This is a genomic window from Lentzea nigeriaca, assembly GCF_016907955.1.
Lineage (GTDB): Bacteria > Actinomycetota > Actinomycetes > Mycobacteriales > Pseudonocardiaceae > Lentzea > Lentzea nigeriaca.
In genome coordinates, this window is the sequence record NZ_JAFBCX010000009.1 from 228,328 (window position 1) to 283,401 (window position 55,074).

Genomic DNA, 55,074 nt, shown 5'->3' on the forward strand with positions numbered 1-55,074 from the left:
CCGACCTCGACTCGCGGCTGGCGGACCTCGCGAACGTCACCGGGCACCGGTGGGGCGGCATGCTCGCGGCCGGCCTGTTCCTGCGGGAGTTCGTGGCCGAGGGCGTGCAGTGGGCGCACATCGACATCGCCGGCCCGGCGTACCACACGGGTGGCGCGTACGGATACACCTCGAAGGGCGGCACCGGTGTTCCGGTGCGGACCATCGCGGCCGTGCTCGCGGACATCGCCGCCAACGGCTGAGTTCGCTCTTCCGGACGGGCGGAGTTCCTCACGGGACTCCGCCCGTTTTGTTTTGCACGGCGTACGCATTTGTTCAAGTGAAATCAGCACCGCGTCCACGTTGGACTCGCCGCCGCGCGCGGCCGATGGGCTGACGCCGCCAGTGACCGCCTTTGCAATGGCTCGTTTGCGATCGACGTCCAACTAGTCATTGCTAAGCAGCAGGTGGGCGGGCGGTGGCGGGACTGATATATCGGTTGGCGGGGGTGTGGGGCCGCGAACGGCGGGCGGCTGAACGGAGACGCGCGTCTCAACGGGCTAGGTCGCGGGAGCCGGTGCGAGGAGGATTTCCACATGGGGACGCATCAGTACGAGGTCGATGTTGTTTGGACGGGAAACACCGGGAGTGGGACTTCCGGGTACAAGGCTTACGAGCGGGCGCACGAGGTTCGCGTCGAAGGGAAAGAGACGATTCTCGGGTCGTCGGATCCGTCGTTTCGCGGTGACCGCGGCCGGTACAACCCCGAGGAGCTGCTCGTCGCGTCGCTGTCGCAGTGCCACATGCTCTGGTACCTGCACCTGGCGTCGACCAACGGCGTGGTCGTCACCGACTACCGCGATCACGCGACCGGCACGATGGCGGAGCACCCGGACGGGTCCGGGAGGTTCACCGAGGTGACGCTGAACCCCGTGGTGACGATCGCGGATCGGGAGAAGCGGGAGACCGCGCAGGCGTTGCACGAGAAGGCGCACTCGTTGTGCTTCATCGCGGCGAGCGTGAATTTTCCCGTGCGGCACGAGCCGACGGTGAAGGTCTAAAGCTCGCCGGCGGCCCTTTTGCGCGCGGTGTAGTCGCGCATGCGCTTCGGGTAGCCGACGATGCCCGCGTCGTAGATCGGCATGCCGAGTTTGCGGGCGAAGGTGCGGGCGGCGTCCGGAGAGGAGACCCGGCGCCGGGTCCACTCGCCGTCGTGGGCGACGAGAACCACAGTGGTTTCGGTCACCGTGGTCCTGGGCTCCACATAGGCCTCGACGCCGTGGCGGCTCGCTGCCCACTGTTCGAGGTGGCTCGTGTCCTGGTTGGAGGCGGTCCGCAGCACACCTGGGCGTGACTTCCTGCGAAAACGATCGAACAGCCCCATCGAGCACCTCCTGCGATTCCCTCGACCATGGTGCCAGGTGGGGGTGTGATGAGTAGGTGAATGATCGGAACTGGGCGTCGTGCCCCATGCCGGATCACCGTGCTCCGGCAACTAGTGACAAGATGGCCGCGTACCTCGCGCGCACCCGCGCGTAGTAAGTAATCCCGAGGAGATCCGAAGTGACTTCGCCGGAACTGGATTCGGCCACCAACGCCGATCTCGTGATCCTCGGCGGTGGTTCGGGCGGCTATGCCTGCGCGTTCCGCGCGGCCGAGCTCGGCCTGTCCGTCGTCCTGGTCGAGAAGGACAAGCTCGGTGGCACGTGCCTGCACCGCGGCTGCATCCCGACCAAGGCGCTGCTGCACGCGGCCGAGGTCGCGGACAACGCGCGTGAAGGCGACCAGTTCGGCGTGAAGAGCTCGCTCGAGGGCATCGACATCGCCGGCGTCAACTCGTACAAGGACGGCGTGATCTCGCGGCTCTACAAGGGTCTGCAGGGTCTCGCGAAGGCCAACAAGGTCACCCTGGTCGAGGGCGCGGGCACGTTCGTCGGCCCGAACACCGTCGTCGTGAACGGCCAGCGCTACGTCGGCAAGAACGTGGTGCTGGCGACCGGTTCGTACGCGCGCAGCCTGCCCGGCCTGGAGATCGGCGGCCGCGTCATCACCAGCGACCAGGCGCTCAACCTGGACTTCATCCCGGAGAAGGTCGTCGTCCTCGGCGGCGGCGTCATCGGTGTGGAGTTCGCGAGCGTGTGGCGGTCGTTCGGCTCGGACGTGACGATCGTCGAGGCCCTGCCCCGCCTCGTGCCCGCCGAGGACGAGTACGCGTCCAAGCAGCTCGAGCGGGCCTTCCGCAAGCGCGGGATCAAGTTCAAGACCGGCGTGAAGTTCACCGGTGCCACGCAGTCCGACTCCGGTGTGTCGATCACGCTGGAGAACGGCGACGTCCTCGACGCCGACCTGCTGCTCGTCGCGGTCGGCCGCGGCCCGAACAGCGCGGGCCACGGCTACGAGGAAGCCGGCATCAAGATCGACCGCGGGTTCGTCATCACCGACGAGCGGCTGCGCACGAACCTGCCGAACGTCTACGCGGTCGGCGACATCGTGCCGGGCCTGCAGCTCGCGCACCGCGGTTTCCAGCAGGGCATCTTCGTGGCCGAGGAGATCGCCGGCCAGAACCCGAAGGTGATCGACGAGGCGGGCATCCCGCGCGTCACGTACTGCAAGCCCGAGGTCGCCTCCGTCGGTCTCTCCGAGGCCGCCGCGAAGGAGAAGTACGGCTCCGCCGAGGTGTTCATCTACGACCTCGCGGGCAACGGCAAGAGCCAGATCCTCAAGACCGCCGGTGGCGTGAAGCTGATCAAGGCTCCGGACGGTCCCGTTGTCGGCGTCACCATGGTCGGCGAACGCGTCGGCGAGCTCATCGGTGAGGCCCAGCTGATCTACAGCTGGGAGGCTTACCCGGAGGACGTGGCTCCGCTGATCCACGCCCACCCGACCCAGACTGAAGCCCTCGGCGAGGCCTTCCTCGCCCTGGCCGGCAAGCCGCTGCACGTGCACGGCTGACCGTTCCCCATCCAAGTCAGCCACACGAGAGCACGAGGAGTCAGCGAACAATGGCCTTCTCCGTCCAGATGCCCGCACTCGGTGAGAGCGTCACCGAGGGCACGGTCACCCGGTGGTTGAAGCAGGAAGGCGACCGGGTGGAGGTGGACGAGCCGTTGCTCGAGGTGTCCACCGACAAGGTCGACACCGAGATCCCGTCCCCCGCGGCGGGCATCCTGCAGAAGATCGTCGCGCAGGAGGACGACACCGTCGAGGTCGGCGGCGAGCTCGCCGTCATCGGTGACGGCGACGGCGGTTCCGCTGCCCCGGCACCGGCTCCGGCCCAGGAGTCCGCGCCGCAGCAGACCCAGCCTTCCGCGCCGCCCGCCGAGGCCGTTCAGGAGGCCGCCCCGGCTCCTGCCCAGTCCTCTGGTCCGGCCCAGGGCACCGACGTCACGATGCCCGCGCTCGGCGAGTCCGTCACCGAGGGCACCGTCACCCGCTGGCTGAAGCAGGTCGGCGACAGCGTCGAGGTCGACGAGCCGCTGCTCGAGGTCTCGACCGACAAGGTCGACACCGAGATCCCGTCGCCGGTCGCGGGCACGCTGCTCGAGATCACCGCCGGTGAGGACGAGACCGTCGAGGTCGGCGGCAAGCTCGCCGTCATCGGTTCGGGCAGCCCGGCTCCCGCCGCGGCGCCCGCGCCCGCCCCGGCTCCCGCCCCGGCTGCTCCGGCTCCTGCTCCCGCCGCCCCGGCCCCGGCCGCTCCGGCCCCGCAGGCCGCTCCCGCCGCAGCTTCGAGCGACGACGCGAACGGCACGCCGTACGTCACGCCGCTGGTGCGCAAGCTCGCGTCGGAGAACGGCATCGACCTGAGCACGCTCAAGGGCACCGGCGTCGGTGGCCGCATCCGCAAGCAGGATGTGCTCGCCGCCGTCGAGGCCAAGAAGGCCCCGGCTCCGGCCCCCGCCGCCGCTCCTGCCGCCGCTGCCCCGGCTGCCCGCACCGCCGCCCCGGTCGCGGTCGACAACTCCGGCAAGCGCGGCACCGTACAGAAGCTCCCGCGCCTGCGGCAGATCGTCGCGCAGCGCACGCGTGAGTCGCTGCAGATGTCGGCCCAGCTCACCCAGGTGTTCGAGGTGGACGTCACCAAGATCGCCCGGCTGCGCAACCAGGCGAAGAAGGCGTTCGAGGCGCGTGAGGGCGCGAAGCTCACGTTCCTGCCGTTCTTCGCGAAGGCCGCCATCGAGGCTCTCAAGGCCCACCCGGTGCTCAACGCGTCGATCGACGAGGAGCGCAAGGAGGTCACCTACCACGGTGCCGAGCACCTCGGTCTGGCGATCGACACGGAGCGCGGCCTGCTCAACGCCGTGATCCACAACGCCGGTGACCTGAACCTGTCGGGCATCGCCCACAAGATCGGCGACCTGGCCGCGCGCGCCCGTTCGAACAAGCTCACGCCGGACGAGCTCACCGGTGGCACGTTCTCGCTGACCAACCTGGGCAGCAACGGCGCGCTCTTCGACACCCCGATCATCCAGCAGCCGCAGGTCGGCATCCTGGGCGTCGGCGTCGTCAAGAAGCGCCCGGTCGTCATCACCGACGAGAACGGCGACGACACCATCGCGATCCGCTCGATGATGTACCTCGCGCTCACCTACGACCACCGCCTGGTCGACGGTGCCGACGCGGGCCGCTTCCTCACGACGGTCAAGAACCGTCTCGAGGAGGGCGCGTTCGAGGCCGACCTGGGTCTCTGAGCGACTGATATATCGGATACTGGCTGAAGGCCACCCCGGTTCGCCGGGGTGGCCTTCAGCACATTCACGTCCCCTGTCCTCAATGCGAACTGTGCACAAGATGGTTGCGTGCGGAACGATCTACTCATGCGAGTTGTCATCGCGGGATCGTCGGGCCTGATCGGGACGAGCCTGGTGGCGTCGATGCGCGCCGCCGGTCACGAGGTGCTGCGGCTGGTGCGCCGCAAGACCGCCGCCCCCGACGAACGCGGCTGGGACCCGTACGCCGGGCGCATCGACTCCGGCACGTTCGACGGCGTCGACGCCGTCGTCAACCTGTGCGGCGCGGGCATCGGCGACAAGCGGTGGGACGACGCGCGCAAGCAGGTCCTGCACGACAGCCGGATCGTGCCGGCCGAGGTGTTGTCGGCGGCGGTCGTCGAGCACGGGGTGCCGGCGCTGGTGAACTCGTCGGGCGCCCACTTCTACGGCGACACGGGCTCAACGCTCGCGGACGAGGACACGCCGGGCGGGCACACGTTCATGTCGCGGCTGACCCAGGACTGGGAGGCCGCGACCTCGGTGGCGCAGGAAGGCGGCGTGCGCGTCGTGCTGATGCGCACCGCTGTCGTCATCTCGCCGTCCGGTGGTGTGTTCGGCCGGTTGAAGCCGGTGTTCCAGTTGTTCCTCGGCGGCAAGCTCGGGACCGGGGAGCAGTACTTCCCGTGGGTGTCGCTGGACGACGTCGTGTCCGCCTACCGGTTCGTCGTCGAACACGAGGACATCCGCGGGCCGGTCAACGTCGCCGGGCCGACGCCGGTGACGAACGCCGAGTTCACCAAGGCGGTCGGGACGGCGCTGCACCGGCCGACGCCGTGGGTGGTGCCGGCGTTCGCGTTGAAGACGTTGCTCGGCGCCGAGATGGCGGAGGAGCTGCTGCTGACCGGACCGGGGCTCACGCCGAAGGCGCTGGAGAGCCACGGGTTCCACTTCATGCATCCGGCGTTGCCGTCCGCTTTGAACGCGGCGGTCGCATGACCCGTGTCGTCGCAGCCTTGCTGGTGATCTCGTGGACTCTGCTGGGACTGCCCGAGGTCACGTGGCTCGACGTATGGGTGCACGACGCGCTGCCACGCCCGGAATGGCTGCGGACGACGGCGTACGTGGTGAGCCTGGTGCTCGGGCCGACGCTCGGGTGGGCGTTCGCGGCGGTGCTGTTCGTGCTGGCCTGGCGCAGGCGTGAGCCGCGGCTGTGGAAGGCGTTGGCGTTGCACGGGCTGTGCTGCGCGACGTTGCTGGTGCGCTGGCTGTTCGACCGGGTACGGCCCGTCGAGTACCACCTGCCGAGCTATCCGAGCGGGCACACGGTGGCGGTCGCCTCGGTGGCGTTCACGATGGTCGTCCTGCTGAAACGAGGCGTCCTGTGGGCCGTTCTGGCGGTGCTCGTGACCGGGTTCGCGAGGGTCGTCCTGGAGATGCACTGGGCCACCGACGTCATCGGCGCGGTGCTGGGTGTGACGGGTGTGGGACTCATGGCAGCGCTGGCTCTGGGGTTGGTAACGTCGGGTCGTGAACTCGTGCCGCACCTCGTCAGACCCCGTCGTCGTCCGTGAGCTGGGCCTCATCGACTACATGGCGGCGTGGGACCTCCAGAAGGAGATCGCGGAGCAGCGAGCGGGTGGCACCGGCCCGGACACCATGCTGCTGCTCGAGCACCCGCCCGTCTACACGTGCGGCCGGCGCACCCTGGACGAGGAACGCCCGCGCGGAGGCGACACCCCGGTCATCGACGTCGACCGCGGCGGCAAGATCACCTGGCACGGCCCCGGCCAGCTGGTCGGCTACCCGATCGTCAAGCTGACCGACCCGATCGACGTCGTGGAGTACGTGCGACGCATCGAACAGGGCCTGATCGACGTGTGCGACCAGCTCGGCGTGCACACCGGCCGGGTCGAGGGCCGCAGCGGCGTCTGGCTCCCCGCCGACGACCGGGGGCCCGAGCGCAAGGTCGCCGCGATCGGCATCCGCGTGCAGCGTGGCGTCACGATGCACGGCTTCGAGATCAACTGCAACGCGAGCCTCGACGCGTTCGGCGACATCATCCCGTGCGGCATCAAGGACGCGGGTGTCGCTTCGCTCTCGCACGAGCTGGGCCGGGACGTCACCGTGGCCGAGGTGCTGCCGTTGGCCCGTGACGCTGTGCTCGCGGCGTTGGAGGGCACACTCCCCCTGACGGACCGCACTTTGGCCCGCTCTGGCCCCGTCGCACCGGGTATCACCTTCGCTAGCATTCCGTAGTGCTTCTCACCCGGCGTACCCTGCTCGCCGCCATCGGCATCACGCTCGTAGTCCCTCGCTCGGTCGCGCACGCCGCTGTACAGGGCGAGGTGCAGATCGGGGACTGGGAGCGCTACTACCTCGGCCTCGACGGAGGCGCTCACCAGCGCGCGTTGGGCGCGCTCGGCATCGAGCACCGTGACGGCGTCCGCGCCGACGAGCCCTGCCGCCTCGTGTCGCTGCAGGATGTCGTGCATGCGGCCGTGGATCACGGCGACCACGCGGCGGCAGATCTGCTGCGCGAGCGGCTGTCGCTGGACACGCCGTCCATGCTGGGGCGTGGTCTGAAGCTGATGTTCGGGCAGGACGGGCTCGAGGAGCGCTACCTGGACGATCCGGCGCTGCAGCTGCGGGTGATCGGACACCTGCCGCGGCACCGGAGCAGGTCGTTCGCGCTCCCCGAGTCCGTGCGGAAGGCCATCAGAGCCGCGGCATGACCTCTTCGGCGATCTCGGTGATGTGGTCGAGGTCGGCCAGGTCGAGGATCTGCAGGTAGACGCGCTGGACTCCGGTGCGCTCCCGCCACTGCGCGATCCGCTCCACGACCTCGCCGGGCGTGCCCGCGAGACCGTTCTGCTTCAGCTCCGCCACCTCGCGGCCGATCGTCTCGGCCCGCCTGGCGACGTCGGCGTCCGTCCTGCCGACGCACGCGACGAGCGCGGCCGACCGGATGATCTCCTTCGGGTCGCGGCCGATCTCCTCGCAGGCGGCGTCGACACGGGCGAACTGCGTCTCCGCGTCGGCGATGCTCGCGAACGGCAGGTTGAACTCGTTGGCGTACCTCGCGGCCAGCGCGGGCGTGCGCTTCGCTCCCATGCCGCCGATCAGCACCGGCGGACGCGGTGACTGCTTCGGCTTCGGCAGCGCGGGCGAGCCGGTGAGCGTGTAGTGCTTGCCGCCGAAGGAGAACGTCTCACCGACCGGGGTCTCCCACAGGCCGGTGATGATCGCGAGCTGCTCCTCGTACCGCTCGAACCGCTCCGCGAGCGTCGGGAACGGGATGCCGTACGCGGTGTGCTCCTCGGCGTACCAGCCCGCGCCGATGCCGAACTCCACGCGGCCGTCCGACATCTGGTCGACCTGTGCCACGCTGATCGCGAGCGGACCGGGGTAGCGGAAGGTCGCCGCGGTCATCAGGGTGCCGAGGCGGATCGTGGACGTGTCACGGGCGAGGCCCGCGAAGGTGATCCACGGGTCGGTGGGGCCCGGCAGGCCCGACACCGATCCCATCTTGAGGTAGTGGTCGGAACGGAAGAACGCGCCGTAGCCCGCGTCCTCCGCGGTCCGCGCGACGCGCAGCAGGTCGTCGTAGCCGGCACCCTGCTGGGGCTCGGTGAAGATTCGTAGTTCCACGAATCCTCAATGTACTGAAGGGGGCCTGAGCCGCGGCGCGGTGGCGGCACCAGCGGCGGTGATCGTGCCGCGTGCCTTCAGGTGGGGGTGTTCGGCGGCCTCGCCGAAGCTCAGCACGGGGGTCACGCAGGCGTCGGTGCCTTCGAACACCTCTGCCCACTCGTCGCGGGTGCGGCGCAGGAAGGCCTCCTCGAACATCTTGCGCAGCAACGGCCAGCTGTCCCGGTCGTGCTGGTCGGGCAGGTCTTCGAGACCCAGCCCGGCGACCAGCTGGGCGTAGAACTGCGGTTCGAGCGCCCCGACGGCGACGTTGCGGCCGTCCGCGCAGGTGTAGATCGAGTAGAAGGGCGCGCCTCCGTCGAGAAGGTTCGTTCCCGGCTGGTCGCTCCACTGGTCCTGGGCGCGCATGGACCAGATCATCTGGGCCAGCGAGCTGACCCCGTCGACGATCGCGGCGTCGACGACCTGGCCGCAGCCGGAGCGTTCGCGCTCGATCAGCGCCGCGAGGATGCCCACCACGAGGTAGAGGGATCCGCCGCCGAAGTCGCCGAGCAGGTTCAGCGGAGGGGTGCCCACGGCGTGCAGCACGCCGGTCAGAGCCAGGTAGTTGATGTCGTGCCCGGCGCGCTCGGCCAGCGGACCGTCCTGGCCCCAGCCGGTCATCCGCGCGAAGACCAGCCGCGGATTGCGGGCGAGGCAGGCGGACGGGCCGACGCCGAGCCGTTCCATGACGCCAGGACGGAAGCCCTCGATCAGCACGTCCGCGCGCCCTGCCAGCGAGAGCACCAGCTCACGGCCGTAGCGGCCCTTGAGGTCCGCGTCGAGGAAGTCCCTGCCGCGCAACAGGAAGTCCTTGTCGCGGTCGGGCACGACCTGCAACCCGCCGTGCGGCCGTTCGACCCGCAGCACCGAGGCGCCCAGGTCGGCGAGCAGCATCCCCGCGTGCGGGCCGGGCCCGATGCCGCCGACCTCGAGGACGCGCAGGCCGTCCAGCGGACCTCTGGTCATCCCTCACCCGCGAACGTGAGCCGCTCGGCGTACACCGTGCCCTCGCTCGTGGCGAGTGCGCGCATGGCCGCCGCGTGCTGTTTGAAGTCGGGGTGCGCCACGGCGTCGCGCAACGCCTGCGCGCTCTCCCACAGTGCGACGTTGACGTACCTGGTCTCGTCCTCGAGATCGCGGGACAGCGTGTAGCGCACCAGACCCGGCTGCTTGCGGATGAAGTCCGCGGTCTCGGTGAACGCGATCTCGAAGTCCTCCGGCTTGCCGTTGACCGTGAAGCGGTTGATGAAGGTGATCGCCATGCCGACCACTGTGCCCCGCCGATCTCGACCTGTGCTCGAGGCTCGGCTTCGAGCATGGGACGCATGCGCATACTCGACCTTTCCTCCACCATCGACGCGTCCGCGTACGAGGCGGATCCGGTGACGCACGAGGTGCTCACCCCCGCACAGGGCGCGCAACACATGAGCGAGCAGGTGCGGTTGCGGCTGGGCATCGACTTCGACCCGTCCGTGCTGCCCGACTCGGAATTCCTTTCCCTGGACCGGATTTCGCTGACGTCGCACACCGGCACGCACGTCGACGCGCCGTCGCACTACGGAACTCGCGCCGCCTACGGCACACCGAAGCACATCGACGAGATGCCGCTCGAGTGGTTCCACAACCCCGGTGTGGTGCTCGACCTGACCGGGCAGGGCACCGGCGTCGTCGGCGCCGCGTACCTGGAGAAGGAGTTCGTCCGCATCGGGTACACCCCACAGCCGATGGACATCGTGCTGCTCAACACGGGCGCCGCCGAACACACCGGAACCCAGCGGTACTTCACCGACTTCACCGGGCTCGACGGCGACGCCACGAACCTGTTGCTGGACCTCGGAGTCAAGGTGATCGGCACGGACGCGTTCAGCCTCGACGCGCCGTTCGGCGACATCATCAAGCGTTACCACGAGACCGGGGACCGCTCGGTGCTGTGGCCGGCGCACTTCGCCGGCAGGGAACGCGAGTACTGCCAGGTCGAGCGGCTCGCGAACCTGGATCTGCTGCCGCCCTTCGGGTTCACCGTCGTATGCTTCCCGGTGAAGATCGGCGGGGCGGGCGCGGGCTGGACGCGGGCGGTGGCGCTGCTGGAAGACTGACCGGCGATCGAGTGAGACCGGAGTCACCATTCCTACGGTGTGGTCATGAACGAATCACTCACGACCTGGTCGAAGACGGCGAAGCTGCCGGCGCCGGACCACGACGACAGCCACATCCTGCGCGGTCTCGAATAACGCGAAAAGGGACCCTTCAGCCGAAGGGTCCCTTTGTCGTCACGGGACGAGACGGAGGCGGGCGGCCTGCAGGCTCTCCCAGTCGTCACCGCCGGGACCCGGTGGCAGCAAAGGCACCACGGAGCTCACGCCGGTGCGCACGGCCTTGGTGCGCCGGGCGAACGCGGTCAGCGTCTGGCCCGGCCCCGCCTCCACCAGCGTCACGTCGTGCGCGGCCAGCAGCCCGGTGAGCGCCGGTCCGAAGTAGACGGTGTCGGACAGTTGCCGCGCCCAGAACACCGGTGAGGTCGCGTCGGCCTCGGTCAGCTCCTTGCCGGTGTAGCCGGAGTACACCGTGATCCGCGGTGACCTCGGAGTGGCGTGGAACTCCCGCAACGCCTCCTCGACGGCGGGTGCCATCGCGGGGCTGTGGAACGGTGTCGTGGCGGGCACGGTGCGGACGGTGAACTCGTCGGCCTCCAGCCTGGCACGCACGGCGGCGAGCGGCTCGTCCGACCCGGCCAGCATCGTCTGCTTGGGTGCGTTCACCGCCGCGATCGCGACATCGCCGACGAGGTACGGCACCATGTCCGCCTCCGACGCCGCCACGGCCAGCATGCCGCCGGACGGGACCGGCGCGGCCGAGCGCACCCGTCCGCGCACCAGCGTCACGGCCTCCTCCAGGGTGAACACCCCGGCGAGCGTGGCCGCGACGACCTCGCCCGCGCTGTGCCCGACCATCGCCACCGGTGTGACACCCCAGCCGAGCACGGTTCGCCCCAGCGCGTAGTCGACCGCGAACAGCAACGGTTGCGCGCGCGACACGTGGTCGATGTCGTTGCCCGCCAACCAGTCCTCGCGCACGGCCTCGCCGTCGTCGCCGAACAGTGCGAGAACCTCCTCCAGCACCGACGTGAACACCGGTTCACGTCCGTACAGGCCGGCTGCCATCCGCGCGTGCTGCGAACCCTGTCCCGGGAACATCAACGCCACGTTCACCACGAGCCTCCTCTCCAGGAAAAAGGTCGTGAGTTGTTCTGGAAAGCGCTCCAGAACAACTCACGACCTGTGGGTCACCTGTACTCGCGGACCACCATGGCCGAGTTGAAACCACCGCGGCCGCGGGCCAGCACGAGCGCCGCCCGCACCCGGCCGTGCCTCGGTTCGTTCTGCACGAGGTCGAGCTCGTACTCGGGCACGACGTTCTCGACGTTGACGGTCGGCGGGATCGTGCTCCAGTAGATGGACAGGATCGCCGTGGCCACGTCGAGCGACCCGCCGCCCGCGAACAGCCGCCCGGTCATGGTCTTCGGCGCCGTCACCGGCACCCCGTACGGGCCGAAGATCGCGCTGATCGCGTTCGCCTCCGCCTTGTCCAGCTCGGGAATGCCGGCCGCGTCGGCGAACACGACGTCGATCTCCGAGGCGTCCATGCCCGCGTCCCGCAGGGCGAGCTCGGCGCAGCGCCGCAAACCCGGTTCCCTGCTGGGCATCCGCGAGTCGAACGTGGAGGCGTACCCCGCGATCTCGCCGTAGATCCGGGTTCCCGGCCGTTCGGCCGCCGACTCCGGGGTCTCCAGCACCATGATCGCGCCGCCCTCACCGGCGACGTAGCCGCTCGCGTCCCGGTCGAACGGCAGGTACGCGCGGCGCGGGTCGTTGCTGCGGCTCAACGATCCCGACGCCTGGTGCGCCACCCACGCCCACGGACACAGCGAGCTGTCCATGCCACCGGTGAGCGCGAGCCGCACGCCCTTGCGCAGCTGCCTGCGGGCGTGCCCGATCGAGTCGATGCCGCCCGCCTGCTCGCTCACCACGACCGCACCGGGCCCGCGCGTGCCGTGCCGGATCGAGATCTGCCCGGTGTTCACGGCGTAGAACCACGCGAACGACTGGTAGGCGCTGACGTAGTCCGGCCCCTGGTGCCACAGCTTCTGCAGCTCCCGCTGGCCGAACTCGTACCCGCCAGCGGTCGCCGCGGTGATCACCGCGACGTCCGTGTCCGGGATGTCGTTCTCCTGCACGCCGGCACCGCGCAACGCCCAGTCCGTGCCGACCAGCGTCAGCCTGGTCATGTGGTCGGTCTGCGGCAGCAGCCTGCCCTGCAGGTGCCTGCCCGCCTCGAAACCCGGCACCTCGCCCGCGATCTTGGCCCAGTACCCGGACGGGTCGAACCGGGTGATGGTCTTGATCGCGTTCTCGCCGTGCACGGTCGAACGCCAGTAGGCGGTCGGCCCCAGGCCGTTGGGCGAGGCGATACCGATACCGGTCACCACCGCGCGGGTCATCGACGCACCTCTTCCACCTTGCGGAGCACCATGGCGCTCTGGAAACCACCGAAACCGCTGCCGACCGTCAGCACCGCGTTCACGTTCGCCTCGCGGGCGACCAGCGGCACGTAGTCGAGGTCGCACTCGGGGTCGGGGTCGTGCAGGTTCGCCGTCGGCGGGATGACGCCCTGCTCGAACGCGAGCAGGGACCCGACGATCTCCAGCGAGCCGATCGCGCCGAGCGAGTGCCCGATCATCGACTTGAAGCCGCTCACCGGTGTGCGGTAGGCGTGATCGCCGAGGCTGCGCTTGAACGCGGCGGTCTCGTGCAGGTCGTTCTGCTTGGTGCCGGAGCCGTGTGCGTTGATGTAGCCGATGGCGGTCGGGTCGACCCGTGCCATGTCCATCGCGGCGTTGATGGCGTCCGACATCTCCTTGCCCTCGGGGTGCAGCCCGGTCATGTGGTAGGCGTTGCACCGCGACGCGAACCCCGCGACCTCACCGTAGATGTGCGCGCCGCGGGCACGGGCGTGCTCGAGCTCCTCCAGCACGAGGATCGCGGCACCTTCGGCGAGCACCAGGCCGTCGCGCGACTTGTCGAACGGGCGGCACGCGTGCTCGGGGTCGTCGTTGCGGGTGCTGCTCGCCCGGATGACGTCGAAGCACACCACCGTGATCGGCGACAGCGGTGCCTCGGTGCCACCCGTGATCACCACGTCCGCGCTGCCCTCTGCGATCAGCTCGGCCGCGTAGCCGACCGAGTCGAGACCCGAGGTGCAGCCGGTGGAGACCACCGTGGCCGGTCCCTCCGCGCCCACCAGCCAGGCCACCTCGGCGGCCATCGAGCTGGGAGTGAAGTAGTCGTACAGGTGCGGCACGGTGTAGTTCTGGTCGATCTCCCAGTACTTGCCCCGGTCGCTGCCGACGACGAACTCGCGCTCCAGGCTCGTGGTACATCCGACCGCGGTGCCCAGTGCCACGCCGATGCGGCTGGGGTCGAGGTGGTCGAACTCGATGCCCGAGTCGCGCATCGCCTCCCGCCCCGCGACCATCGCGAACTGCGCCGCGCGGTCGAGCCTGCGGATCTCCTGCGGACTCAGGCCCTCACGCACCGGGTCGAAATCGACCTCACCTGCCATCCTCGACCGGTACGGCGAGGCGTCGAAGTGCGTGATGATCCGAGTCGCCGACCGCCCTTCGGACAGGAGTTGCCAGTACGCCTTTGTTCCGATTCCACCTGGGGCGACCGTGCCCAGCCCGGTGATGACGGCGCGACGACTCATCGGACACCTCCAATCGCGCTAAGTGCGGACATGGTCTGCTCCAATCTGGGACCTACGTGTTCTGCCTGATACTGAGTCGGTGGGATCGAGTCCTCCTCGAAGCACGGCGTACTGGTGTGCGTCCACCAGCGCCCGCAGCGAAGCGCCGATCACGTTCGCTTCCACACCAACGGTTTTCCAGCGCCGCGAGCCGTCGTGGAACGAGGCGAGGACCCTGGCGACCTGGTCGCTGCCCGCGCCCTCCTCCACGATGCGGACCCGATGATCGACGAGTTCGAGGCGCGGCGAGCCGGGGAAGAACTCCAGCAGTGCCGCGCGCAACGCACGGTCCAGCGCGGTGATCGCATTGGTGCCTTCGCCGGTCGCGCTGCGGAGAACGTCTCCGACGCGCACGGCCACCTCTGCGACGTTGACCACGGCGCCACCGGATTTCGGCTGGCGCACGGTCACTTGCCACGAGTCGACGTCGAACGGGCGTGCGGACACGCCCTCGCGTAACTCCTCGCGCAACAGCAGTTCGAACGAGGCGTCGGCGGATTCGAAGGCGTAGCCGTGGTTTTCCAGCGTCTTGACGCGCTCGGTGACGCGGGCGGCGACGTCGGACCCCGCGGTCAGCGCGTAACCGAGCTCGTTGGCCTTCAGCTCGATCGAGGCACGGCCGGCCATGTCGGAGACGAGGGTGCGGCGCGCGTTGCCCACCGCGTTCGGCTCGATGTGCTGGTACAGCGTGGAATCGACGCGCAACGCGGACGCGTGCAGGCCTGCCTTGTGGGCGAAGGCGGACGCGCCGACGTAGGGCGCGGCCCGGTTCGCGTGCACGCCGGTGATGGCCGTGATGCGCCTCGCGGTGTCGGCCATCGAGGCGAGCTGGTCCTCGCTGACGACCGGGATTCCCTTCTTCAGCACCAGGTTCGCGGCGACAGTGAACAGGTTCGCGTTGCCGCAGCGCTCACCGATGCCGTGCGCGGTCACCTGGACGTGGTCCGCTCCGGCGTCGACGGCGGCGAGCGTGTTGGCGACCGCGCAGCCGCTGTCGTCGTGGCAGTGCACGCCCAGCCGGGCGCCTGTCTCACCGACCGCGGTGACGATCGCGCCGACCTGGTCGGGAAGCATGCCTCCGTTGGTGTCGCACAGCACCACGGCTTCCGCGCCCGCTTCTGCCGCCGCCCGCACGATCTCGGTGGCGTAGAAGGGATCCGCGAGGTAGCCCTCGAAGAAGTGCTCGGCGTCGAGGAATACACGCCTGCCCGCGCGAACCAGGTGGCGCACGGTGTCACGGATCATCGCGACGTTCTGCGCGAGCGTGGTGCGCAACGCGAGCTCGACGTGCCGCACGTGGCTCTTCGCCACGATGGTCACCACCGGGGCCTGCGCGGCCAGCAGCGCCGTCACCTGCGAGTCGGTCGCGACCGCGGTGTCCGGGCGCCGGGTCGAGCCGAACGCGGCCAGTTCGGCGTTGCGCAGCGTCAGCTCGCTTTGCGCGCGGCGGAAGAACTCGGTGTCCTTGGGGATGGCGCCCGGCCAGCCGCCCTCGACGAAGGTGACGCCGAACGCGTCGAGGTGGCGGGCGATCGCGAGCTTGTCCGCGACGGTGAGGGCCAGCCCCTCTCCCTGCGTTCCGTCGCGCAGGGTCGTGTCGTAGAGCTGGAACATGCAAGCGCTCCCCAGGAAGTGGCTCTATGAACCGGAAATCAGGACGCGTGCCGCCTCGATCTCGTAGGCGCACGGCGCCGGCGCGGACGGGCAGCCGTTGCGGCGGTGCTCCGTCGCCGCCTTTTCCAGGTACATCGACACGGTCATGAGCCCGTGCCCGCTCGCGACCCGCGCCGCTCTGGTGAGCAGGTCGACCCCGGCCAGTCCAGATGTCATCACCCGCACCTCCTCGTGCTGGTGGGTGCCATGAGCGATGAGGAGGACCGCGGGCCTCCCCATCACCCACGACCGTTATTCCTCCGCGTACGCCTTGGCGTGCCGCAGAGTGGTCAGACTGTTGGTGCCCAACGCCTTGCGGATCAGCTCCCGCGCGCGTTCGACGGTCCCCTCCGGTCCGAGCACGGTGGCGACCGTCTCCGGCCGGATGACGACGGTGTGGTGCGAAGTGGCCTCCACACCGCCGCCTTCGAGGTCGCGCAACGTCCACCGGCCGGCGTGCGCGGCCATGATCTCCGGTGTGGCGGTCTGCTTGTAGACGATGCCGTCGTTGGGAAAGCAGACCCGGACCGAGTGCGTGGTGTGCACCGATCCGTCCGTGCCGCGCGTGTCCATCTCCATCGACTGCACGCCGGTGACGGCCTCGGTCAGGTCGAGCCTCGCGACGTGCGGCAGCCGTTGCGGCCACTTGTCCGCCTCGTGCAGGAACTCGTACACGCGCTGACGCGGTGCGTCGATCATGACGCTGTCGGAGAACGACAGCACCAGCCGGTCGTAGTCGTCGCCCAGCTCGGCCGCGCGCTTGAGTGCGGCGAGCTCGGCGGTGCTGTTGTTCTCCACGGCCTGCCACACCAGTTCCACCGTCTCCGGTGTCGCGGTGCGGAAGTCGTGCAGCAGCTCGACCTCGGTGACGGTGTCGGTGATCGGCTTGACCAGCCACTCACCGCCCATGTGCGTCACCGGGGCCGCCGACTTCTCCTGCTGGAAGCGGACGGTCAGCGCCTGCGAGTCGAGGTGGCGGCGTGAGGTCCACGTCCGCACGGCGCCGTGCGCGAACGCCCACAACCGCAGTCGCTCGGTCGAACCGTCGGTCTCGAACACCTCGGCGTGCACGGTCGGGCCGAACGTGTAGGGCCATCGGGTCACGTCCGCGATCAGGTCGTAGACGACCTTCGCGGGCGCGTCGATGACCACCGTGTGGGTGGTGCGCTCCGTCATGTCGTTGCCTCTCTAGGCGGCCGCGAGGCCGGAGTTGACCTTCTTCAACAGCTCACGCGGGGTCTGCAGGTCGGCGAGCTCGTCGTCGGCGACGGCCACGCCGTACCTGCGCTTGATCAGTGCCACCGTCTCGAGCAGGGCCAGGGAGTCGAAGCCCAGTTCGAGGAAAGGCGTGTCGAGTACGTCCTGTCCGAACTGGACGGAGTCGTCGCCGCCCGCCGCCTCGTGCAAGATCTCCTGTAGCCCTGAGATCGTCAGTTCGCTCAACGTCTTGTCCTTTCTCACCAAGGCGTTCCAACCGCCACGTGCCAGCCTGCACCTCTGAGCTGGGCCGACGCTGGACATCGCCTTGAAAATCCTTTTCGGACAGTGGGTGGCACGCGAAAACACCCGGCCGGGAAGTCCCGGCCGGGTGTTTCGTCAGTTGCTCACGTCAGGCCAGCAACGTCTCCGGCTCGCGCGTGCGCGAGCTGTCGAGCCTCGCGTCGGAGTTCAGGATCGCGTGCTGCAGCTGCTGCAACCGGGCCGACGGGTCGACACCCAGCTCGCGGATCAGCGTGTCGCGCAACGACTTGTACACGTCCAGCGCCTGCCACTGCCTGCCGGACCTGAACAACGCGACCATGTGCAGCTCGCACAGGTTCTCGTTCATCGGGAACTGCGCGCCCAGCACGGCGAGCTCGCCGAGCAACGCGTGGTGCCTGCCGACCCGCAGATCCGCCTCGATGCGCGCTTCCACCGCGTTCAGCCGGTTCTCCTCCAGGCGCACCACCTCGGCGCCGAGCGGCATACCGGGCCGGACGTCCACCAGCGCCGGTCCGCGCCACAGGGCGAGCGCCGAGCGCAGCAGCCGGGACGCGGAGGCGAAGTCCCGGGCCTCGGCCGCGCGGTAACCCGCCTGCGACAGCCGTTCGAACTCGTGCACGTCCACGCTTTCCGGTGCGACGTCGAGCAGATAGCCGCCGAACCTCGTCACCAGCACCTCCTTGGCGTCACCGGAGGACACGCCGGCGATCAGCTTGCGGAGCTGGAGGATGTAGGTCTGCAACGTGGTGCGGGCGCTGCGTGGAGGCCGGTCGTCCCACAGCTCCTCGATGAGCGTCGAGACCGACACGACGTGTCCGGCGTGCAGCGCGAGCAGCGCCAGTATCTGCCTCGGCTTCGCCGCTGTCGGTGTCACCGAACGGCCGTTCACCTTGGCCTCCACCGGGCCCAGGACCTTGATTTCCACGCTGTCCACCTCCTTGCTCAGAAGTGTGGTCCCAGCAGCGGAAAAACAGCAGTGCGCCAGCCACCGGTTTGGGGTGAGTCGGGCCCGTGCGGAGCCATGAAAATGTCATATGTGCAGGCGTTAACCGAGCACTACCGGCAGCTCGCGGCGTAAAACCAGAATGGAGCGCATCAACGAAACACCCACCAGAACCCGGAGTTGACATGTCTGCCAAGCACGCACTGGACCTGCTGTTCCCGCCCGCGGAGCGCAACCTGGCCTCGAACGACGCCGATCTGCTCATCCTGGAGCTCGACCGGCCGACGATCACCGTGTCCGGCGTCAGCTTCGTCTGCAGCACGGGTCGCTGCTGCATGCCTCCCATCGGCGAGGTGCAAGCGGCATGACAGTGGAGGGGGGACACAGCAGGACGGAAAGGATTGGCTTCAAACGACATCTGAGGCCGGAAGTGGTCAAGGGGGAAGCTGTTTATCTCTTCTCGGACAGCGGGGTCACGGCGATCAGGGGGCAGCACATCGAGCTGCTGGCGTCGTTGCTGGACGGGACGAGGGACGTCGACTCACTGCTCCGGGACGTGCCCGCACACGTCCCGTCCGAGCAGATCCGCAAGATGCTGGGGAAGTTGCACACCGCGGGACTCATCGGCTGGCACTCCGATGAGTCCGCCACGGCGGAGGAAGCCGCACTGGCCTACTGGGACGCCACCGGGCTCGACCCGGTGGCCGCGTCGAGCAGCACCGCCACCGCGCGGGTCAGCGTGATCAGCGCCGGTGGCTGCCTGGCCGAACCGATGGCCGGTGCGTTGCGGGAAGCGGGAGTCGAGGTCGTCGCCGAGGGAGCCGGCGACCTCACCGTGGTCGTCTGCGCCGACTACCTCGCGCCGGAGCTCGCCGCGATCGACGAGGCACACCGTGCCGCGAACCGGCCGTGGCTCATCGTGAAGCCCGTGGGCACCCAGGTGTGGGTGGGCCCGTTCTTCACTCCTGGGGAAGGCGCGTGCTGGCACTGCCTGGCGGCGCGGTTGTCCGCCAACCGCCCGGCGGAAGCGCACGTGCGGGCGGCGTCCGGACAACGTGGTCCGGCCGCCAGGCCCGCCGTGTTCCTGCCGTCGGTCTCCGGCACGGCCGCGCAGGTGGCCGCGCTGGAGACGACGAAGTGGCTCGCCGGATACCGGCACGACGGGCAGCGCGAGGTCTGGGCCTACGACAGCCTGACCACGCGCGTCTCGCACCACACCGTGACGGCGCGGCCGCAGTGCCGGGCGTGCGGCGACCCGGAGTCGGTGCGGGAACAGGCGAACCGGCCGGTGCGGCTGCGCTCGCGGACCAAGGTCGCGGGCGCGGGCGGCGGTCACCGTTCGTCGGCACCGCGCGACGTGCTGGCGCGATACCGGCACCTGATCAGTCCGGTCACCGGGATCGTGAAGGAGGTCAGGCGCGACCCGCGCGGGCCGGAGTTCCTGAACTCCTACCTGGCGGGCGGGAACCTCGCCGCGACCGGCCGCGGGCTCGACGGGTTGTGGTCGACGCTGCGCTGTGAGAGCGGCGGCAAGGGGGTCACACCGCTCGACGCCGAGGTGGGCGCGCTGTGCGAGGCGCTGGAACGGCACAGCGCGTCGTTCCACGGCGACGAGGCCGTGGTGCGCGCCAGCTTCGCGGAGCTGGGCGAGCAGGCGATCCACCCGGACACCTGCCAGCTGTTCCACCCGAGCCAGTTCGCCGACCGCGCGCGGTGGAACGGGACGCACTCGGCGTTCCAGTACGTCACCGAGCCGTTCGACGAGCACGCCGAACTGGACTGGACGCCGGTGTGGTCGCTGACCGGCGAACGCCACCGGCTGCTGCCGACCGGGATGCTCTACTTCGGCGCACCCGCACACCCCGGCGTGATCGCGGACTCCAACGGCTGCGCCGCGGGCAGCAGCCTCGAGGACGCGGTGCTCCAGGGGATGCTGGAGCTGATCGAACGCGACGCCGTCGCGTTGTGGTGGTACAACCGCACGCCGATGCCGGCGGTGGATCTCGACGCGTTCGCCGACCCGTGGATCACCGAGGTGCGCGAGGTGCACCGCGGCCTCGGCCGTGAGGTGTGGGTGCTGGACCTGACGGCCGACCTGGACATCCCGGTCATGGCAGCGGTGTCGCGGCGGATCGACGGTCCGCGCGAGGACATCATGTTCGGCTTCGGCGCCCACCTCGACCCGCACATCGCCCTGCGCCGCTGTCTCACCGAGCTGAACCAGGTGCTGCCCGCGGTGGTCGACCTCACCCCGGCGGCGTGGCGGGACCTCGACACCGATCTGCGGCAGTGGCTCAGCACCGCGACCGTGGCGAACCAGCCGTACCTCGTGCCGAGCGACACGGCGCCCGCCGTGCGGCACCGGTACAGCTGGCAGCCAGACCTGCACGCGGACGTCCGGATGATCCAGGCACGGCTGGAGGCACTGGGACTCGAGGTCCTGGTGCTCGACCAGACCCGGCCGGACATCGGGCTGCCGGTGGTCAAGGTGATCGTGCCGGGGCTGCGGCACTTCTGGTCAAGGCTCGCTCGAGGACGGCTCTACGACGTACCGGTATCACTGGGCAGGCTCGACAAACCCTCCGCCTACGACGAGCTGAACCCGATTCCGCTGTTCATGTGAGTCAAGGAGCCACCGTGCCCGCACAGCCATCCCACGTTCCCTCAGGGCGGCCGCTGTGGTCGCTCCTGGAGGACGTGGTCGTCGACAACGACGTCGACGGCAGAGCACTCACGGTCAGGGGACGCTGGGGCGACATCGTCGTCGCCGATCCGAACCCGGTCGTCCGCGAAGCGTTGCGCCGCATGACACTCGGGCCCGTCGCGCTCGAGAACATCTGGCCGCTCAACGAGAACTTCGCGCGGTGGAAGGCGGGTTCCGGGCCGTGCGCGGAATGGCAGCGGCTCAAGCGGACGCTCGACCAGCTCGGCGGGGTCGTCGTCCCTTCTCTGGGCCATCTCGACGGTGCGGGGCCGATCCTGTCGGTCATCGCGGTGGCCCACGACGCGATCTTCACGCTGCCGCACGTGGACGAGGACCAGCCCGTGCGGCTGCGGCCGGAAGCGGTCATCGAGGGGTTGAACGGCGACCAGGTGCTCGTGGTTCCCGGTCTGCGCTACCAGGTCGTGCTGCACCGGGAACCGGCGACCGCGGTCGCCAAGGCGTTGCTGGCGGGCGACACCACGATCGCGGAGATCTCCGACTCGCTGCAGCTCGACCGGCCGGTCGTGGCCGACGTCGTCGCCTATCTCACCGGAGCCGGGTTCACCCAGCCGGGCCGCGCGTTATCGCCGAACACGGACGGGTGATCAGTCGTGGTGGGTACGATGACCGTGAGGCTTGCCCTGGGGGCCGGCATGCCGCCAGAACACGGTCTTCGTGGAGGAGCGGTGGTGGCTGAGCGCAGCACGGAACCCGGCACGGTTTCCCGCACCGCGCCCAGACTCGCCTTCCTCGCCGCCACCGTCGTGTTCGCGGGCTTCTTCGTCAACACGTTCCTCTACGTGCTGACGAACGGCCCGACCACCGCGCGAATCACGATCGCGCTCCTCTGCCTGAGCGCGCTGATGTTCTTGCAGCTCAAGGTGTTCAGCAACCCGCGGTCGGAGTTGCACTCCCCGGTCGCGTACTCGGCGCTCGCGGTGCAGGCCGCGTTGATCTGGGTGCCGGTCGCCTACTTCGGCGAGGACTGGATTGGCCTGCCCGGTTTTCTCGCGGGCAGCGCGGCGCTCGTGCTCCCCCGGCTCGCCGGCTGGTTGGTGTTCGCGGCCAACGCTCTCGTCATCGGCGCGTTGCAGGCCCACTACACCGGCCCGTTGATCGACATCCTGTACATGGTCATGGTCACCACCAGTACCGGCCTGATCGTCTACGGACTGTCCCGGCTGCGCTCACTGGTGGCGGAGCTCGACTGCGCGCGGTCGGAGCTCGCGAAGCTGGCGGTCACCCAGGAACGGCTGCGGTTCGCCAGAGACCTGCACGACCTGCTCGGCTTCAGCCTCTCCGCGATCACCCTCAAGATCGAGCTCACCCGCCGGCTCGTCGCGACCAGCACCGAACGTGCCCGCGAGGAACTGACCGAGGTGCTCGCCGTGGCGCGGCAGGCGCTCACCGACGTGCGGGCGGTGGCGAGCAGCTACCGCCAGCTCTCCCTGGACGACGAGATCGCGTCCGCGCGGTCGGTGCTGAGCGCCGCTGGAGTCGACGTGACGCTGGACGCCCAGCCGGGTGAGCTGCCGTCGCCGATCAGCACCGTGCTCGCCACCGTGCTGCGCGAGGGCGTGACGAACATCCTGCGGCACAGCCGCGCCGAGCGGTGCGCGATCACCCTCACGCGCGAGGCCGGCTCGGTGTCGATCGAGATCGTCAACGACGGGCGGCCCGCCGCGACCGGAGAACCGAGCGGCAACGGCATCGACAACCTGACGACGCGGGTGGGCGCGTTGGGCGGTGAGCTCGACGCGGGCCCGGTGAATGCACAGACGTTCCGGTTGCGCGCGACGGTGCCGATCACCGCGGAGCCGGTCGGCGAGGACGACGCGGAACACCACGACCGCAGGCCGTCGATGGCGCCGCGGCTCGCGCTGCTGCTCGTGAGCGCGGTGTTCGTCGTGTACTTCATCAACGGGGTGCTGTGGACCCTGGACGCCCACCTCGGGCCGGGCGCCACCGCGCTGACCGTCACCTGTCTCGTCGGATCGCTCGCGTTGCAGCTGGGCTGCTTCAGCAACCCTCGCTTCCGGCTGCGCTCCCCCGCGGGCTACGCGGCGCTGGCCGCGCTGGCGACGTTCACGTTCCTGCCGATCGTGACGTTCGAACGGCCGACGCTCGGCATCTACGGGTTCGTCGCGGGCAGTGCCCTGCTGGTGCTGCGCCCGCCGGTGAGCTGGGCCGTGTCCTCCGCGGTGCTGCTGAGCGTGTGCGGCCTGCAGTGGGCCTACGGCGGCGGCTGGTTCGGCGTCGGCTACGGGATCGTCGCGACGATGAACGGCGCGCTGGTGGTCTACGGCATGTCGCGGCTGCGGTCGATGGTGCAGGAGCTGCACGACGCCCGGTCCGAGCTCGCCGAACTGGCCGTCACCCAGGAACGGCTGCGCTTCGCCAGGGACCTGCACGACCTGCTCGGCTACAGCCTCTCCGCGATCACGCTGAAGACCGAGCTCGCCGGGCAGCTCGTGCTGCGCGACCCCGCCCGCGCCACCGACGAGCTCGGCGAGGTGCTGGTCATCTGCCGGCAGGCGCTCGCCGACGTCCGATCGGTGGCTCGCAGCTACCGCGAGCTGTCGCTCGACGAGGAGGCCCAGTCGGCGGAGGCCCTGCTGCGGGCTGCCGACATCGACGTGACCATGCGCCTCGACTCGTGCGAGCTGCCGCAGGAGGTCCGCACCACGCTCGCGACGGTGCTGCGCGAGGGCGTCACGAACCTGTTGCGGCACAGCAAGGCCGAGCGGTGCGAGATCACGCTGACCCACTCCACCGGCACCGTCACGATGGACATCGTCAACGACGGTGTGCCCACGTCAGGGCGCCACGACCTGAGCGGCAGCGGCATCGACAACCTGACGAGCCGTGTGCGTGCGCTCGGCGGGATCCTGCGCGCCTGCGGTGAGGCCGACACCTACCGTCTGCACGCCGAGATCCCCGTCGGGTAGCGGGACCCAGACCCATATATCGGATACTGCGGATGGCATGCCATATCCGATATATCAGCGTGACAGACTCGGCCTTGGAGTCGGCATGCGCCATCGGCGGGAGCCTTTACCCCGTAAGCACCGATATATCAGATACCAATATATTAGATACTGGGCATGACACGCGATATCCGATATATCAGAGGTGGCTGCCCGATATATCGGATACTGCATATCGGATACTGCATATCGGATACTGCGACCGTCAGGCCGGTATCCGATATATCAGCCTCAGAGCCAACCCGCGTCGTCGGCGATGCGGATCGCGTCGATCCGGTTGCGCGCGTTGAGCTTGGTGATGATCGTCGTGAGGTAGTTGCGCACGGTGCCGACGGACAGACTGAGCGACTTCGCGATCTCCGCCGCGTCCGCGCCCTTCGCCGCCTGCTTGAGCACCCCAAGCTCGCGGTCGGTGAGGGGACACGCCCCGCTGTCCCACGCCGCCAGCGCGAGCTGGCTGTCGACCACTCGCTTGCCCGCCATCACGTCCCTGATGGCGTCCGCGAGCTGGTCCGGCGGCGCGTCCTTGAGCAGGAAGCCGTCCACCCGCAGGGACAACGCCCTGCGCAGCGTGCCCGGCCTGGCGAGGCTCGTCAGCATCAGAATCCTGATCTCCGGCATCGTCTCGCGGATCTCGTCGGCCGCGGTGAGACCGTCCATCACCGGCATGTCGATATCGATCACCGCGACGTCCGGGCGGTGCTTCGCCACCATCGGGATGATCTTGTCGCCGGTGTCCACCTCGGCCACGATCTCGATGTCCTGCTCGAGCTGGAGCAGGGCGATGAGCGCGCCTCTCACCATGTGCATATCCTCGGCGAGCAGGACTCGGATCATCTCTGTTTTCCCCTCACACCCCACCAGGCCCCACCCTAACGCGCGTACAACGGGGTCGTGCTCAAGGCTCGCTGAGGCCGTGATCCAGAGGTGAGCGCGACGATCATCGGTGTGCGAATCGACGACGTTTTCATCCGGGGCAACGGGATCCGCCTGCCGGCCACGCTGACGGTGGCCGACGCGCTCGCCTCCGGCGAGTGCGAGCCGCGTCTGGTGGCACGCACCGACGTGGTGTCGGTGGCCGTGTCTCCGGAAGAGTCCGCGGCCGAGATGGCCGTGGCTGCGGCCAGGACCGCGCTGGCACGAGCCGGCTCGACGGCCGAGGACGTGGCGCTGATCCTGCACGCCGACACCTACCACCAGGGCCAGGACCTGTGGCCCGTCGGCTCGTACATCCAGCGGGAGACCGTCCGCAACAGCTGTCTGGCGCTCGAGATCAGGCAGATGTCCAACGGCGGCATGGCCGCGCTGGACCTCGCCGTGGCCTACCTCGACCGGCGCGAGCCCGCCGACGCGCTGCTGACCACCGCGGACCGCTTCTGCCTGCCCGGCATCGACCGCTGGCGCACCGACCCCGGCACGCCCTACGCGGACGGTGCCAGCGCGGTGGTCCTCTCGCGCCGCGGCGGCTACGCGAGGCTGCTGTCGCTGTCGGTCCACGCCGACTCTGAGCTCGAACCTCTGCACCGCGGCGACGAGCCGTTCGGACTGGCCCCGTTCGCGCACCGGATGCCAGTCGACTTCGAGGCCGCCAAGAACGCCTTCGCCAGGCAATACGGGCTCTCCTACGGGATCAACCGCGCCAACGCGGGGCAGGCCGCCGTGATCGACGAGGCGCTGGCGGACGCGGACATGAAGCTCGGCGACGCCGAGTGGGTGGTGCTCCCCCACTTCGGCAGGCGCCGGCTCGACGTGAACTACCTGCGGCCCTACGACATCGCACCGGAGCGCACGACGTGGGAGTGGAGCCGGACCGTCGGTCACCTCGGCGCGGGTGACCAGTTCGCGAGCCTCGGCCACCTGGTCGACTCCGGCCGGGCCCTGCCTGGTCAGCGGGTCGTGCTGATCGGGGTCGGCGCGGGCTACAGCTGGGGCTGCGCCGTCGTCGAGATCCTCGACTCCCCCGCCTGGGCAAGCGAGTAACGCCGGTATGGCACCCCGCGGGGTGCCATACCGGTTCAGGCGACGGAGAACTCCTGCCGTTCCGCCAGCCGCCGGCGCGTCTGCACGAAGGCCGCCGGCTTGTTCACGCACTCCACCCCGAGCAGGCGGTCACCCCGGTAGCAGTAGACCGCGAACCGGCCGCTCGACGGGTCGCCGTCGACCTCGGTCCGGTCGTGTCCGCGGGTGATGCCCGCGATCTGCAGTTTCATGTCGTACTGATCGCTCCAGAACCACGGCACGGCCGTGTAGGGCTCGGCCGATCCCATGATCCCCGCGGCCACACACGCCGCCTGGTCCATGGCGTTCTGCACGGACTCCAGGCGGATCCTGGCCCCCGCGAACGCGCTGGAGAAGCTCGCACAGTCACCGATGGCGTAGATGAACGGGTCGTCGGTGCGCAGGTGCGCGTCGACCACGACGCCGTCGTCGACGGTGAGCCCGGCGTCCTCGGCCAGCGCCACGTTCGGCACGACACCGATGCCTGCGACGACCAGGTCCGCGTTGCCACGTTCCGGTGCCGACAGCTCGGCGCCGAGCAGCACCCGCACTCCGCGTTCCTGGTGCCGTGCAACGACGTGGTCGGCCACTATCGGCGACACGGATCGCGCCAGTGCCCGCGGCAGCGCCTCGACGACCGTCACCTCGTGTCCCTTGGTGCGGGCCACGGCGGCGAACTCCAGCCCGACGAACCCGGCCCCGATCACCAGGGCGCGGGCCGGCCGGTGCAGACGTTCCCGCAGCACCTCGGCGTCGGCGACGGTGCGCAGGGTCAACGCGCCCGGCAGGGTGCGCGGGCGGGCACCAGTGGCGAGCACGAGGTGCGAGTAGCGCAGCGCGAGGCCGGACCGCAGCACCACCTCGCGGTCCTCCCGCGCGATGGCCGCGGCCGGGTCGCCGAGCACGAGGTCGATGCCGTGCGCGGCGTAGAACGACTCCGGCCGCACCAGCACCCCGTCGAGGTCGACGTCCCCAGCGAGGTACGCCTTGGTCAGGGGTGGCCGCTGGTACGGCGGCACGTTCTCGTCACCCACGATGGTGACCGGGCCGCGGTACCCCTGCTCGCGCAGGGACACCGCGGCCTGACAACCCGCCTGTCCGGCGCCGATCACGACGACGGACATCAGTAGTTGCCCAGTCCGCCGCAGACGTTCAGCGCCTGGGCCGTGATCGACGCCGCGGTGTCGGTGACCAGGTACGACACCAGCCCCGCCACCTCCTCCGGCGTCGAGTACCTGCCCAGCGGGATCTTCGCGTTGAACTTCTCCTGGACGTCGTCCTCCGTGACGCCCCAGTAGTTCGCGTACCCGGCGCGCACCCGCACGGCCATCGGCGTCTCGACGTAGCCGGGGCACACGGCGTTGACCGTGATGCCGGTCTTCGCGAGCTCCAGGCCCACCGCCTTGGTGAAGCCGATGACGCCGTGCTTTGACGCCGAGTACGGCGCGGCCAGCATCACGCCCTGCTTGCCGCCCGTGGAGGCGATGTTGATGATGCGGCCCCACGAGTCGTCGAGCATCTTGCCGTTGCTCAGCACCTCGCGGGTGACGCGGAAGACGCTGTTGAGGTTGGTGTTCACGACGTCGAGCCACAGATCCTCGTCCAGCGTCGCGGTCTCACCGCCACCACCGCGGCCCGCGTTGTTCACCAGCACGTCGATGCGGCCGAACTTCTCGACGGCGAGCGCGACGGCGGCACGCACGTCGGCGGTCGACGTGACGTCGCACGTCGTACCGTCCACTGTGTACCCGTCCTCGCGCAACTGCTTCACCGTGGACGACACGTTCTCGGCGTTGCGCGCCACCACGAAGACCTCGCGGCCCTGCTCGGCGAGGCCGCGCGCGACGGCGAGACCGATCCCGCTGGTCGCACCCGTGACGAAGGCGGTCATCTGCTTCCCCTCAGATCTGTGTCTCGGGCACGTGCACCACGAGCCCGTCGAGTTCGGCGGACACGGGCAGCTGGCAGCTGAGCCTGCTGTTGTCCTGCCGGGGGCTGGAGGTGCAGTGGAGGAGCTCGTCCTCCACGGGATGCATCTCGGGCAACGGCTTGGTGTTGTTCTCGTCGACGTAGACGTGGCAGGTGCCGCAGGAAGCACCGCCACCGCACTGCGCGACGATGCCCGGCACGCCGTTCAGCACGGCGCCGCGCATCACCGAGTCGCCCTCGTTGACGTCCACAACGGACTGGACGCCGTCCGGCTGCGTGTAGGTGATCTTGGGCATGTCAGTTCACCTCGTCCCACACGACCGGCAGCTCCCACAGGCCGTAGATCACGGCGCCTTCCTTGCGCGGGATTTCGAGGAACGGCTTGGCAAGGCGCAGCGAAGGGATGCGCTGGAACAGCGTCGTCCAGACGATCTGCATCTCCAGCCGGGCGAGGTCGGCACCGATGCAGTGGTGCAGGCCGTAGCCGAACCCGAGGTGCTTGCGCGTACCGCGTTCGAGGATCAGCTTCTCCGGCTCGGGGAACATCTCCGGGTCGCGGTTGCCGGCGAGTCCGAGGCACAGGATGCCGTCGCCCGCCTTGATGGTCTTGCCCGCGATCTCGATGTCCTCCAGCGCCACGCGCGGGATCGCGGTGTCACCGATCGTGGCGATCCGCACCAGCTCCTCGACCGCGGGCTCGATCATGCCCTCCGGGTCGGCGAGCAGCTTCGCGAGCTCGTCCGGGTTCTCCAGCAACGCGGCCGTGCCCAGCGACAGCATGCTCGCGGTGGTCTCGTGTCCACCGTTCATCAGCAGGCGGATCATGTTGAACAGGTCGCGGCGCGTGTACTCCTCGCCGGATGCGGCGTACTCCGCCATCGCCCTGCTCAACAGGTCGTCGCCGGGCTCGCGTTCCTTGATGGTGATCAGCTGGTCGACGTAGGCGTTGACCTCGACGATCGCGGCCTGCCGCTGCTCCGGCGTGCTGTGCCCGCCGAGCAGACACGTGCCGTGCTTGATGAAGAAGTCGTGCTCGTCCTGCGGGATGCCGAGCAGCTCGCAGATCACGGTCATCGGCACGGCCAGCGAGAACTCGCGGTGGAAGTCCACCGGCGGCGTCATCGTCAGCAGCTTGTCGATGTACTCGTTGACGATTTCCTCGATGCGGCCCCGCATCCGCTTCACCTGGCGGGTGGTGAAGGTGACCGCGGCCTTGCGCCGGGTCTGCGTGTGCTCCGGGTTGTCGTAGCCGATGAACGACGTCTCGGTGCGGAACTCCGGCGGGGCGATGAAGTAGAACGGAAAGTTGTCGTGCTTGCGCGAGGCGCTGATCCGCGGGTCGGTGAGGATCTGGCGGATCGTGTGGTAGCCGGTGATCGTCCAGATCCTCAGCCCCGACCCCGTCAGCGTGACCTGGGAGACGTCCTCCGCCATCATCTCGGCGTACTGTTTCGGCGGAGTGAACGGACACTGCCGCTGATAGGGGAACGTCTCCTCGGCATCGGTCATGGCGGCTTCGGTCATCACGAGTCCTCCCAGTCGGATGGAGCGAGATTTCCACCCGTGCCTGGAGATGAGCCGGAAGCCCGCTCAAGCGGAGGTTTCAGGCGACCGCTTGCCGCATCTGCCTGGTACCCACCCACAGTCCGAGCGCGGCGACACCGACCGCGGCGAGCAGTCCGAGCCCGACGTTCGCGGTGAGGACCTCACCGTTGAACAGCTCGCGTTCGGCGTTCACGAGGTAGGACAACGGGTTCAGCTTCGACAGGAACTGCAGCCACGCGGGACCGCCCTCGATCGGCAGGAGCATCCCGGCGAGCAGCAGCAGCGGGAAGCTGATGGTCTGCTGCACCGCCCAGAAGATCCACTCCTTGTTCTTGGACGCGAGCGCGAGCGAGTAGGACAGCGCGCCGAGGCCGACGCACATGATCGCGAGCATCAGCAGTCCGAGCACCGCGCCGGCGTGCGGGCGGAACCCGAACGGGATCGTGATCGCGATGATCAGCACCGAGTGCACCATCGTCGGCACGATCTCCTTGAGCGCGCGCCCGACGATGAGCGCGGGACGGCGCAGCGGCGAGACGAGCATCCGCTCGTGCGATCCGGTCTGCATCTCGAAGAGCAGGTTGCCGCCGGTCGAGCCGGCACCGAACAGGCACGACATCACGATCATGCCCGGCACGAACCACTGCAGCCCCGTCTCCTCCGGCAGCAGCGGGGAGAACAGCACGAGGAAGAACAGCGGCTGCACCATCGTGAAGATCACCGAGAACGGGTCGCGCAGCACCGGCCTCAGCTCGCGGCTGAAGACGATCGTGGTGTCGTGGATCATGCCTGGTTCTCCTCACGCAGCGAACGCCCGGTCAGGGCGAGAAAGACGTCGTCGAGCGTCGGCCGGGCCACCTCGACGGCGGACACCTGCACACCGGCCTCGTCGAAGCCACGCATCAGCTTCGGCACGAGATGGCGGCCGCCTGCGGCACGCAGGGTCAGAGTCAGTCCATTGTGGACAGCTGCGATGCCGAGCGTGTGCCCCTCCGCGCGACGCAGCTCGTCCTCGCTGTCGAACGTGAGCGTGATGCGGTCGCCCGCGTGATCGGCCTTGAGCCGCTCGGGGGTGTCGTCGGCGATGAGCTTGCCGTGGTCGATGACGATCACCCGGTCCGCGAGCGCGTCGGCCTCGTCGAGGTAGTGCGTGGTGAGGACGATCGTGGTGCCGTGCTCCGCGTGCATCCGCACGACGTGCTCCTGCAGGTTCGCCCGGTTCTGCGGGTCGAGGCCGGTCGACGGCTCGTCGAGGAACAGCAGCTCCGGCGCGTGGATGAGGCCCATCGCGATGTCGAGCCTGCGGCGCTGGCCGCCGGACAGCGACGAGACGACGCGGTCCGCCACGGCACCGAGGTCGAGCGAGTCGATCAGTTCCTGAGCCCGCGTGCGGGCGTCGGCGACGGACAGCCCGTAGGCGCGGCCCTGGCTGACCAGCTCGTCGCGCCCGCGCTGGCTGTGCCCCGCGCCGTTGCCCTGGCCGATGTAGCCGATCCTGGCCCGTACCTCGCGTTGCCGCGTCACCACGTCGAACCCGGCGACCTCCGCCTCGCCGGAGGTGGGCGGCAGCAGCGTCGTGAGCATCCGCAGCGTGGTCGACTTGCCCGCACCGTTCGGCCCGAGCAGCGCGACCATCTCACCGCGTGTCACACGCAGGTCGAGACCGCGCACCGCCTCGACGGTCTCCTTCTTCACCGTGAAGCGCTTCGTCAATGCGCTCGTCCGAATCATCGTGTCGGTCATGGCACCACCGTAGAGTTGATTCCGGCCACTTCCTGACCTGAATTGCGGTTAATCTGGATTTCATGGCGAACACGAGTGCACGGATGCTGCGACTGCTGTCCCTGCTCCAGACCCACCGGTACTGGCCGGGAACCGAGCTGGCCGAGCGCCTCGAGGTGAGTGAGCGCACGCTGCGCCGCGACGTGGACCGGCTGCGCGAGCTGGGCTACCAGGTCGACGCGAGCCGCGGTGTCGCGGGCGGCTACCAGTTGCAGTCCGGGGCGACGATGCCGCCGCTGCTGCTGGACGACGAGGAGGCCGTCGCGATCGCGGTCGGTTTGCGAGCGGCGGCGAGCGGCAGCGTGCAGGGCATCGAGGACACGTCGTTGCGCGCGTTGACGAAGGTGATCCAGGTGATGCCGCCCCGGCTGCGCGGGCGGGTGGGCGCGCTGCGGGAGTTCACCGTGCCCGCGCCACCCGGCAAGGGGCCGAAGGTGGACGCGGTGGTGCTCACCGTGCTGGCGCAGGCGTGCCGTGACGAGGAGCGCCTGAGGTTCTCCTACACGGCGAGAGGGGGTGAGCGGACAGCCAGGTTGGTCGAGCCGTACCGGCTCGTTCCCTTGGGCCGCAAGTGGTATCTCGTCGCCTACGACGTCGAGCGCGGCGACTGGCGGACGTTCCGGGTCGACCGGCTGACCGAACCGCAGGCCACGGGTGCGCGGTTCCGGCAGCGCGAACTGCCCGCCGCGGACGCCGCGGAGTTCGTGCAGCAGCAGCTGCAGTCGATTCCGTTGCGCCACCACGTGAGGGTCACCATCCAGCTGCCCGCCGCCGAGGTCGAGAAGGCGACGGCCTACGCGGGCGGTTCGGTCGAGCCGATCGACGAGACGTCCTGCGTGCTGATCATGCAGGTCGACGAGTTCGACTGGCTGGTGCTGGTGCTGGCCGCGCTCGGCGGCGAGTTCCGCGTGGACCAGCCCGCCGAGTTCCGCGACTACCTGCGCGGCACCGCGGAACTTCTGCTGCGCGGCGTCACCGCAACGAGTTGAGGCACGCGATCAGCGTGCGCGCCTGCACGTTGACGTACTGCCCGTGCCGCAACAGATCCGCGAGCTGGCCCACCGTCACCCACGCGTAGCCCTCCGGCGGGTCGTCCGGCACGGTGCGGTCGGCCTCGACGATCAGGTAACGGCTCTCCGCTTCGAGGAACCGGCCGCCCTCCTCGGAGTGGATCGCCTCGTACCGGATCCGCGACGAGCCGGCCGCGAGCACCTGGTCGAGGAACGGCGGCGAGTCGGAGCTGCGGTAGTTCCACGGCACGCACTGCACCGTCGGCCCCAGCTCGACGGCGTCCGCGAAACCGCCCTCGACCCGTGCGTGCACCAGCAGGTGCAGCACACCGCAGTACTCCCGGGCCACGAACGCGGCGATGCCCAGCCCGTGCGGCTGGAACAACGGCTGCGACCAGCCTTTCACCTCACGGCTGTCGGCCCGCACGTCCGCCGCGACCACCTTGAAGAACCGCCCGTCCTCGCGCGCGATCTCGGTGTCGGTGCGGTACCAGCCCGGCAGGTCGTAGAGCGCGATGCGCTGGATGTCGAGCTCGGTTTCCGAACGCTGCCAGCTGAACCAGCTCAACACCTCCGCCGTCGTGTGCAACGCGCCCGCGTCCTGGTCGCGCGACAACGCGAGCGCCGCCCGGAAACCGTCCTTCGAGGACGATGACGGCACCTGCGGCAGGCAGGCGAGAACCGTGCGCGCATCCATGTTCACCACGTTGTCGCGCGCCATGAGCTCGTTGATCTGCCCGAGGGTCAGCCAGCAGAAGTCGTCGTGCAGCGGCACGTCGCCGGTCACCTCGACGACCATGTTCCTGTTGCGCTTGCGGTAGAACCACGCGCCGTGCTCGGACTGCAGCACGTCCGCGATCACCCTGCCGCGCTCGGCACCCGCGAAGTACTCCAGGTACCGCACCGAGCTGCCCTGGTGCACCCGCATGTAGTTGCTGCGGGTCGCCTGCACCGTCGGCGAGAGCTGGAGCAGGTTCGGGTTGCCCGGTTCCATCTTGGCCTGCATCAGGAAGTGCAGGACGCCGTCGAACTCCTTGACCAGGATGCCGAGGATGCCGACCTCGGCCTGGTTGATGATCGGCTGGTGCCACACCTGCTTCGGTTGCCGCACACGGAGTCCCTCGACGGTGAAGAACTTTCCGCTGACGTGGCCGAGGTTGCCGTTCTGCGGGTGGAACGACCACCCGTTCAGCTGGTCGAAGGGAATGGGCACGACCTCGAAGGCGTGTGCGGCCTCGCGTTCCTTCATCCACACGCTGAACTGCTCCGTCGGCAGGTGGGTGCCGTGCAGCGTGTCGGCGGACACCGCGAGCCTCGCCGGAATGTCGGGATCTTCTCGCGGCCGCAGCTCTGCGGACCGCGCCTGGGTCGACGTCACTGAAAACACCTCCTGTGTTCGCGCTCAGGGTCGTCACCTGCGCTCGAACGGCGAGACAGCCGAGCTAGAACACGCACGACCAGCGCTCAAGACCGCGTCCACCGGCGGCAAGCACGCTCGCAGGACAGTCGAAAGGAGCCGATGTGTCCCACATCAGCGCGGACACCTACGTCGAGGTGCAGCAGTTCTACGCGCGGCAGATGCCGCTGCTCGAGGCGCGGGAGCTGAAGACGTTCCTGGAGACCTTCACCGAGGACTGCACGCTCGAGCACGTGCCGTTCGGGTGGCGGTTCGAAGGACGCGAGCAGCTGTTCAAGGAGATGTCGGCGCGGCGCGGCGACCCCGGCAAGCCCAAGACGGAGGAGACGTCCGCACGGCGTGCGCGTGAGGAGAACATCTCCTACTACGACGGTCTCGTCTACCGCTACTGGTTCGACCGCATGCTCATCGAGGAGACCGGCCCGGATCAGCTTCGGGTGCGCTACCAGGCGATCGTCAGCCTCACCGACGCCGACGGCAAGGTCAGCTTCGAGCCGACCACGACCGTCGAGGACCAGCTGGTGCGCAGGAACGGCGAGCTGTTCACGAAGGCGCGCGTCGTCACCCACGACTCGGCCAACTGGGCCGACAAGATCCACAACCCGTCCTGAGAGGTAGCTGACCGTGTCCGACACTTTCCCCGGTACGTTCCCGTTCGCCGGCTCCAGCTACCGAGGTCCCGCGCCGCAGTACGCGCAGCTGCGCGAGGACGAGCCCGTGGTGCGGGTGCCCACCGCGGGCGGTGTGGACGCCTGGCTGGTGACGCGCTACGAGGACGTCCGCTCGCTGTCCGCCGACCCGCGGCTCAGCCGGGCCCGTGCGTGTGGCGAGGGCGCCCCGCGCGTCGGCGGCACCATGCACACCACGCCGGAGATGATCATCTCGCTGGACGCCGGCGAGCACTCGCGGTTGCGCAAGCTGGTCGCGGGCGCGTTCACCCTGCGCAAGGTCGAGCTGATGCGCGACCGCGTGCAGCAGGTGTGCGACGAGCTGCTGGACGAGATGGCCGCCAAGGGCGGGCCGATCGATCTCGTCGAGCAGCTCGCGGTTCCGTTGCCGCTCACCGTGATCGGCGAGCTGCTCGGCGTTCCCTCGGAAGACCTGCGCACCTTCGAGAAGTGGGCGCGGGCGTTCGCCACGGTCGACGACCGCGCCGGCGGCGAGGCGTCGCTCGAAGGTCTGGCGAAGCTCAACGAGTACATCGTCGGCCTGGTGGCGGACAAGCGCGCCAACCCGACCGACGACATGCTGTCCGAACTGGTCGCCGCGCGCGACGAGGGCGACCGGCTGAGCGAGCAGGAGCTCGTGACGTTCGGCTTCACGCTGATCGGCGCCGGCTTCGACACCACCGCGAACCAGCTGGCGAACTCGGTGCTGGCGCTGATCACCAATGGTGGCACCGAGTGGAAGCGGCTCGCGGAGGATCCGTCCCGGATCCCCGCTGCCGTCGAGGAGCTGCTGCGGCACGTGAACCTGTTCGCCACGGACACGTCCGGCTTCCCGCGCATCGCCACCGAGGACATCGAGGTCGGCGGCACGACGATCCCCGCGGGAGCGCCGGTTCTGCTGTCGCTCGCGTCGGCCAACCGCGACGCCGCGGTGTTCGCCGACCCCGACCGGATGGACCTGGAACGCTCGCCGAACCCGCACATCTCGTTCGGGCACGGGCTGCACCACTGCCTCGGCAAGCACCTCGGCCGGATGGAGCTCGTGGTCGCGATCGAGGGCCTGGTGCGGCGCTTCCCCGACCTGAGCCTCGCGATCGACGAGGGCGAGCTCCCTTGGCACACCGGGGAGATCAACCACACGCTGACCTCTCTGCCGGTCACCTGGGGAGACTGATGCTGGTCAGGGAAACCGCGGTGCCGGGGGCCTATGTCCTGTCCCCCAGGCATCTGCACGACGAACGCGGCGACTTCTACGAGTCGATGCGGGCGAGCCAGCTCGAAGAACTGCTCGGGCACCCCTTCGTGCCCAAGCAGATCAACTACTCGGTGTCGAAGCGGAACACGTTGCGCGGCATCCATTCCGTGACGGTTCCGCCGGGACAGGCGAAGTACGTGTCGTGCGTTCGCGGTGTGCTCAGGGACATCGTCGTCGACCTGCGCATCGGCTCTCCCACCTACGGCAAGTACGAGACCAACGTCCTCGACGCCGAGTCGGGGACGCAGGTCTACGTGCCGGAGGGCGTCGGCCACGGTTTCCTCACGCTGACCGACGACGCGACCATCTGCTACGTGTTGTCCTCGGAGCACGTGCCGGGAACGCAGGTGGACATCAACCCGCTCGACCCGGAGCTGGCTCTGCCGTGGGGTTTCACCGAGCAGCCGTTGATGTCTCCCAAGGACGCCGGCGCTCCGACGGCCGCCAGAGCCGCCGAGCTCGGCCTGCTCACGCACTGGTGAACACCGAAATGGCCACCTCCGCCGAGCTGATGTCGGTGGAGGTGGCCATCGGCTGTGGCTCAACAGGACGGGCCGGAGGCGACCTTCGTGAAGGTGAGCGGTCCCTCGCCCTCGCCGACCAGCGTGCCGCCGGCGTCGAAGAAGCGGACGTGGTGCGCGGTCTCGAAGCTCTTTCCTCGCAGGGGCTTCAGCTCCGCCCTGCCGGACATGTCGGCATGGCCGGCACGGGCACCAGCGCCGTCGAAGAACTCGACGGTCACCTCGTAGGTCCAGGTCCGGTTGCCGGTGCGCCGCCAGTCGCCGCGACCGAACGCCCGCGCTCCCTCGGTCTGCCCTTCGTGGCAGAACCCGCGGGACCGGTAGGTCTGCCAGACCTTCTCGACCTGTCCCCCGCCGAAGTCGATCTCGGTGAGCCACACGCCCACCGGTGGGCACGGCGCGGCGGATGCCGTGCCCACCGGCGCCACGAGCAGGACGCCCGCGAGCAGCGCCGCGACCCGGTTCACGGCTTGGCCGGGCACGGGGGGTCCTGCCGGGAGACCAGGGTGAACGTCAGGTAGTCCGACCCCTCGCCGAGTACGGTTCCGTTCTTGTCGAACGCCTTCGAGTAGTGCAGCGACTTGAACGTGGTCCCCGTGATGGTCGCGTCGCCGCGCATCTCGGCGTGCCCGTTGAAGTTCCCGTCGAGGTCGTAGAAGATCTCGACCACCGCGTAGGAGAACTTGTTGGTGCCGGCGGGCTTCCACGACCCCTTGCCGTAGCCCAGGAAGCCGTTGTCGGACTTCGCACGGTGGCAGAGCTCGTGCTTCGACGTGTAGGAGTGCGTCACGTTGACCATCTGCCCACCGCCGAAGTCGATCGTGGTCTTCCACACGCCGACCGGAAGTGTGTTGCGGACAGAGGTTGCCTGCGCTCCTCCTGCCGGGTCCGTGCTCATGCCCGCCGACGCGACGCCGACCGGCACGAACACGAGCCCGACCGCGGATAAGAGCGCCGCTGTCTTGGTACGCCAGTTTCTCGACATGCTCACCGTCCTCTGTGGCCAAACAGGATTCGGTGAGAGGGTCGCCCGGCGACCTCGACAGCAGGTCGAACGTCAGCGGAAGTCCTCCACGTGATCACGCGCCCACTCTGCGTAGGTGCGGCCCGGCTTTCCGGTCGCGAGGCCGAAACCGGGCAGCGGCTTCATGAGTTCCGAGTAGTCCTGGTCGGAGTAGCCCTCGTCGCCGGAACCCGCACCGCCGTCGTAGTCGACGAACCCGAGCAACAGGTCGGCGCTCTCCGCGGCGAAACCGCCCATCCCCTTGAGGATCTCCCGTGCCTCCTCGCGCGAGACCTCCTCGTAGCGCACCTCCTCGCCGAGCGCGTCCGCGATCGCCTCCACCTGACCGCGTACGGTCAGCTGCTCGGGGCCGCTCAGCGTGTACGCCTGGCCGACGTGCTTGTCCTCCAGCAACGCCACCACGGCGACCTCGGCGATGTCCGCCTCGTGGATCGGGGCACCGCCGAGGTCGTCGCCGAACGGGTACCGCACCGTCCGCGACTCCTTGATCATCGGCCCCCAGATGGGCAGCATGTTCGTCATGAACTCGCCGGGCCGCACGTGGGTCCACTCGAGCCCGGACTCCTCGACCGCACGCTCGACGCGGGCGTGGTAGTCGGTGTCGAAGCCGAGCGTCACGGCCGCGCCGGACAGCACGACGATGCGCCGCACGCCGGCCTGCTTCGCGAGGTCGACGACCTCGGCCGCCGTTTCCGGCTGCGGGAACAGGAAGAGCTTCTCCACACCGTCGAGGGCGGGCACGACCGACGCGGGCTGCAGGAGGTCACCCTGGACGACCTCGACGCCCTCGGGCAACCCGGCCTTGGCCGGGTTGCGGGTCAGCGCCCGAACCGACTCGCCCGCCTGCACGAGCTGGTCGACGACATGCCGCCCGACCAGACCCGTCGCACCGGTTACCAAGATCGTCATGACAAATGCTCCTCGCCTTTTTGTGCTGGTCAACTCAACGTAGACCGTATTTAGGTCACTTTGTGACCGCTATTGGAACCGCACGGGAAGTTCTTTGAGCCCGCGCATGAAGAAGGTCGGCGGGCAGTAGGTCAGCTCGGCCGGATCGACGGCGAGCGCGAGGCCGGGACACCGTTGCAGCAACGCCTTGATGCCGATCGCGCCTTCGAGCCGCGCGAGCGGCGCGCCGAGGCAGTGGTGGACGCCGAAGCCGAACCCGAAGTGCGCCCGCGCCTCCCGCAGGTCGCGGCTGATGTCGAAGCTGTCGGGGTTCGGGAAGCGCTTGGGGTCACGTGACGACGACGACTGGCCGATCATGATGACCTCGCCCTCGCCGATCACGGTGCCGGCGATGTCGACGGGCTCCTTGGTGTAGCGCAACGCGGCGAACTCGACGGGGCCGTCGTAGCGCAGGACCTCCTCCACCGCGGTGTCGAGCAACGACCAGTCGGCACGCAGCGCGGCCAGCTGCTCGGGGTGGCGCAGCAGCGCGAGCGTGCCGCTCGCGATGAGGTTCGCCGTCGACTCGTGCCCGCCGACGAGCAGCAGGAACGACATGCCGAGCAGCTCGTCGGACGAGAGCGAGTCGCCGTTCTCGTCGGTGGTGTTCACGAGCGCGCCGATCAGGTCGTCGCTCGGGGTGCGGCGCTTGTCCTCGATCAACGCGGCCAGGTACTCGGTCAGCCCGCGCTGCGCGGCCTCGCCGTCCTCCGGCGTCGCGGGCGCGGACAGGTCGGCCGACCACTTGTGGAACGCCGCGCGGTCCGCGAACGGGACACCGATCAGTTCGCAGATCACCTGCAGCGGCAACGGAAGCGCGTACGAGGACACGAGATCTGCTTGTCCCTGCGGCACCATCGCGTCGAGCAGCTCGGCGGCGAGCTCCTCGATCCGCGGTTGCAGCGACTGCATGCGGCGCACGGTGAACTCCCGCGCCACCAGCTTGCGCAGCCGCGTGTGGTCCGGCGGGTCCGCCTGCAGCATGGTCTTGCCGACCACGGCGCGTCCCAGGCTGTCCCACGCCTTCAGGTACTTCATGTCGTTGCTCAGGCGCGGATCGGTGAACGCGGCCTTGGCCTCGTCGTAGCCGGTGATGATCCAGCACGACCTGCCGTCGAGCACACGCGCCCGGTGCACCGGACCGCGCTCGCGCAGCTCGGCGAACAACGGGTAGGGGTCGGCGGCGAAAGCGGAGTTCGCCCCGGTCAGGTCCGCTTCTGTCGTGTCCATGCGGCGAAGGTAGGACCCGGCGCTCAACTCCCGCTTGGGCGCGCGAAAGGTGCCGTCAGGGGCACCCCTCACCGCGCGGACACGGCGAAGGGTGCCCCTGACGGCACTCGGGAAAGGTCGCTACCGCGTGGCCGGCTCGTCCTCGGCGGCGCCGTCGAGGTGAATCGGCGGCGGGACGACGAACACGAGCGGTGGAACGACAAAGATGCCCATGACCACAAGGGGCATGGGCCGCGGCGACACGTCGACCGGTTCGGTCATCGGCATTGCTCCTCGTTCGGGGACCCTTCCGCGTCACGGTGCGCAGCCGCACTCGACAGGCGCTCGCGCACGGCTCGCTGCGCCCGCGTTCAAGTACGCGTCCAGCGCGCACCGGCACCGTTCACCTCCGCCACCACTCTGCGAGGAGCTCTCATGCGCGTCTTGGTCACCCAGTGGCCCAACCCATCACACCTGTACGCGTCGATCCCGATGCTGTGGGCGTTGCAGGGCGCCGGCCACGAGGTGGTCGTCGCCTCGCACCCCGACCTCGCCGGCGCGACCACGCGCGCGGGACTGACGGCCGTGTCGCTCGGCACGCCGGACACGGTGCCCGGACTGACGCTCGAGAACTACGGCAAGTACGACCTGCCGCAGGAACACCGCGACAAGTTCCGGGAACCGCTGGGGCTCACGCCGGAGGACTACGACGTCTGGGAGATCTGCAGCACCTACCACCAGATCGGGCTGCACATCCTCCACCCGCCCGGCGGGCCCAGCGCGCTCGCCGACCACCTCGTCGACTTCGCCCTGCGGTGGCGGCCGGACCTCGTGATCTGGGAGCCGGAGATGGCGGCCTCGCCGATCGCGGCCAGGCTGTGCGGGGCCGCCCACGCGAGGATGGTGTGGGGCCTCGACTACTCGGGCTGGATGGAGGAGCGGTTCGCGGCGCGGCGCGCCGAGGTCGCCGCGGCCGGGCTCACCGACCCGTTGCTCGACGCGGTCGAGCCGATCGCGGCGCAGTACGGCGTCGAGGTCGACGACGAGCTGCTGTACGGGCAGTGGACCATCGACCCGACGCCGCCCGCCATGCGACTGCCTACGCGGCAACGGGTCGTGCCGCACCGCCGCGTGCCCTACACCGGCATCGGCACGATCCCGGACTGGATCTACCCGAAGCCGCAGCGGCCGCGGGTCGCCGTGTCGCTCGGCGCGTCGGTGCGGGAGCACGCCGCGGGCAACGACCTGATCGGCACCCTGCTGGAGATGCTCGGCGGGCTCGACGTCGAGGTCGTCGCCACGCTGAACGCCGCGCAGCTCGAGGGCTACACCGTGCCCGGCAACGTCCGCACCGTCGACTTCCTGCCGCTCAACCAGCTGCTGCCGACCTGCTCGGCGCTCATCCACCACGGCGGTGGCGGCACGTTCACCTCGGCGGTGGCGCACCAGGTGCCGCAGCTCGTCGTGCCGAACACCGGCGGTGTCGAGGCCCCGTTCTACGCCAGGCGCATCACCGACAGCGGCGCGGGGATCATCCTGGACGCGGACAACCTCGACGTCGACGAGCTGCGCAAGCAGCTGATGCGGGTGATCGAGGGGCCGTCGTTCGCCGAGGGCGCCCGGCGCCTGCACGCGGACTGGCTGGCGATGCCCAGCCCGAACGACGTCGTCCCGTCCATCGAGAAGCTGACGGCGCAGCACCGATGAAGATCCTCGTGCTGGGAGGCACCGGCTTCGTCGGACGGCACGTCCGTGACGCGCTCCACCGAGCGGGCCACGACGTGCTGTCCGTCTCGCGCGGCACCGGCGTCGACCTCATGACCGCGGACCTGGCGCCCGTCGTCGACGGGTGCGACGTCGTCGTGAACGCGGCGGGCAGCGTGTGGCTCGCGACCGAGCAGCAGATGCTCGAAGCGAACGCGGCGCTGGTCGACCGGCTCGTGAAGGCGTTGTCCGATCAGCGTTTCGTCCAGCTCGGCACCGTGCACGAGTACGGGTCCGGCGTCGCCGGCCGTGGCACCACCGAGACGCAGCCGACGGTTCCGCTGACGCCGTACGGGAAGTCGAAGCTGATCGGCACCACGGCCGCGCTGGACAGCGGCCGGGACGTCGTGGTGCTCCGGGTCTCGAACGTCATCGGTCCCGGTGTGCCGGAAGGCAGCCTGATGCGCACCGTCGCGGACCACCTCGCTTCCGGGTCGGACGAGCCGCTGACGTTCGGCTCGCTGCGGGCGTGGCGGGACTACGTCGACGCCCGTGACGTCGCGGACGCCGTGCTGCGTGCCATCACCGCGCCCGTCACCGGCGAGGTGATCAACATCGGCAGCGGTGCGGCCGTGCGGACCAGGACGCTCGTCGAACGGATGGTCGCGTTGAGCGGCAGGGGTGTCGCGATCGTCGAGGACGCGGCGGGAGGCCGCGCCGACGCGGAATGGCTGCAGCTGGACATCGTCAAGGCGGACAGGCTGCTCGGCTGGCGCCCGCGGCGCGGGCTCGACGAGTCGCTGCGCGACTTGCTCGCGGCCGCATGACCACGCACACCGAAGAAGGGGAAGCACAGATGAGCGAGCACAAGGCGCTGGTACTCGACGAGGTCCGCAAGTTCCACCAGGAGCAACAGCCCGCCGGCGGTTTCGTCCCCGGTGTCACCGAGATCTGGCCGTCCGGTGCCGTGCTGGACGAGGACGACCGGGTGGCGCTGGTGGAGGCCGCGCTGGAGATGCGCATCGCCGCCGGGTTCACCTCGCGCAAGTTCGAGTCGTCCTTCGCGCGCAAGCTCAAGCGGCGCAAGGCACATCTGACGAACTCCGGCTCGTCGGCGAACCTGCTGGCGGTGTCCGCGCTCACCTCGCCGTTGCTCGAGGACGCGAGGCTGAAGCCGGGTGACGAGGTCATCACCGTCGCGTGCGGCTTCCCCACCACGGTGAACCCGATCCTCCAAAATGGACTGATCCCGGTCTTCGTCGACGTCGACCTCGCGACCTACAACACGACCGTCGACAGGGTCGCCGCCGCGATCGGGCCGAAGACGCGCGCGATCATCATCGCGCACGCGCTGGGAAACCCCTTCCCCGTCCGGGAGATCGCGGAGCTCGCGACCGAGCACGAGCTGTTCCTGATCGAGGACAACTGCGACGCCGTCGGGTCGCTCTACGACGGGCAGATCACCGGCTCGTTCGGCGACTTCACCACGGTCAGCTTCTACCCGGCGCACCACCTGACGATGGGCGAGGGCGGCTGCGTGCTGACCTCGAACCTCACGCTCGCGCGGATCGTCGAGTCCATGCGCGACTGGGGCCGCGACTGCTGGTGCGAGCCGGGCGAGAGCAACAAGTGCCTCAAGCGGTTCGACTACCAGATGGGCACGCTGCCCGCGGGCTACGACCACAAGTACATCTTCTCGCACGTCGGCTACAACCTGAAGACGACCGACCTGCAGGCCGCGCTCGGGCTGACTCAGCTGGCGAAGATCGACGAGTTCTGCGCTGCACGGCGGCACAACTGGAACCGGCTGCGCGCGGCGCTCGACGGCGTGCCGCACCTGATGCTGCCGGAGGCCACGCCGAAGAGCGACCCGAGCTGGTTCGGGTTCGTGCTCACCGTGCTGCCGGACGCGCCGTTCAAGCGCGCGGACCTCATCGCCTTCCTGGAGGACCGCAAGATCGGCACGCGCAGGCTGTTCGCGGGCAACCTGACCCGCCACCCCGCCTACATCGGGCAGCCGTACCGGGTGGTCGGCGACCTGACCAACAGCGACATCATCACCGAGCAGACGTTCTGGGTCGGCATCTACCCCGGCCTGACCGACGAGATGATCGACTACATCGCGTCCTCGGTGAAGGAGTTCGTGGGGCAGCCGCGATGACCGCACCCGTCCGGATCGGGGTGCTGGGCTGCTCGGCGTTCGCGCAACGGCGGATGATCCCGGCGTTCCTCGCCTCCGCCGACGTCACGCTGGCCGCGGTGGCCAGCCGCGACAAGGCGAAGGCCGAGGCACTGGCTGGAGAGCTCGGTTGCCGCGCGGTGCACGGGTACGAGGCGTTGCTCGCGGATCCCGAGATCGACGCCGTGTACACGCCGTTGCCCGCCGCTCTGCACGCCGAGTGGGTGGAGGCGTCGCTGTTGGCGGGCAAGCACGTGCTCGCGGAGAAGCCGCTCACGCTGAACCGGAACCGCACCGCCGCGTTGCTGGAGCTCGCCGGCGAGCTCGGTCTCGCGTTGCTGGAGAACGTGATGTTCGTGCACCACAGCCAGCACGCGGCGGTGCGCAAGCTGGTGGCGGACGGGATGATCGGCGAGCTGCGGTCGTTCCGCGCGGAGTTCGCCATCCCCCGCCAGCCCGACGGCGACATCCGCTACAACCCACAGCTGGGCGGCGGGGCGTTGTGGGACACCGGCGTGTACCCGGTCCGCGCCGCGCTGCACCTGCTGGAGGCCGAGCTGACGGTCGCGGGCGCGACGCTCACCGGCCCCGGTTTCGACGTCGACACCAGGGGTGCCGCCCTCTTGTCCACTGTGGATGGTGTGCCCGCGCAGCTCGCGTTCGGCCTGGAACACGGTTATCGCAACACCTACGAGCTCAGCGGCACGGAGGGACGCATCACCCTGGAGCGCGTCTTCACACCGCCCGCCGACTACGAGCCGACCGTGCTGCTGGAGCGAGACTCCGTGCCGCACCGCATCACGTTGCCCGCGGACGACCAGGTGGCGAACACGGTCGCCGCCTTCGCTGCGGCCGTGCGCGTCGGCGCCGCGCCGCACGACAACTACCTGGAGCAGGCGCGACTGCTCGAAGAAATCCTGATCGCCGCGCTCTGACTGTGTCAATCGGGAGTACAGCGGGATCCGAGGAACCGGGCATCTACTTGCCGCGACACAGTCCCACGACCCGCTGAAAGCTGGTACACGATGTCCATCTCACGCCGGTTATTCATCGGTTCCGCCGCCGCGGCGGGAACGGCGATCGCGGCCGGGGCGCCGGCCTCGGCGAGCACCGACAACTGCCAGGGCGGCTTCCCCGAGGTCACCATCAAACCGGACGACCCGAGGTACGCCGAACTGGTGGCACGCGGCTTCAACCAGCGCTACATCGGGAAACCCGACCAGGCGCACGTCGTGTACACCCCCGCGCAGATCGAGAACGTCCTCAACAGCGCCGTGAAGAACAAGCAGCACTTCTCGGTCCGCAGCGGCGGGCACTGCTTCGTCGGCCTCGTCGACGACCCGGCCAACAAGGTCCTGATCGACGTCTCGGAGATGAAGGGCGTCTACTTCGACCAGAGGATGAAGGCGATCTGCGTCGAGTCCGGCGTCACGATCGGCGAGCTGCTGCGGTCGCTGTACTACGGCTGGGGCGTCACGCTTCCCGCGGGCGTCTGCCCGTCGGTCGGCGCGGGCGGCCACATCTCCGGCGGCGGCTACGGCCCGTTGTCGCGCAAGTTCGGCCTGACCGTCGACCACCTGTACGGCGTGGAGGTCGTCACGGTCGGCGCGGACGGCAGGGCGAAGACCGTGGTGGCGACCAGGAACCCGAGCGACCCCAACCGCGACCTGTGGTGGGCGCACACCGGCGGCGGCGGCGGAAACTTCGGCGTCATCACGAAGTACTGGTTCCGCACACCGGGAGTCTCGGGCAACGACCCGGCGCAGCTGCTGCCCCGCCCGCCCGCACGGCTGCTGTCGTGCTGGGCCACGTGGTCCTGGGACGGCATGACGGAGCAGGACTTCAAGCGCCTGGTCCGCAACCACGGCACGTGGCACGCCGCGAACAGCGCGCCCGGCTCCGCCTACGAGAGCCTGCACAGCTCGTTGCACCTCAACCGCAAGTCGGTCGGCTCGATCTTCCTGGAGATCCGCATCGACGGCACCCTGCCCAACGCGCAGAAGCTGCTCGACGACTACATCGCCGCGGTCGGCGCCGGAGTCTCGGTGAAGGTGAACGCGATGCCGTGGGAAGGCCTGTTCCTCGCCAACGCCGTCGACGTGTGGGTCGACCCGACCGGCTCGAACCGCAACGAGACCAAGGGCAGCAACCTGCGCAAGCCGTTGAACGACGAGCAGGTCGACACCGTGTGGCGGTCGCTGACCGACCCGCAGCGGCAGGGCCAGGGCAAGGTCTACCTCGCCTCCTACGGCTGCACCATCAACACCGTCGCGCCGTCGGCCACCGCCGTGCCGCAGCGCAGCTCCATGTTCAAGATGGCGGTGGGCACCTCGTGGGCCGACCCAGCCGAGGACGCCGCGCAGGTGCAGTGGGTGCGTGACACCTACACCGGCATCCACAAGGCCACCGGCGGCGCACCGGCGCCGAACGACGCCCAGGACGGCGCCTACATCAACTACCCCGACCTCGACCTGCTCGACCCGAACCGCAACCGTTCGGGGGTGCCGTGGTCCACGCTCTACTACAAGGACAACTACCCGGCGCTGCAGCGGATCAAGGCCAAGTACGACCCGACCAACGTGTTCCACCACCCGCTCTCGATCCGGCCGGCCTGATCCGGACGCAGAAGCCGAAAGGGCGCCCTCGCCGCGGCGAGGGCGCCCTTTCGGCTTCTGCACTGCCAAGTAGCTTGTTGCAGCTATCTCTTGGGATGTGACAGTGAGGGTGATTTCGGCAGGCGGCGGCGCTTCGATCACGAAGATCGCGCTCTCACGGCTAGCGACGTGCGTGAGAACGCGACCATCCGGGCTTTTCGGAGACGAGCACCAGACCGCCCCCTGCCCGACTCAACGGAGCACAACCAAGCCGCGACGCTCTACTGGTCCCGGTGGGCGGCGGTCAGCCCCTCCAGCACGGGCACGATGTCGTTGGGGCTGGGCATGGCGAGCCAGGAGGCGTACAGCCGCTCGGTGCCAGCCGCGAACGCCGGGTCCTCGATGACCTGCATGAGCCGTTTCCGCATCTCGTCGACGGTCTGCTCGTCCTGGTCGATGGTCAGCCCTGCGCCGTTGTCGAGCGCGTAGCGGGAGTAGGTGAACGACTCGAAGCCGCCGGAGTCGATCAGCTGCGGCACCTTGTGCGCGATGGCCGTGGTCAGCGTTCCGCCGCCGCCGTGGTGGATGATCGCCGAGCACGTGGGCAGCAGCTGACCGAGCGGCACGAAGTCCACAGTGGACACGTTCGGCGGGACGGTCTGTCCTGCCAGCTGTTCGGCGTTGAGGGTGGCGACGACCTCGATGTCGAGACCACCCACCATCTCGAGCATCGTCGCGATGGCCGCTTCCGGGCCGCCGATGTTGCGATGGGACATGCCGAGCGTCAGGGCGACGCGGGGCCTCTCCGGCTTGCCGTAGAGCGATTCCGGCACCGTCTGCACGCCCGTGTACGGCAGGCGGCGGACGGGAACCACCCTGGTGCCGGTCGGGATGCGCAGCTCCTCGGGGGTGGGGTCGATCGTCCACTGGCCGAGCAGCAGTTCGTCGTCGAGCTCGACACCGTGGCGCTGCGCCAGCGGGCGCATCATCTCGACCAGCGGGTTGGTGGTGCGGGGAAGGTTCTCGACCGCCCAGCCGCAGTAGTCGGGGCCCCAGAGCTGCCGCGCGTGGGCCGCGCCGCTGACACGAGCCGCGATGGCCGCCGCCGGCCAGAGCATGTCCCACAGCACCAGGTCCGGTTTCCACGCCACCGCGAAGTCGACCAGGTCGTCGACGCCCGGCAGTCGGCCGGGGCCGTGGTGGAACATGCGCATCGACGTCATCAGGAAGGTGGCGAACATCGTCGCCGCCTCGCTCTCGGCCGGATCGTCCTGGAACGCCTCGATGACGCGGTCCCGGTCCTCGTCGGCGAGCGTGAACCGCTGAACCGTCTCGTAGTCGAGCGACGGCATGGTGTCCTTGTCGCCCAGCCCGACCGCGTTGAGGCCCGCGGCGGTGATCGTGTCCGCGAGATCGTGGGACGAGGCGAAGCACACCTCGTGACCGGCACCCTGCAACGCCCACGCGAGCGGGATGGCCGGGTAGAGATGCGATGCCGCTGGCCACACGGCGAACATCACGCGCATGGTGAACTCCTCGTTCTCGGTGTCACCGCCCAAACTCCCGCCACGTGGTCGAGCACAGCTCGAGCCCCGCGCGTGATACTCGCGCCATGACGTGGAACGCAGTTGTCGCCAGGCGGCTCGATCGGCACGGGCTCGCCGCGCCCCGCGACTGGACGCCCGCGGACGCGGTGAGCGCGATGTGCGGTGCGCACGCGCAGGTGCTGTCCGCGGCCGAGCTGTCGGTCGGCCTGCGGGTGCCGGGAGCGACCCGCACGACCGTGCGCGAGGCGCTGTGGGAGGAACGCAGCCTGGTCAAGACCTACGGCCCGCGCGGCACCGTGCACCTGTTCGCGGCCCGCGACCTGCCGATGTGGACGGGCGCGCTGGACTCGATCCCGCCGGTGGCCAACCACTTCACCCCCGACGTCAGGATGTCGCCGGAGCAGGTCGACCAGGTCGTGGCGGCGATCGCGGAGATCCTCAAGGAAACCGAGATGACGCCGGACGAGCTGACCGGCGAGATCGTCGACCGGGTCGGCTCGTGGGCGGGCGACCTCGTGATGCCCGCGTTCCAGGGGTTCTGGCCGCGCTGGCGGCAGGCGATCTCGACCGCGGCCAACCGCGGCGCGCTCTGCTTCGGACCCAACCGCGGCCGCAAGGTCACCTACACGAGCCCCCAGCGCTGGCTGCCCGGCTTCGAGCCGATGGCGGACGGGATGTCCGAGCTGCTGCGCCGGTACCTGCACGCCTACGGCCCGGTGACGCCGCAGCAGTTCGCGCAGTGGCTCAACGCTCCCCGCGGCTGGGCCACCGGCCTCTTCGAGTCCCTTGTGGACGAACTGGAACCCGTCGAGGTCAACGGCGCCAAGGCGTGGCAGCTCGCCGGCGACACCCAGGAGGACGCGACGCCGGGCGGTGTCCGGCTGCTGCCCTACTTCGACGCCTACACGGTCGGCTGCCACCCGCGTGAGCTGGTGTTCCCCGGCAAGGCCTTCGACCGCGCCCTCGCCGCCGGCCAGGCGGGCAACTTCCCCGTGCTGCTGGTCGACGGCGCCGTCTCCGGTGTGTGGCACCAGAAGCGGTCCGGCCGGAAGCTCGCCATCACCGTCGAGCCGATCGGCAAGGTCGCGCGCAAGGCGTTGGAGGAGCAGGTGGAACGGGTCGCGGCGATCCTGGAGGGCACGCCGACGCTGACCATCGGGACCGTGACCGTCGGTGCGCACGCCTGACACCGCGGGCGCCTGGACCGCCGAGGTGCGCAGGCCACGCGGAACGTTCACCCGCAGCCTGCGCTTCACCTCCGACGGCCGGGCGTTCCTCGACCACGCGGGCGTCGGCACGTGGCAGCGGACCGGCGACGGCTTCACGTTCCGGATCACCGAGCCGATCGTCGTGGACGGCCGGTGCACCGGATGGGTCGCCATCGAGCAGCACGCCGTCTGGGACGGTGATTCCTTCGCCGCACACGGTGTCTCGGTCGTGCACGACGCCACCGGCAACCCGTCCTACCGAGTGCCGGTGGCGATCACGGCACGTCACGAGATCCGCACGGCGATGTTTCCCTGATACTTGCCGGAGAGCAGGTCGAGCAGCGCGCCGGGCGCGGCGTCGATACCACCCTCCACAATGGTCTGCGGGAACACGAACCTGCCCTCCGCCAGCCACTGCGCGAAGTGGGAGGTCCAGTTCCAGATCTGCTCTGGCGTGTGGTAGGTCGCGTACGGGCGCAGCTCGAGGTGCTTGCAGATCGCGGTCATCAGGTCGAGCCTCGGCTGGCCGCCGCTACCGCCGATCTGGCCGGACAGCGCACCGCACAACGCGAACCGCGCGTGCGGGCGGGCCACCTGGATCGCGGCCTCGAACTGCTCGCCGCCGACGTTGTCGAAGAAGACCGAGATGCCGTCGGGCGCGTGCTTGCGCAGCTGGTCGATGACGGGCCCGTCCTTGTAGTTGAACGCGGCGTCGTAGCCGAGCTCGCCGACCAGGAAGTCGATCTTCTCCTGGCTGCCCGCGCTGCCGATCACCTTGGCGGCGCCGAGGTTCTTCGCGATCTGCCCGGCGAGCGAGCCGACGCCGCCTGCCGCACCGGACACGAACACGACGTCGCCCTCGCCCACGCGCGCGATGTCGGCCATGCCGTAGTACGCCGTCGGTCCCTGGCTGAGGAAGTACGACGAGCTGGGGAACATCGAGGCGTCGACCTTGTAGTACTGCTCGGCGGGGCCGACGGAGTACTCGCACCAGCCGCCCATGGTCTGCACGGTGTCCCCGACGGCGAGCGCCGGGCTGTTGGAGGCGACGACCGTGCCGACCTCTCCGCCGCCGATGCGGCCGCCGACCTGGTACGGGGGAACGGGAAGCGGGCAGTCGGGGCGCATCAGGTCCTGGTACGCCGCGGCCACGAACACGAAGTCCGTGCGCACGACGACCTCACCGTCGCCGGGCTCGGGCACGTCGACCTCGACCACCGAGAAGTACTCGGGCGAGATGGCGCCGTCCAGGTGCTTGAACAGCTGGACTTCCTTGGCCTTCTGGGGAATTTCCATGGCCAGATCGTCGTCGTCCCAGCTCGAGTGGCAGTCGAGGCGACCGGCCTAGCTTCGGGTGCGTGACTGCGAACGTCGACCAATCATTGGCGAAGATGACCGCGTTGTCGTCCTTCGACGAGTCCTCACCCGCAGGCACGTGGGTCGAGCGCTTTTCGGTGGACGGCGTGGAGAAGACCGGCACGCTGCACTTCACCCCGAACGGACGGGTGTTCATCATCGCGGGCCCGCCGCACGGTGGAGCCGGCGCGGGATCGTGGCGGGCGACCGGCGAGGGCACGTTCTCGTACCGGATCGCCGAACGGATCCTGGGCCCCGGCGGGGAGTTCATCGGCTGGGTCGACATCGACCACGAAGCCGTTCAGGACGGGGACTCGTTCTCCAGCACCGGTGTCTCGCGCGTCTACGACGCCGAGGACCGGCTGGTGACGACCGTCGCCATGCGTGCGGACGGGACTCGAGTGCGGCTTGAGGGCGGATCGACCACCGCCTCCTAGGTTTCGCACGTGGTCCCACATCTGGACAAGGGAGAAAGTCATGACTGAAGCGATCGTCGCCGAAGGGCTGACGAAGCGTTTCGGTGATGTCGTCGCGCTGGACGGCCTGAGCCTCTCGGTGAAAGAGGGCACGGTGCTGGGTGTGCTCGGGCCGAACGGCGCCGGCAAGACGACCACCGTGCGTGTGCTCGCGACCCTGCTGCGGCCCGACTCCGGACGCGCCGTCGTCAACGGCGTCGACGTGCTCGCGAACCCCATGGCGGTGCGCCGCCAGATCGGCCTGTCCGGTCAGTACGCCGCCGTCGACGAGGACCTCACCGCCCAGGAGAACCTGGAGATGATCGGCAGGCTGTACCACCTCGGGTGGAGCGCGGCCCGCAAGCGCGCGGTGGAACTGCTGGAGCGCTTCGACCTCGCCGACGTCGCCGGGCGTTACGTGAAGGGCTTCTCCGGCGGTATGCGCCGCCGCGTGGACCTCGCGTGCGCGCTCGTCGCGAAGCCGTCCGTGCTGTTCCTGGACGAGCCCACGACCGGTCTCGACCCGCGGGCTCGCGTCGGCCTGTGGGAGGTCATCACCGAGCTCGTGGCGCAGGGCAGCACGTTGCTGCTCACCACGCAGTACCTGGAGGAGGCCGACCAGCTGGCCGACCGGATCGCGGTCATCGACCACGGCAAGGTCATCGCGGAAGGCACTCCGGACAAGCTGAAGTACGACCTCGGCGGCGACCGGCTGGAGCTCACCGTCGCGTCGGCGTCCGACGTTGCGCCCGCGCGGGAGGCGATCGCCCGCATCGCCAACGGTGACGTCACCGTCGACGAGGAGATCCACCAGCTGATCGTGCCGGTCACCAACGGCCCGGAGGCGCTGCCGGCCGCCATCCGGTTGCTGGACGACGCCAACGTGACCGTCATCGGCACGAACGTTCGTCGCCCCAGCCTGGACGAGGTGTTCTTCTCGCTCACCGCGAAGACGCCGGAGACGGCCGCCGAGCCCGAGCTCGCGAAGGAGCCAGTGGCATGAGCATCGCCTACGCCATCAGCGACAGCCTTGCGCTGACCCACCGCAACCTCGTCAAGAACCTGCGCAACCTCACGATCATCGTGTGGGGCGCGTTCGTGCCGATCCTGACCGCGCTGCTGTACGCGTTCGTACTCGGCAGCGCGATCGAGATCCCCGGTGTCTCGTACCGCGAGTACATGGTCGTCGGCATCCTGGTGAACTCGGTGCTGACGGCGTCGACGAACACCGCCGTCGGCATCGGTGAGGACATGAAGAAGGGCCTCATCGACCGGTTCCGCTCGCTGCCCATCGCCCAGCCGTCCGTCCTCATCGGACGGACGACGAGCGACGTGCTGAACGTCGTGCTGACGGTCGCCCTGATGGCCCTCACGGGTCTGGCGATCGGCTGGCGCATCCGTTCGTCGTTCCTCGACGCGTTGGCGGGCTTCGCTCTGCTGCTGCTCTTCGCCTACGCCGCCATGTGGATCACCGCGTGGATCGGCGTGCGGTCGAAGTCGGTGGAGGTCATGGCGAACTCGCTGTACCTCTTCCTGATGCCGCTGGTGTTCGTGTCGAACGCGTTCGTGCCCACCACCGGCATGCCGGGGTGGCTGCGCCCGATCGCCGAGTGGAACCCGGTGTCGGCCGTGGTGTCCGCCTGCCGCGTGCTGTTCGGCAACATGCCGCCGGCGACCGAGGGCGCGTGGCCGATGGTGAACCCGATCGCCGCCACGCTGCTGTACGTGGCCGTCATTCTGCTGATCTTCGTCCCGCTCGCCACCCGCCGGTTCAAGAAGACCGTCGGGCAGTAAGGAGAAAACCGTGCGCGTGTTGTTCATCACCGGCGGTGGCACCGGACCGCTGCACGCTCTGGCGCCCTTCGCCATGGCCACCAGAAGCGAAGGGCACGAGGTGATCGTGGCAGCGCCCGACGACCACGTGCAGCAGCTCGTGGACGTCGGCCTGCCCGCGGTCGGAGTCTCCAAGCTCGGCCTCTTCGACGCCATGTTCATCGACCGCAACGGAAACCGCCTCGACCGCCCGCTCGGGCCCGAGGCCGAGCTCGAGTTCGCGAGCCGCGGCTTCGCCCGCATGGCCGCCGACGCCTACGGCGCCATCTCCGAGCTGGCACGGGCCTGGCGGCCGGACATCGTGGTCGGCGGCACCCGCAACTACGCCGCCGCGTTGATCGGCAACCAGCTCAAGATCCCGTACGTGTGCCAGGCGTGGGACGGCATCGAACGCGTGCCGAGCGACCTCGTGTACGCGAGCGACGAGCTCTCGCCGGAGCTGACCGAGCTGGGCCTCGACCGGATCCCGAAGGAGGACCTGTTCGTCGCGATCACCCCGCCGAGCGTCCGTCCCGCCGACGCGGAGCCCGCGCAGTACATGCGCTGGCTGCCGGGCAACCGGCAGATGGCGCTCGAACCGTGGATGTACACCAAGGGTGACAAGCGGCGGGTCCTGATCACCTCCGGCTCCCGTGCCGCGATGATCCCGGACCTCGGCGTGAACTTCTTCAAGCCGTTGCTGGAGAACCCGGTGTTCGCCGACGTCGAGCTGATCATTCCGACCCCGGAGAAGGTGGCCGAGCAGCTGCGCGAGCTGCGTCCCGGTCTGCACACCGGCTTCTTCCCGCTCGACATCATCGTGCCCACGTGCGACCTGATGGTGCACCACGGCGGCGGCGTCACGAGCGCGACGGCGTCCAACGCCGGCGTGCCCCAGCTGGTGCTGGCCGACATGATCGCCTCGGCGGACCCGACCCGCCGGATCGACGCCTACGGGGCCTCGATCACGTTGCTGCTCAAGGACGCCACGCCGGACGACGTGGCCCAGGCCGCGCAGAAGATGCTGTCCGACCCGTCCTACAGCGTGCGGGCCCGCGCCCTGCAGCAGGAGATCGCGAACCTGCCCCGTCCCTCCGACGTCGTCAAGGTCATGGAAGACCTGGTCGCCGCCAACCGCTGACCCCTCCCGCGCGCGTTGGCCGCCTTCCCCGTCCGGGAAGGCGGCCTTCGGCGTTTCACGAGCAGGACTTCCAGAAGGCGGTCACCGCGTCGCGCAGCGAGTGCCGCGGCCGCCAGCCGAGCAGATCGAGTGCCGGGGTGGGATCGACCTGCAGCCAGCTGGACTTCGCGCGCCAGCCGGTGTCGATGTCCCGTTCCACGACGTGCGCGGGCACCCCGCTGACCTCGATCAGCAGGTCGACCAGGGACCGCACCGCGACGGCCTCGCCGCGGCCGATGCCGATGATCTCGCCGGAGACCTCGGAGTGCGCGGCGGCGACGGCCGCGGCAGCCACGTCGCGCACGTCGACGTAGTCCCGAAAAGCCGACAGCGGGGCCAATTCGACGTCACGGCCAGCCAGCAGGGCCGAGGCGACCTGGCCGAGCAGGCTCGTCGCGGGCAGACCCGGCCCGACGGCGTTCGCCACCCGCAACACGACGCCGCCCGAGGAGACGACCAGGCGCGCGGCGGCGAGTTTCGCGACACCGTAGGAGGTGTCCGGCAGCTCAGGCGTCGATCGCCCCGCGGACTCCCCGTGCGGAATCGGGCCGTACTCCAGCACCGAGCCGAGGTGCACGAGCCGCGGCCGCACGGGCAGAAGGGCAAGGGCTGCCTGGAGGTTCTCGCTCAGCGCGAGACAGCGGGTGGCCATGTCCTCTTCGGACAGTCCCCAGCTGCTCCCCGTCGCGTCCACGACCGCCGCGCACGAACCGAGGACCTCGGCGAGTGCTTCCGCCGAGGTCCCGGAGAGGTCGAGCGCGCGAAAACGAGGTGCCGGCGGTGGCTTTCTCGCCACCGCCAGCACCTCGTGTCCCGCGGCCGTGAACGCATCGCACACATGGCGGCCCACGAAACCCGTGCCGCCGAGCACGATCACGTCCGGCATGGTCAGCCCGCCGCGCGGGCGACCCAGAGGCCCCACGGGAAGCCGTCGACCTCCTGGTGTTCCGCGACGGCACCCGCCGCCTCGAAACCCGCGGCCAGCTGTTCCCGGCTGAACAGGGTCAGCTGGACCTTCTCGGTGAAATCGCGCAGGCCGGCATCGGAGTCGGCGACGGCGTAGTGCACGACCATCTCGATGCGGTCGTCGGCGATGCGGCGGGCGTGCGACAGGCGGACGATCGCGCCGTCCTCCTTCTTCATCAGGTCGCTCGCCACGTGACCGTCGTTGAACCCGTTCCCGTCGTACCAGGGCTCGATCACGAGCACGCCGCCGGGGTTGAGGTGCTTGAGCAGACCACGGATCAACGCCTCGAACTCGTCGATCGACTCGAGGTGCGGGATGGCGCACAGGCTCGTGATCGCGTCGAACTTGCGGCCGAGATCGATCTCCTCGCGGAAGTCGACCCGCAGCGTCTTCAGGCCCTCGATGCGGCCGGCGGCGAAGGCGAGCATCTCCTCCGAGTAGTCCGCGCCGACCACGTCGTCGAACTGCTCGGCCAGGAACTGCAGGTGCAGCCCGGTTCCCGTGCCGAGGTCGAGCAGGGACTCGGCGTCCGGCGTGTGCTCGCGAACCACCCGCGCCACGTCGAGCGCCTGCGTCTTGAAGTCCTTGCCCCTGCTCTGCATGAGCAGGTCGTAGGTCTCGACGTAGTCGTCCTTGTACATGTGTCACATCGCTTTCGTTGGGTTCGGCTTCGTCTTCGTCACGCGGCCGCGCGAGCGACCCAGAGGCCCCAGGCGAAGCTGTCGCGCTCGACGTGCTCGGCCACGGCGCCCGCGGCCGCGAAGCACGCCGCCAGCTGCTCACGGGTGAAGAGCGACAACTGGACCTCTTCGGT

General features: G+C 69.3%; 59 protein-coding genes (2 of these 59 cut by a window edge). 29 read left to right on the forward strand and 30 right to left on the reverse strand.

Annotated features, from left to right (window positions below):
* Positions 1-242: the 3' portion of a leucyl aminopeptidase gene (locus JOD27_RS29460; RefSeq protein WP_204765536.1), read on the forward strand. Its footprint begins 1,231 nt before the window's first position; 242 of the gene's 1,473 nt are visible here — the last part of the coding sequence; its start codon lies beyond the left edge, outside the window; it ends in the stop codon at positions 240-242.
* A 333-nt stretch (positions 243-575) separates the two neighbouring features.
* A complete protein-coding gene (locus tag JOD27_RS29465) occupies positions 576-1,040 on the forward strand; it encodes an OsmC family protein (protein ID WP_204765537.1) in 465 nt (154 codons plus the stop codon).
* On the opposite strand, the gene JOD27_RS29470 is transcribed toward JOD27_RS29465, so the two are convergent.
* Positions 1,037-1,363, reverse strand: a complete 327-nt coding sequence (locus tag JOD27_RS29470) for an oxidoreductase (protein ID WP_204765538.1) — start codon at positions 1,361-1,363, stop codon at positions 1,037-1,039. The genes JOD27_RS29465 and JOD27_RS29470 overlap by 4 nt on opposite strands.
* A 179-nt stretch (positions 1,364-1,542) precedes the next feature.
* Here JOD27_RS29470 and lpdA point away from each other — a divergent pair, with 179 nt between their 5' ends.
* The 6 genes from lpdA to JOD27_RS29500 all read left to right on the forward strand — a co-directional run bounded on the left by lpdA (position 1,543) and on the right by JOD27_RS29500 (position 7,423).
* On the forward strand, positions 1,543-2,931 hold the full coding sequence (gene lpdA, locus JOD27_RS29475) for a dihydrolipoyl dehydrogenase (protein WP_307830398.1): 1,389 nt from the start codon (positions 1,543-1,545) through the stop codon (positions 2,929-2,931).
* A 50-nt stretch (positions 2,932-2,981) separates the two neighbouring features.
* The gene (gene sucB / locus JOD27_RS29480; RefSeq protein WP_204765539.1) at positions 2,982-4,670 is read left to right on the forward strand and encodes a 2-oxoglutarate dehydrogenase, E2 component, dihydrolipoamide succinyltransferase; all 1,689 of its coding nucleotides are present in this window, start codon (positions 2,982-2,984) and stop codon (positions 4,668-4,670) included.
* Between the two features lie 126 nt (positions 4,671-4,796).
* Entirely contained in the window at positions 4,797-5,687 is an 891-nt protein-coding gene (locus JOD27_RS29485; protein ID WP_204765540.1) for a TIGR01777 family oxidoreductase, read from the forward strand.
* The gene (locus JOD27_RS29490) at positions 5,684-6,262 is read left to right on the forward strand and encodes a phosphatase PAP2 family protein (protein WP_204765541.1); all 579 of its coding nucleotides are present in this window, start codon (positions 5,684-5,686) and stop codon (positions 6,260-6,262) included. The genes JOD27_RS29485 and JOD27_RS29490 overlap by 4 nt, the downstream gene beginning before the upstream one ends.
* Positions 6,219-6,947 (forward strand): lipoyl(octanoyl) transferase LipB, encoded by a 729-nt coding sequence (lipB, locus tag JOD27_RS29495; protein WP_204765542.1) that lies wholly within the window; start codon positions 6,219-6,221, stop codon positions 6,945-6,947. The genes JOD27_RS29490 and lipB overlap by 44 nt, the downstream gene beginning before the upstream one ends.
* A complete protein-coding gene (locus JOD27_RS29500; RefSeq protein WP_204765543.1) occupies positions 6,947-7,423 on the forward strand; it encodes a hypothetical protein in 477 nt (158 codons plus the stop codon). Before lipB ends, JOD27_RS29500 begins: the two co-directional genes overlap by 1 nt.
* Here JOD27_RS29500 and JOD27_RS29505 read toward each other — a convergent pair.
* From JOD27_RS29505 to JOD27_RS29515, 3 genes are read right to left on the reverse strand one after another with little or no spacing between them, the layout of a single operon-like run.
* On the reverse strand, positions 7,407-8,339 hold the full coding sequence (locus tag JOD27_RS29505; protein WP_204765544.1) for an LLM class F420-dependent oxidoreductase: 933 nt from the start codon (positions 8,337-8,339) through the stop codon (positions 7,407-7,409). The two genes, JOD27_RS29500 and JOD27_RS29505, sit on opposite strands and share 17 nt — an antisense overlap.
* 6 nt (positions 8,340-8,345) lie before the next feature.
* Complete coding sequence (locus JOD27_RS29510; protein ID WP_204765545.1) at positions 8,346-9,347, reverse strand: CaiB/BaiF CoA transferase family protein; 1,002 nt, start codon at positions 9,345-9,347, stop codon at positions 8,346-8,348.
* A complete protein-coding gene (locus tag JOD27_RS29515; RefSeq protein ID WP_204765546.1) occupies positions 9,344-9,643 on the reverse strand; it encodes an antibiotic biosynthesis monooxygenase family protein in 300 nt (99 codons plus the stop codon). Before JOD27_RS29515 ends, JOD27_RS29510 begins: the two co-directional genes overlap by 4 nt.
* Positions 9,644-9,706: 63 nt before the next feature.
* Here JOD27_RS29515 and JOD27_RS29520 point away from each other — a divergent pair, with 63 nt between their 5' ends.
* Complete coding sequence (locus tag JOD27_RS29520) at positions 9,707-10,477, forward strand: cyclase family protein (protein WP_204765547.1); 771 nt, start codon at positions 9,707-9,709, stop codon at positions 10,475-10,477.
* Between the two features lie 174 nt (positions 10,478-10,651).
* Here the strand turns inward: JOD27_RS29520 and JOD27_RS29525 are convergent, their stop codons facing one another.
* The 8 genes from JOD27_RS29525 to JOD27_RS29560 form a co-directional block, all read right to left on the reverse strand.
* Positions 10,652-11,590 (reverse strand): acyltransferase domain-containing protein, encoded by a 939-nt coding sequence (locus JOD27_RS29525; protein ID WP_204765548.1) that lies wholly within the window; start codon positions 11,588-11,590, stop codon positions 10,652-10,654.
* A 74-nt stretch (positions 11,591-11,664) separates the two neighbouring features.
* Positions 11,665-12,879 (reverse strand): ketosynthase chain-length factor, encoded by a 1,215-nt coding sequence (locus JOD27_RS29530; protein ID WP_204765549.1) that lies wholly within the window; start codon positions 12,877-12,879, stop codon positions 11,665-11,667.
* On the reverse strand, positions 12,876-14,144 hold the full coding sequence (locus JOD27_RS29535; protein WP_204765550.1) for a beta-ketoacyl-[acyl-carrier-protein] synthase family protein: 1,269 nt from the start codon (positions 14,142-14,144) through the stop codon (positions 12,876-12,878). The genes JOD27_RS29530 and JOD27_RS29535 overlap by 4 nt, the downstream gene beginning before the upstream one ends.
* A gap of 18 nt (positions 14,145-14,162) precedes the next feature.
* Positions 14,163-15,797 (reverse strand): citramalate synthase, encoded by a 1,635-nt coding sequence (cimA, locus tag JOD27_RS29540; RefSeq protein WP_204765551.1) that lies wholly within the window; start codon positions 15,795-15,797, stop codon positions 14,163-14,165.
* A gap of 24 nt (positions 15,798-15,821) precedes the next feature.
* Positions 15,822-16,013, reverse strand: a complete 192-nt coding sequence (locus JOD27_RS29545; RefSeq protein WP_189258527.1) for a hypothetical protein — start codon at positions 16,011-16,013, stop codon at positions 15,822-15,824.
* Positions 16,014-16,088: 75 nt separating this feature from the next.
* Positions 16,089-17,012 (reverse strand): aromatase/cyclase, encoded by a 924-nt coding sequence (locus JOD27_RS29550; protein WP_204765552.1) that lies wholly within the window; start codon positions 17,010-17,012, stop codon positions 16,089-16,091.
* Between the two features lie 12 nt (positions 17,013-17,024).
* On the reverse strand, positions 17,025-17,279 hold the full coding sequence (locus JOD27_RS29555) for an acyl carrier protein (protein WP_204765553.1): 255 nt from the start codon (positions 17,277-17,279) through the stop codon (positions 17,025-17,027).
* Positions 17,280-17,445: 166 nt separating this feature from the next.
* Positions 17,446-18,243, reverse strand: coding sequence for an AfsR/SARP family transcriptional regulator (locus JOD27_RS29560; RefSeq protein ID WP_204765554.1), 798 nt, complete (start codon positions 18,241-18,243; stop codon positions 17,446-17,448).
* A gap of 203 nt (positions 18,244-18,446) precedes the next feature.
* Between JOD27_RS29560 and JOD27_RS29565 the strand changes: the two genes are divergently transcribed.
* From JOD27_RS29565 to JOD27_RS29580, 4 genes are all read left to right on the forward strand, one after another.
* On the forward strand, positions 18,447-18,629 hold the full coding sequence (locus JOD27_RS29565) for a hypothetical protein (RefSeq protein ID WP_204765555.1): 183 nt from the start codon (positions 18,447-18,449) through the stop codon (positions 18,627-18,629).
* A gap of 62 nt (positions 18,630-18,691) precedes the next feature.
* Positions 18,692-20,884 (forward strand): TOMM precursor leader peptide-binding protein, encoded by a 2,193-nt coding sequence (locus tag JOD27_RS29570; RefSeq protein WP_307830400.1) that lies wholly within the window; start codon positions 18,692-18,694, stop codon positions 20,882-20,884.
* Positions 20,885-20,898: 14 nt separating this feature from the next.
* A complete protein-coding gene (locus JOD27_RS29575; RefSeq protein WP_204765557.1) occupies positions 20,899-21,570 on the forward strand; it encodes a hypothetical protein in 672 nt (223 codons plus the stop codon).
* A gap of 84 nt (positions 21,571-21,654) precedes the next feature.
* Entirely contained in the window at positions 21,655-23,913 is a 2,259-nt protein-coding gene (locus JOD27_RS29580) for a sensor histidine kinase (RefSeq protein ID WP_204765558.1), read from the forward strand.
* 270 nt (positions 23,914-24,183) lie between these two features.
* Here the strand turns inward: JOD27_RS29580 and JOD27_RS29585 are convergent, their stop codons facing one another.
* Positions 24,184-24,789, reverse strand: a complete 606-nt coding sequence (locus JOD27_RS29585) for a response regulator transcription factor (protein WP_204765559.1) — start codon at positions 24,787-24,789, stop codon at positions 24,184-24,186.
* A 90-nt stretch (positions 24,790-24,879) separates the two neighbouring features.
* On the opposite strand from JOD27_RS29585, the gene JOD27_RS29590 reads away from it, so the two are divergent.
* On the forward strand, positions 24,880-25,932 hold the full coding sequence (locus tag JOD27_RS29590) for a ketoacyl-ACP synthase III family protein (RefSeq protein ID WP_307830401.1): 1,053 nt from the start codon (positions 24,880-24,882) through the stop codon (positions 25,930-25,932).
* 35 nt (positions 25,933-25,967) lie between these two features.
* On the opposite strand, the gene JOD27_RS29595 is transcribed toward JOD27_RS29590, so the two are convergent.
* The 6 genes from JOD27_RS29595 to JOD27_RS29620 form a co-directional block, all read right to left on the reverse strand.
* Entirely contained in the window at positions 25,968-27,074 is a 1,107-nt protein-coding gene (locus JOD27_RS29595; RefSeq protein ID WP_204765560.1) for an NAD(P)/FAD-dependent oxidoreductase, read from the reverse strand.
* Positions 27,074-27,841: an SDR family NAD(P)-dependent oxidoreductase gene (locus JOD27_RS29600; RefSeq protein WP_204765561.1), complete on the reverse strand. Its 768-nt coding sequence runs from the start codon at positions 27,839-27,841 to the stop codon at positions 27,074-27,076. The genes JOD27_RS29595 and JOD27_RS29600 overlap by 1 nt, the downstream gene beginning before the upstream one ends.
* Positions 27,842-27,851: 10 nt before the next feature.
* Positions 27,852-28,175, reverse strand: a complete 324-nt coding sequence (locus JOD27_RS29605; RefSeq protein ID WP_204765562.1) for a 2Fe-2S iron-sulfur cluster-binding protein — start codon at positions 28,173-28,175, stop codon at positions 27,852-27,854.
* A gap of 1 nt (position 28,176) precedes the next feature.
* Positions 28,177-29,403 carry a cytochrome P450 gene (locus JOD27_RS29610; protein WP_204765563.1) on the reverse strand — a complete coding sequence of 409 codons (1,227 nt, stop codon included), beginning with the start codon at positions 29,401-29,403 and terminating at the stop codon, positions 28,177-28,179.
* 79 nt (positions 29,404-29,482) lie between these two features.
* The gene (locus JOD27_RS29615) at positions 29,483-30,211 is read right to left on the reverse strand and encodes an ABC transporter permease (protein ID WP_204765564.1); all 729 of its coding nucleotides are present in this window, start codon (positions 30,209-30,211) and stop codon (positions 29,483-29,485) included.
* Positions 30,208-31,155 (reverse strand): ATP-binding cassette domain-containing protein, encoded by a 948-nt coding sequence (locus JOD27_RS29620; RefSeq protein WP_204765655.1) that lies wholly within the window; start codon positions 31,153-31,155, stop codon positions 30,208-30,210. The genes JOD27_RS29615 and JOD27_RS29620 overlap by 4 nt, the downstream gene beginning before the upstream one ends.
* A 74-nt stretch (positions 31,156-31,229) precedes the next feature.
* Here JOD27_RS29620 and JOD27_RS29625 point away from each other — a divergent pair, with 74 nt between their 5' ends.
* A complete protein-coding gene (locus JOD27_RS29625) occupies positions 31,230-32,195 on the forward strand; it encodes a helix-turn-helix transcriptional regulator (protein WP_204765565.1) in 966 nt (321 codons plus the stop codon).
* On the opposite strand, the gene JOD27_RS29630 is transcribed toward JOD27_RS29625, so the two are convergent.
* A complete protein-coding gene (locus JOD27_RS29630) occupies positions 32,179-33,594 on the reverse strand; it encodes an NDP-hexose 2,3-dehydratase family protein (protein WP_307830402.1) in 1,416 nt (471 codons plus the stop codon). The genes JOD27_RS29625 and JOD27_RS29630 overlap by 17 nt on opposite strands.
* Before the next feature lie 143 nt (positions 33,595-33,737).
* On the opposite strand from JOD27_RS29630, the gene JOD27_RS29635 reads away from it, so the two are divergent.
* Genes JOD27_RS29635 through JOD27_RS29645 form a run of 3 tightly spaced genes read left to right on the forward strand, consistent with a single transcriptional unit; the run spans position 33,738 to position 36,038 of the window.
* Positions 33,738-34,244: a nuclear transport factor 2 family protein gene (locus tag JOD27_RS29635; RefSeq protein WP_204765566.1), complete on the forward strand. Its 507-nt coding sequence runs from the start codon at positions 33,738-33,740 to the stop codon at positions 34,242-34,244.
* Positions 34,245-34,257: 13 nt separating this feature from the next.
* Positions 34,258-35,475: a cytochrome P450 gene (locus tag JOD27_RS46860; RefSeq protein WP_204765567.1), complete on the forward strand. Its 1,218-nt coding sequence runs from the start codon at positions 34,258-34,260 to the stop codon at positions 35,473-35,475.
* Positions 35,475-36,038 carry a dTDP-4-dehydrorhamnose 3,5-epimerase family protein gene (locus JOD27_RS29645; protein ID WP_204765568.1) on the forward strand — a complete coding sequence of 188 codons (564 nt, stop codon included), beginning with the start codon at positions 35,475-35,477 and terminating at the stop codon, positions 36,036-36,038. Before JOD27_RS46860 ends, JOD27_RS29645 begins: the two co-directional genes overlap by 1 nt.
* A 59-nt stretch (positions 36,039-36,097) precedes the next feature.
* Here JOD27_RS29645 and JOD27_RS29650 read toward each other — a convergent pair whose 3' ends face one another.
* From JOD27_RS29650 to JOD27_RS29670, 5 genes are all read right to left on the reverse strand, one after another.
* Complete coding sequence (locus JOD27_RS29650) at positions 36,098-36,559, reverse strand: hypothetical protein (RefSeq protein ID WP_204765569.1); 462 nt, start codon at positions 36,557-36,559, stop codon at positions 36,098-36,100.
* Positions 36,541-37,062 carry a hypothetical protein gene (locus JOD27_RS29655; protein WP_204765570.1) on the reverse strand — a complete coding sequence of 174 codons (522 nt, stop codon included), beginning with the start codon at positions 37,060-37,062 and terminating at the stop codon, positions 36,541-36,543. The genes JOD27_RS29650 and JOD27_RS29655 overlap by 19 nt, the downstream gene beginning before the upstream one ends.
* 72 nt (positions 37,063-37,134) lie before the next feature.
* Positions 37,135-38,010, reverse strand: a complete 876-nt coding sequence (locus JOD27_RS29660) for an SDR family oxidoreductase (protein WP_204765571.1) — start codon at positions 38,008-38,010, stop codon at positions 37,135-37,137.
* A gap of 69 nt (positions 38,011-38,079) precedes the next feature.
* On the reverse strand, positions 38,080-39,279 hold the full coding sequence (locus tag JOD27_RS29665; protein ID WP_204765572.1) for a cytochrome P450 family protein: 1,200 nt from the start codon (positions 39,277-39,279) through the stop codon (positions 38,080-38,082).
* A gap of 120 nt (positions 39,280-39,399) precedes the next feature.
* Complete coding sequence (locus JOD27_RS29670; RefSeq protein ID WP_204765573.1) at positions 39,400-39,540, reverse strand: hypothetical protein; 141 nt, start codon at positions 39,538-39,540, stop codon at positions 39,400-39,402.
* Between the two features lie 153 nt (positions 39,541-39,693).
* Between JOD27_RS29670 and JOD27_RS29675 the strand changes: the two genes are divergently transcribed.
* The 5 genes from JOD27_RS29675 to JOD27_RS29695 all read left to right on the forward strand — a co-directional run bounded on the left by JOD27_RS29675 (position 39,694) and on the right by JOD27_RS29695 (position 45,756).
* A complete protein-coding gene (locus tag JOD27_RS29675) occupies positions 39,694-40,965 on the forward strand; it encodes a nucleotide disphospho-sugar-binding domain-containing protein (RefSeq protein WP_204765574.1) in 1,272 nt (423 codons plus the stop codon).
* Positions 40,962-41,789 carry an NAD-dependent epimerase/dehydratase family protein gene (locus JOD27_RS29680; RefSeq protein ID WP_204765575.1) on the forward strand — a complete coding sequence of 276 codons (828 nt, stop codon included), beginning with the start codon at positions 40,962-40,964 and terminating at the stop codon, positions 41,787-41,789. The genes JOD27_RS29675 and JOD27_RS29680 overlap by 4 nt, the downstream gene beginning before the upstream one ends.
* Before the next feature lie 29 nt (positions 41,790-41,818).
* The gene (rfbH, locus tag JOD27_RS29685) at positions 41,819-43,123 is read left to right on the forward strand and encodes a lipopolysaccharide biosynthesis protein RfbH (protein ID WP_204765576.1); all 1,305 of its coding nucleotides are present in this window, start codon (positions 41,819-41,821) and stop codon (positions 43,121-43,123) included.
* Positions 43,120-44,076, forward strand: a complete 957-nt coding sequence (locus JOD27_RS29690) for a Gfo/Idh/MocA family protein (RefSeq protein WP_204765577.1) — start codon at positions 43,120-43,122, stop codon at positions 44,074-44,076. Before rfbH ends, JOD27_RS29690 begins: the two co-directional genes overlap by 4 nt.
* Before the next feature lie 90 nt (positions 44,077-44,166).
* A complete protein-coding gene (locus JOD27_RS29695) occupies positions 44,167-45,756 on the forward strand; it encodes an FAD-binding oxidoreductase (RefSeq protein ID WP_204765578.1) in 1,590 nt (529 codons plus the stop codon).
* A gap of 260 nt (positions 45,757-46,016) precedes the next feature.
* On the opposite strand, the gene JOD27_RS29700 is transcribed toward JOD27_RS29695, so the two are convergent.
* On the reverse strand, positions 46,017-47,261 hold the full coding sequence (locus tag JOD27_RS29700) for a nucleotide disphospho-sugar-binding domain-containing protein (protein ID WP_204765579.1): 1,245 nt from the start codon (positions 47,259-47,261) through the stop codon (positions 46,017-46,019).
* A gap of 86 nt (positions 47,262-47,347) precedes the next feature.
* On the opposite strand from JOD27_RS29700, the gene JOD27_RS29705 reads away from it, so the two are divergent.
* Positions 47,348-48,469 (forward strand): winged helix DNA-binding domain-containing protein, encoded by a 1,122-nt coding sequence (locus tag JOD27_RS29705; protein WP_204765580.1) that lies wholly within the window; start codon positions 47,348-47,350, stop codon positions 48,467-48,469.
* Complete coding sequence (locus tag JOD27_RS29710) at positions 48,456-48,806, forward strand: hypothetical protein (RefSeq protein WP_204765581.1); 351 nt, start codon at positions 48,456-48,458, stop codon at positions 48,804-48,806. The genes JOD27_RS29705 and JOD27_RS29710 overlap by 14 nt, the downstream gene beginning before the upstream one ends.
* Here JOD27_RS29710 and JOD27_RS29715 read toward each other — a convergent pair.
* Positions 48,776-49,786: an MDR family NADP-dependent oxidoreductase gene (locus JOD27_RS29715; protein WP_204765582.1), complete on the reverse strand. Its 1,011-nt coding sequence runs from the start codon at positions 49,784-49,786 to the stop codon at positions 48,776-48,778. The two genes, JOD27_RS29710 and JOD27_RS29715, sit on opposite strands and share 31 nt — an antisense overlap.
* 62 nt (positions 49,787-49,848) lie before the next feature.
* Between JOD27_RS29715 and JOD27_RS29720 the strand changes: the two genes are divergently transcribed.
* The 4 genes from JOD27_RS29720 to JOD27_RS29735 are packed head-to-tail and all read left to right on the forward strand — an operon-like array spanning position 49,849 to position 53,254.
* Positions 49,849-50,283: a class I SAM-dependent methyltransferase gene (locus tag JOD27_RS29720; protein ID WP_204765583.1), complete on the forward strand. Its 435-nt coding sequence runs from the start codon at positions 49,849-49,851 to the stop codon at positions 50,281-50,283.
* Between the two features lie 40 nt (positions 50,284-50,323).
* Entirely contained in the window at positions 50,324-51,304 is a 981-nt protein-coding gene (locus JOD27_RS29725) for an ATP-binding cassette domain-containing protein (RefSeq protein ID WP_204765584.1), read from the forward strand.
* Complete coding sequence (locus tag JOD27_RS29730) at positions 51,301-52,095, forward strand: ABC transporter permease (protein WP_204765585.1); 795 nt, start codon at positions 51,301-51,303, stop codon at positions 52,093-52,095. Before JOD27_RS29725 ends, JOD27_RS29730 begins: the two co-directional genes overlap by 4 nt.
* 10 nt (positions 52,096-52,105) lie before the next feature.
* Entirely contained in the window at positions 52,106-53,254 is a 1,149-nt protein-coding gene (locus tag JOD27_RS29735) for a nucleotide disphospho-sugar-binding domain-containing protein (RefSeq protein WP_204765586.1), read from the forward strand.
* A gap of 55 nt (positions 53,255-53,309) precedes the next feature.
* Here the strand turns inward: JOD27_RS29735 and JOD27_RS29740 are convergent, their stop codons facing one another.
* The 3 genes in view from JOD27_RS29740 to JOD27_RS29750 are tightly spaced (at most 38 nt apart) and all read right to left on the reverse strand, a layout consistent with a single transcriptional unit that may run on beyond the window.
* On the reverse strand, positions 53,310-54,215 hold the full coding sequence (locus JOD27_RS29740) for an NAD-dependent epimerase/dehydratase family protein (protein ID WP_204765587.1): 906 nt from the start codon (positions 54,213-54,215) through the stop codon (positions 53,310-53,312).
* Positions 54,182-54,901: a class I SAM-dependent DNA methyltransferase gene (locus JOD27_RS29745; protein ID WP_204765588.1), complete on the reverse strand. Its 720-nt coding sequence runs from the start codon at positions 54,899-54,901 to the stop codon at positions 54,182-54,184. The genes JOD27_RS29740 and JOD27_RS29745 overlap by 34 nt, the downstream gene beginning before the upstream one ends.
* A 38-nt stretch (positions 54,902-54,939) precedes the next feature.
* Positions 54,940-55,074, reverse strand: partial view of a class I SAM-dependent DNA methyltransferase gene (locus JOD27_RS29750; RefSeq protein WP_204765589.1) — the final stretch only. The gene runs 588 nt beyond the window's last position; only the last 135 of its 723 coding nucleotides appear in the window; the start codon falls outside the window, past its right edge; the stop codon is at positions 54,940-54,942.

What these genes read in the sequence shown, in the direction of transcription:
- JOD27_RS29465 (WP_204765537.1), top strand. Translation starts at nt 576, where the DNA reads ATGGGGACGCATCAGTACGAGGTCGATGTTGTTTGGACGGGAAACACC.
- JOD27_RS29470 (WP_204765538.1), bottom strand. Translation starts at nt 1,363, where the DNA reads ATGGGGCTGTTCGATCGTTTTCGCAGGAAGTCACGCCCAGGTGTGCTG.
- sucB (WP_204765539.1), top strand. Translation starts at nt 2,982, where the DNA reads ATGGCCTTCTCCGTCCAGATGCCCGCACTCGGTGAGAGCGTCACCGAG.
- JOD27_RS29485 (WP_204765540.1), top strand. Translation starts at nt 4,797, where the DNA reads ATGCGAGTTGTCATCGCGGGATCGTCGGGCCTGATCGGGACGAGCCTG.
- JOD27_RS29490 (WP_204765541.1), top strand. Translation starts at nt 5,684, where the DNA reads ATGACCCGTGTCGTCGCAGCCTTGCTGGTGATCTCGTGGACTCTGCTG.
- JOD27_RS29510 (WP_204765545.1), bottom strand. Translation starts at nt 9,347, where the DNA reads ATGACCAGAGGTCCGCTGGACGGCCTGCGCGTCCTCGAGGTCGGCGGC.
- JOD27_RS29515 (WP_204765546.1), bottom strand. Translation starts at nt 9,643, where the DNA reads ATGGCGATCACCTTCATCAACCGCTTCACGGTCAACGGCAAGCCGGAG.
- JOD27_RS29520 (WP_204765547.1), top strand. Translation starts at nt 9,707, where the DNA reads ATGCGCATACTCGACCTTTCCTCCACCATCGACGCGTCCGCGTACGAG.
- JOD27_RS29530 (WP_204765549.1), bottom strand. Translation starts at nt 12,879, where the DNA reads ATGACCCGCGCGGTGGTGACCGGTATCGGTATCGCCTCGCCCAACGGC.
- JOD27_RS29535 (WP_204765550.1), bottom strand. Translation starts at nt 14,144, where the DNA reads ATGAGTCGTCGCGCCGTCATCACCGGGCTGGGCACGGTCGCCCCAGGT.
- cimA (WP_204765551.1), bottom strand. Translation starts at nt 15,797, where the DNA reads ATGTTCCAGCTCTACGACACGACCCTGCGCGACGGAACGCAGGGAGAG.
- JOD27_RS29545 (WP_189258527.1), bottom strand. Translation starts at nt 16,013, where the DNA reads ATGACATCTGGACTGGCCGGGGTCGACCTGCTCACCAGAGCGGCGCGG.
- JOD27_RS29550 (WP_204765552.1), bottom strand. Translation starts at nt 17,012, where the DNA reads ATGACGGAGCGCACCACCCACACGGTGGTCATCGACGCGCCCGCGAAG.
- JOD27_RS29565 (WP_204765555.1), top strand. Translation starts at nt 18,447, where the DNA reads ATGTCTGCCAAGCACGCACTGGACCTGCTGTTCCCGCCCGCGGAGCGC.
- JOD27_RS29585 (WP_204765559.1), bottom strand. Translation starts at nt 24,789, where the DNA reads ATGATCCGAGTCCTGCTCGCCGAGGATATGCACATGGTGAGAGGCGCG.
- JOD27_RS29595 (WP_204765560.1), bottom strand. Translation starts at nt 27,074, where the DNA reads ATGTCCGTCGTCGTGATCGGCGCCGGACAGGCGGGTTGTCAGGCCGCG.
- JOD27_RS29600 (WP_204765561.1), bottom strand. Translation starts at nt 27,841, where the DNA reads ATGACCGCCTTCGTCACGGGTGCGACCAGCGGGATCGGTCTCGCCGTC.
- JOD27_RS29605 (WP_204765562.1), bottom strand. Translation starts at nt 28,175, where the DNA reads ATGCCCAAGATCACCTACACGCAGCCGGACGGCGTCCAGTCCGTTGTG.
- JOD27_RS29610 (WP_204765563.1), bottom strand. Translation starts at nt 29,403, where the DNA reads ATGACCGAAGCCGCCATGACCGATGCCGAGGAGACGTTCCCCTATCAG.
- JOD27_RS29615 (WP_204765564.1), bottom strand. Translation starts at nt 30,211, where the DNA reads ATGATCCACGACACCACGATCGTCTTCAGCCGCGAGCTGAGGCCGGTG.
- JOD27_RS29620 (WP_204765655.1), bottom strand. Translation starts at nt 31,155, where the DNA reads ATGATTCGGACGAGCGCATTGACGAAGCGCTTCACGGTGAAGAAGGAG.
- JOD27_RS29625 (WP_204765565.1), top strand. Translation starts at nt 31,230, where the DNA reads ATGGCGAACACGAGTGCACGGATGCTGCGACTGCTGTCCCTGCTCCAG.
- JOD27_RS29645 (WP_204765568.1), top strand. Translation starts at nt 35,475, where the DNA reads ATGCTGGTCAGGGAAACCGCGGTGCCGGGGGCCTATGTCCTGTCCCCC.
- JOD27_RS29655 (WP_204765570.1), bottom strand. Translation starts at nt 37,062, where the DNA reads ATGTCGAGAAACTGGCGTACCAAGACAGCGGCGCTCTTATCCGCGGTC.
- JOD27_RS29660 (WP_204765571.1), bottom strand. Translation starts at nt 38,010, where the DNA reads ATGACGATCTTGGTAACCGGTGCGACGGGTCTGGTCGGGCGGCATGTC.
- JOD27_RS29665 (WP_204765572.1), bottom strand. Translation starts at nt 39,279, where the DNA reads ATGGACACGACAGAAGCGGACCTGACCGGGGCGAACTCCGCTTTCGCC.
- JOD27_RS29670 (WP_204765573.1), bottom strand. Translation starts at nt 39,540, where the DNA reads ATGACCGAACCGGTCGACGTGTCGCCGCGGCCCATGCCCCTTGTGGTC.
- JOD27_RS29675 (WP_204765574.1), top strand. Translation starts at nt 39,694, where the DNA reads ATGCGCGTCTTGGTCACCCAGTGGCCCAACCCATCACACCTGTACGCG.
- JOD27_RS29680 (WP_204765575.1), top strand. Translation starts at nt 40,962, where the DNA reads ATGAAGATCCTCGTGCTGGGAGGCACCGGCTTCGTCGGACGGCACGTC.
- rfbH (WP_204765576.1), top strand. Translation starts at nt 41,819, where the DNA reads ATGAGCGAGCACAAGGCGCTGGTACTCGACGAGGTCCGCAAGTTCCAC.
- JOD27_RS29690 (WP_204765577.1), top strand. Translation starts at nt 43,120, where the DNA reads ATGACCGCACCCGTCCGGATCGGGGTGCTGGGCTGCTCGGCGTTCGCG.
- JOD27_RS29695 (WP_204765578.1), top strand. Translation starts at nt 44,167, where the DNA reads ATGTCCATCTCACGCCGGTTATTCATCGGTTCCGCCGCCGCGGCGGGA.
- JOD27_RS29700 (WP_204765579.1), bottom strand. Translation starts at nt 47,261, where the DNA reads ATGCGCGTGATGTTCGCCGTGTGGCCAGCGGCATCGCATCTCTACCCG.
- JOD27_RS29705 (WP_204765580.1), top strand. Translation starts at nt 47,348, where the DNA reads ATGACGTGGAACGCAGTTGTCGCCAGGCGGCTCGATCGGCACGGGCTC.
- JOD27_RS29715 (WP_204765582.1), bottom strand. Translation starts at nt 49,786, where the DNA reads ATGGAAATTCCCCAGAAGGCCAAGGAAGTCCAGCTGTTCAAGCACCTG.
- JOD27_RS29725 (WP_204765584.1), top strand. Translation starts at nt 50,324, where the DNA reads ATGACTGAAGCGATCGTCGCCGAAGGGCTGACGAAGCGTTTCGGTGAT.
- JOD27_RS29730 (WP_204765585.1), top strand. Translation starts at nt 51,301, where the DNA reads ATGAGCATCGCCTACGCCATCAGCGACAGCCTTGCGCTGACCCACCGC.
- JOD27_RS29745 (WP_204765588.1), bottom strand. Translation starts at nt 54,901, where the DNA reads ATGTACAAGGACGACTACGTCGAGACCTACGACCTGCTCATGCAGAGC.